46 protein-coding genes and 3 pseudogenes are annotated in these 53542 nt (G+C 69.9%); 24 read left to right on the plus strand and 25 right to left on the minus strand.

From position 1 onward, the window contains the following. Nucleotides 1-222: 222 nt before the first annotated feature. On the plus strand, nt 223-900 hold the full coding sequence (locus KGQ19_RS17305; RefSeq protein WP_212010208.1) for a polysaccharide deacetylase family protein: 678 nt from the start codon (nt 223-225) through the stop codon (nt 898-900). Nucleotides 901-941: 41 nt separating this feature from the next. After that, a complete protein-coding gene (locus tag KGQ19_RS17310; RefSeq protein ID WP_212010209.1) occupies nt 942-1295 on the plus strand; it encodes an MmcQ/YjbR family DNA-binding protein in 354 nt (117 codons plus the stop codon). 20 nt (nt 1296-1315) lie between these two features. Here KGQ19_RS17310 and KGQ19_RS17315 read toward each other — a convergent pair. Next, nucleotides 1316-1954, minus strand: a pseudogene (locus tag KGQ19_RS17315) (alpha/beta fold hydrolase); the annotation flags it as partial. A 110-nt stretch (nt 1955-2064) separates the two neighbouring features. Between KGQ19_RS17315 and KGQ19_RS17320 the strand changes: the two are divergent. The 3 genes from KGQ19_RS17320 (at nt 2065) to KGQ19_RS17330 (ending at nt 4862) form a co-directional block, all read left to right on the plus strand. Further along, the gene (locus tag KGQ19_RS17320; RefSeq protein WP_212010211.1) at nt 2065-2940 is read left to right on the plus strand and encodes a LysR family transcriptional regulator; all 876 of its coding nucleotides are present in this window, start codon (nt 2065-2067) and stop codon (nt 2938-2940) included. A 129-nt stretch (nt 2941-3069) separates the two neighbouring features. Further along, nucleotides 3070-4140 (plus strand): tartrate dehydrogenase, encoded by a 1071-nt coding sequence (locus tag KGQ19_RS17325; RefSeq protein ID WP_212010212.1) that lies wholly within the window; start codon nt 3070-3072, stop codon nt 4138-4140. A gap of 128 nt (nt 4141-4268) precedes the next feature. After that, complete coding sequence (locus KGQ19_RS17330) at nt 4269-4862, plus strand: TetR/AcrR family transcriptional regulator (protein WP_212010213.1); 594 nt, start codon at nt 4269-4271, stop codon at nt 4860-4862. A gap of 115 nt (nt 4863-4977) precedes the next feature. Here KGQ19_RS17330 and KGQ19_RS17335 read toward each other — a convergent pair whose 3' ends face one another. The 3 genes from KGQ19_RS17335 to cobF form a co-directional block, all read right to left on the minus strand. After that, complete coding sequence (locus KGQ19_RS17335) at nt 4978-5595, minus strand: TetR/AcrR family transcriptional regulator (RefSeq protein WP_212010214.1); 618 nt, start codon at nt 5593-5595, stop codon at nt 4978-4980. Nucleotides 5596-5709: 114 nt separating this feature from the next. Beyond that, the gene (locus KGQ19_RS17340) at nt 5710-7248 is read right to left on the minus strand and encodes an MFS transporter (RefSeq protein ID WP_212010215.1); all 1539 of its coding nucleotides are present in this window, start codon (nt 7246-7248) and stop codon (nt 5710-5712) included. A 202-nt stretch (nt 7249-7450) separates the two neighbouring features. After that, on the minus strand, nt 7451-8221 hold the full coding sequence (gene cobF / locus KGQ19_RS17345) for a precorrin-6A synthase (deacetylating) (protein WP_212010216.1): 771 nt from the start codon (nt 8219-8221) through the stop codon (nt 7451-7453). A gap of 89 nt (nt 8222-8310) precedes the next feature. Between cobF and KGQ19_RS17350 the strand changes: the two genes are divergently transcribed. After that, the gene (locus tag KGQ19_RS17350; protein WP_212010217.1) at nt 8311-9078 is read left to right on the plus strand and encodes a cobalt-precorrin-6A reductase; all 768 of its coding nucleotides are present in this window, start codon (nt 8311-8313) and stop codon (nt 9076-9078) included. Between the two features lie 18 nt (nt 9079-9096). Here KGQ19_RS17350 and KGQ19_RS17355 read toward each other — a convergent pair whose 3' ends face one another. The 3 genes and pseudogenes from KGQ19_RS17355 to KGQ19_RS52820 all read right to left on the minus strand — a co-directional run. Continuing rightward, on the minus strand, nt 9097-9996 hold the full coding sequence (locus KGQ19_RS17355; protein ID WP_212010218.1) for a fructose bisphosphate aldolase: 900 nt from the start codon (nt 9994-9996) through the stop codon (nt 9097-9099). A 128-nt stretch (nt 9997-10124) separates the two neighbouring features. Next, nucleotides 10125-10430 carry a muconolactone Delta-isomerase family protein gene (locus KGQ19_RS52815; RefSeq protein WP_368862116.1) on the minus strand — a complete coding sequence of 102 codons (306 nt, stop codon included), beginning with the start codon at nt 10428-10430 and terminating at the stop codon, nt 10125-10127. 264 nt (nt 10431-10694) lie between these two features. After that, nucleotides 10695-11087: pseudogene (locus KGQ19_RS52820) on the minus strand (nuclear transport factor 2 family protein); the annotation flags it as partial. 162 nt (nt 11088-11249) lie between these two features. Here KGQ19_RS52820 and KGQ19_RS17365 point away from each other — a divergent pair. Further along, the gene (locus KGQ19_RS17365) at nt 11250-11798 is read left to right on the plus strand and encodes a sigma factor (RefSeq protein WP_212010220.1); all 549 of its coding nucleotides are present in this window, start codon (nt 11250-11252) and stop codon (nt 11796-11798) included. 433 nt (nt 11799-12231) lie between these two features. Continuing rightward, complete coding sequence (locus KGQ19_RS17370; RefSeq protein WP_212010221.1) at nt 12232-13656, plus strand: toll/interleukin-1 receptor domain-containing protein; 1425 nt, start codon at nt 12232-12234, stop codon at nt 13654-13656. A gap of 106 nt (nt 13657-13762) precedes the next feature. Here KGQ19_RS17370 and KGQ19_RS17375 read toward each other — a convergent pair whose 3' ends face one another. Together KGQ19_RS17375 and KGQ19_RS17380 are read right to left on the minus strand one after the other, a co-directional pair. Next, nucleotides 13763-14467, minus strand: coding sequence for an ABC transporter permease (locus KGQ19_RS17375; protein WP_212010222.1), 705 nt, complete (start codon nt 14465-14467; stop codon nt 13763-13765). Beyond that, complete coding sequence (locus KGQ19_RS17380; RefSeq protein ID WP_230418796.1) at nt 14464-15453, minus strand: ABC transporter ATP-binding protein; 990 nt, start codon at nt 15451-15453, stop codon at nt 14464-14466. Before KGQ19_RS17380 ends, KGQ19_RS17375 begins: the two co-directional genes overlap by 4 nt. Before the next feature lie 130 nt (nt 15454-15583). Here KGQ19_RS17380 and KGQ19_RS51920 point away from each other — a divergent pair, with 130 nt between their 5' ends. Together KGQ19_RS51920 and KGQ19_RS17390 are read left to right on the plus strand one after the other, a co-directional pair. Continuing rightward, nucleotides 15584-16708, plus strand: coding sequence for a sensor histidine kinase (locus tag KGQ19_RS51920; protein WP_212010224.1), 1125 nt, complete (start codon nt 15584-15586; stop codon nt 16706-16708). Then, the gene (locus tag KGQ19_RS17390; protein WP_212010225.1) at nt 16705-17307 is read left to right on the plus strand and encodes a response regulator transcription factor; all 603 of its coding nucleotides are present in this window, start codon (nt 16705-16707) and stop codon (nt 17305-17307) included. The genes KGQ19_RS51920 and KGQ19_RS17390 overlap by 4 nt, the downstream gene beginning before the upstream one ends. A gap of 17 nt (nt 17308-17324) precedes the next feature. On the opposite strand, the gene KGQ19_RS17395 is transcribed toward KGQ19_RS17390, so the two are convergent. After that, on the minus strand, nt 17325-18236 hold the full coding sequence (locus tag KGQ19_RS17395; protein WP_212010226.1) for a LysR family transcriptional regulator: 912 nt from the start codon (nt 18234-18236) through the stop codon (nt 17325-17327). 244 nt (nt 18237-18480) lie between these two features. On the opposite strand from KGQ19_RS17395, the gene KGQ19_RS17400 reads away from it, so the two are divergent. Together KGQ19_RS17400 and KGQ19_RS17405 are read left to right on the plus strand one after the other, a co-directional pair. Then, the gene (locus tag KGQ19_RS17400; RefSeq protein WP_212010227.1) at nt 18481-19113 is read left to right on the plus strand and encodes an NADPH-dependent F420 reductase; all 633 of its coding nucleotides are present in this window, start codon (nt 18481-18483) and stop codon (nt 19111-19113) included. A 74-nt stretch (nt 19114-19187) separates the two neighbouring features. Beyond that, nucleotides 19188-20128, plus strand: a pseudogene (locus KGQ19_RS17405) (SDR family oxidoreductase). A gap of 208 nt (nt 20129-20336) precedes the next feature. Here KGQ19_RS17405 and KGQ19_RS17415 read toward each other — a convergent pair. Beyond that, on the minus strand, nt 20337-20981 hold the full coding sequence (locus KGQ19_RS17415; RefSeq protein WP_212010230.1) for a response regulator: 645 nt from the start codon (nt 20979-20981) through the stop codon (nt 20337-20339). Further along, on the minus strand, nt 20969-22297 hold the full coding sequence (locus tag KGQ19_RS17420; protein ID WP_212010231.1) for a sensor histidine kinase: 1329 nt from the start codon (nt 22295-22297) through the stop codon (nt 20969-20971). The genes KGQ19_RS17415 and KGQ19_RS17420 overlap by 13 nt, the downstream gene beginning before the upstream one ends. Before the next feature lie 107 nt (nt 22298-22404). Between KGQ19_RS17420 and KGQ19_RS17425 the strand changes: the two genes are divergently transcribed. Then, nucleotides 22405-23154: an ABC transporter ATP-binding protein gene (locus KGQ19_RS17425; protein ID WP_212010232.1), complete on the plus strand. Its 750-nt coding sequence runs from the start codon at nt 22405-22407 to the stop codon at nt 23152-23154. Nucleotides 23155-23156: 2 nt separating this feature from the next. Continuing rightward, nucleotides 23157-25781, plus strand: a complete 2625-nt coding sequence (locus tag KGQ19_RS17430; RefSeq protein ID WP_212010233.1) for an ABC transporter permease — start codon at nt 23157-23159, stop codon at nt 25779-25781. Here KGQ19_RS17430 and KGQ19_RS17435 read toward each other — a convergent pair. Next, a complete protein-coding gene (locus KGQ19_RS17435; RefSeq protein WP_230418798.1) occupies nt 25670-26386 on the minus strand; it encodes an MDR/zinc-dependent alcohol dehydrogenase-like family protein in 717 nt (238 codons plus the stop codon). The two genes, KGQ19_RS17430 and KGQ19_RS17435, sit on opposite strands and share 112 nt — an antisense overlap. 337 nt (nt 26387-26723) lie before the next feature. Here KGQ19_RS17435 and KGQ19_RS17440 point away from each other — a divergent pair, with 337 nt between their 5' ends. After that, nucleotides 26724-28115 carry a cell wall-binding repeat-containing protein gene (locus KGQ19_RS17440; protein ID WP_212010235.1) on the plus strand — a complete coding sequence of 464 codons (1392 nt, stop codon included), beginning with the start codon at nt 26724-26726 and terminating at the stop codon, nt 28113-28115. Nucleotides 28116-28226: 111 nt separating this feature from the next. Here KGQ19_RS17440 and KGQ19_RS17445 read toward each other — a convergent pair whose 3' ends face one another. Beyond that, nucleotides 28227-31340: a hypothetical protein gene (locus KGQ19_RS17445; RefSeq protein ID WP_212010236.1), complete on the minus strand. Its 3114-nt coding sequence runs from the start codon at nt 31338-31340 to the stop codon at nt 28227-28229. 370 nt (nt 31341-31710) lie between these two features. Between KGQ19_RS17445 and KGQ19_RS17450 the strand changes: the two genes are divergently transcribed. Further along, entirely contained in the window at nt 31711-32259 is a 549-nt protein-coding gene (locus KGQ19_RS17450; protein ID WP_212010237.1) for a hypothetical protein, read from the plus strand. Here the strand turns inward: KGQ19_RS17450 and KGQ19_RS17455 are convergent. The 5 genes from KGQ19_RS17455 to KGQ19_RS17475 all read right to left on the minus strand — a co-directional run bounded on the left by KGQ19_RS17455 (nt 32217) and on the right by KGQ19_RS17475 (nt 36000). After that, nucleotides 32217-32921: a class I SAM-dependent methyltransferase gene (locus KGQ19_RS17455; protein WP_212010238.1), complete on the minus strand. Its 705-nt coding sequence runs from the start codon at nt 32919-32921 to the stop codon at nt 32217-32219. The genes KGQ19_RS17450 and KGQ19_RS17455 overlap by 43 nt on opposite strands. Before the next feature lie 88 nt (nt 32922-33009). After that, nucleotides 33010-33618, minus strand: a complete 609-nt coding sequence (locus KGQ19_RS17460) for a hypothetical protein (protein WP_212010239.1) — start codon at nt 33616-33618, stop codon at nt 33010-33012. Next, entirely contained in the window at nt 33615-34985 is a 1371-nt protein-coding gene (locus tag KGQ19_RS17465) for an MFS transporter (protein ID WP_438801869.1), read from the minus strand. Before KGQ19_RS17465 ends, KGQ19_RS17460 begins: the two co-directional genes overlap by 4 nt. Nucleotides 34986-35339: 354 nt before the next feature. Beyond that, a complete protein-coding gene (locus KGQ19_RS17470) occupies nt 35340-35714 on the minus strand; it encodes an Imm32 family immunity protein (protein ID WP_212010241.1) in 375 nt (124 codons plus the stop codon). Nucleotides 35715-35835: 121 nt separating this feature from the next. Beyond that, the gene (locus KGQ19_RS17475) at nt 35836-36000 is read right to left on the minus strand and encodes a hypothetical protein (RefSeq protein ID WP_212010242.1); all 165 of its coding nucleotides are present in this window, start codon (nt 35998-36000) and stop codon (nt 35836-35838) included. 463 nt (nt 36001-36463) lie between these two features. On the opposite strand from KGQ19_RS17475, the gene KGQ19_RS17480 reads away from it, so the two are divergent. The 7 genes from KGQ19_RS17480 to KGQ19_RS17510 all read left to right on the plus strand — a co-directional run bounded on the left by KGQ19_RS17480 (nt 36464) and on the right by KGQ19_RS17510 (nt 45512). Then, nucleotides 36464-37528 carry a FecCD family ABC transporter permease gene (locus KGQ19_RS17480; protein WP_212010243.1) on the plus strand — a complete coding sequence of 355 codons (1065 nt, stop codon included), beginning with the start codon at nt 36464-36466 and terminating at the stop codon, nt 37526-37528. Further along, the gene (locus KGQ19_RS17485) at nt 37525-38628 is read left to right on the plus strand and encodes a FecCD family ABC transporter permease (RefSeq protein WP_212010244.1); all 1104 of its coding nucleotides are present in this window, start codon (nt 37525-37527) and stop codon (nt 38626-38628) included. Before KGQ19_RS17480 ends, KGQ19_RS17485 begins: the two co-directional genes overlap by 4 nt. Beyond that, the gene (locus KGQ19_RS17490; protein WP_212010245.1) at nt 38625-39527 is read left to right on the plus strand and encodes an ABC transporter ATP-binding protein; all 903 of its coding nucleotides are present in this window, start codon (nt 38625-38627) and stop codon (nt 39525-39527) included. Before KGQ19_RS17485 ends, KGQ19_RS17490 begins: the two co-directional genes overlap by 4 nt. Before the next feature lie 87 nt (nt 39528-39614). Beyond that, nucleotides 39615-40673: an ABC transporter substrate-binding protein gene (locus KGQ19_RS17495; protein WP_212010246.1), complete on the plus strand. Its 1059-nt coding sequence runs from the start codon at nt 39615-39617 to the stop codon at nt 40671-40673. A gap of 15 nt (nt 40674-40688) precedes the next feature. Further along, a complete protein-coding gene (locus KGQ19_RS17500; protein WP_212010247.1) occupies nt 40689-42395 on the plus strand; it encodes an ATP-binding cassette domain-containing protein in 1707 nt (568 codons plus the stop codon). Beyond that, entirely contained in the window at nt 42392-44326 is a 1935-nt protein-coding gene (locus KGQ19_RS17505) for an ABC transporter ATP-binding protein (RefSeq protein ID WP_212010248.1), read from the plus strand. Before KGQ19_RS17500 ends, KGQ19_RS17505 begins: the two co-directional genes overlap by 4 nt. Nucleotides 44327-44474: 148 nt before the next feature. Further along, nucleotides 44475-45512 (plus strand): iron-siderophore ABC transporter substrate-binding protein, encoded by a 1038-nt coding sequence (locus KGQ19_RS17510; protein ID WP_212010249.1) that lies wholly within the window; start codon nt 44475-44477, stop codon nt 45510-45512. 76 nt (nt 45513-45588) lie between these two features. Here KGQ19_RS17510 and KGQ19_RS17515 read toward each other — a convergent pair whose 3' ends face one another. Continuing rightward, nucleotides 45589-46449 (minus strand): glycoside hydrolase domain-containing protein, encoded by an 861-nt coding sequence (locus KGQ19_RS17515; RefSeq protein WP_212010250.1) that lies wholly within the window; start codon nt 46447-46449, stop codon nt 45589-45591. Between the two features lie 472 nt (nt 46450-46921). Here KGQ19_RS17515 and KGQ19_RS17520 point away from each other — a divergent pair, with 472 nt between their 5' ends. Beyond that, a complete protein-coding gene (locus tag KGQ19_RS17520) occupies nt 46922-47755 on the plus strand; it encodes an AfsR/SARP family transcriptional regulator (RefSeq protein ID WP_212010251.1) in 834 nt (277 codons plus the stop codon). Here KGQ19_RS17520 and KGQ19_RS17525 read toward each other — a convergent pair. The 5 genes from KGQ19_RS17525 to KGQ19_RS17545 all read right to left on the minus strand — a co-directional run bounded on the left by KGQ19_RS17525 (nt 47738) and on the right by KGQ19_RS17545 (nt 53520). Next, nucleotides 47738-48367 carry a LuxR C-terminal-related transcriptional regulator gene (locus KGQ19_RS17525; protein ID WP_212010252.1) on the minus strand — a complete coding sequence of 210 codons (630 nt, stop codon included), beginning with the start codon at nt 48365-48367 and terminating at the stop codon, nt 47738-47740. The genes KGQ19_RS17520 and KGQ19_RS17525 overlap by 18 nt on opposite strands. A gap of 225 nt (nt 48368-48592) precedes the next feature. Next, the gene (locus KGQ19_RS17530) at nt 48593-50779 is read right to left on the minus strand and encodes an MMPL family transporter (RefSeq protein ID WP_212010253.1); all 2187 of its coding nucleotides are present in this window, start codon (nt 50777-50779) and stop codon (nt 48593-48595) included. A gap of 16 nt (nt 50780-50795) precedes the next feature. After that, on the minus strand, nt 50796-51113 hold the full coding sequence (locus KGQ19_RS17535; protein WP_212010254.1) for a RedY/HapK family protein: 318 nt from the start codon (nt 51111-51113) through the stop codon (nt 50796-50798). A gap of 71 nt (nt 51114-51184) precedes the next feature. Beyond that, a complete protein-coding gene (redW, locus tag KGQ19_RS17540) occupies nt 51185-52348 on the minus strand; it encodes an L-prolyl-[peptidyl-carrier protein] dehydrogenase (protein WP_212010255.1) in 1164 nt (387 codons plus the stop codon). Then, the gene (locus KGQ19_RS17545) at nt 52345-53520 is read right to left on the minus strand and encodes a polyketide synthase (protein ID WP_268907864.1); all 1176 of its coding nucleotides are present in this window, start codon (nt 53518-53520) and stop codon (nt 52345-52347) included. Before KGQ19_RS17545 ends, redW begins: the two co-directional genes overlap by 4 nt. Nucleotides 53521-53542 lie beyond the last annotated feature (22 nt).

Raw genomic sequence — 53542 nt, forward strand, 5'->3', positions numbered from 1 at the left:
GCGCTAGTTTCCCTGAGGTTGCCGAGGCCCGCCGGAGGCCCCTGCCGTTGACTTCAGGCGCCCACCACACGCGACGATTGCCGCCAGCCCAACGCGTGCGCAGTGACTCGGACCCGCGCGAAACCACCACCACCACAACCGCCGCCCGCCAACAGGGCCTTACGGGGGAAATCCGCATCAATCAGGCATCTCCCCGGTGCCTCCGGGAATCGGCTGGAGATGATGCCAGGACTATCCCGTAGAGCCCGAACCCGAACCCGAACCCGAGCCCGAGCCCTCCTCGCCGCCACCCTCCTCGCCCTGTTCGGCGCCGGCCTGTCGGCGACGCCGGCCGCTGCGGCGGGCAAGGTCGTCTACATCACCTTCGACGACGGGCCCAGCGTCTACACGCCGCAGGTCCTCAAAGTCCTGTCGCAGTACCGGGTTCACGCCACGTTCTTCGAGGTGGGCCAGAACGTGGCCTCGCACCCGGCGCTGACCTCGCAGGTGTACCGCCGGGGCAACAGCGTGCAGAATCACACCTGGTCCCACCCCGATCTGCGGACGCTCTCGGCGGCGCAGTTCGCGTACCAGGTGACGGCCACCGATCGGCAGATCCGGTCGCACACCGGGTACCGTCCCTGTTGTCTGCGCCCGCCGTACGGCGCGCTGAACGGCACCGTGCGGGCGCGGGCGGCGGCGCTCGGGAAGAAGATCGCCCTGTGGACGGTCGACCCGCGGGACTGGTCTCGTCCTGGGGCTGCCGCGATCCGGGCCCGGGTGCTCGACCACGTCCGGCCGGGGTCGGTGGTGCTGCTTCACGACGGCGGCGGTGACCGCAGCCAGACCGTCGCGGCGCTCAGCGGGATCCTCAAGGCCCTGAAGGCGCGGGGATACACGTTCGCGACCTGGGCTCGGTGACCGTCGGCGATGACGTCGGAGGGTCCGCCTAGGCTGGGCCTATGACGCCCAACGAGCTCAAGAAGGCCTGCCTGGCCCTCCACAGAGCCGTCGAGGACTTCCCCTTCGGCTCCGAGGCCTCAGTGTTCAAAGTCGCCGGGAAGGTCTTCGCGATCACCAGGCTGGCCGCCGAACCGCTCGCTGTGAGCCTGAAGAGCGATCCGGAGCTCGCGCTGAGTCTGCGGGCCGCACACGCCGCGATCCGCCCGGGGTACCACTTGAACAAGCGGCACTGGAACACGGTGACGATCGACGGTTCGCTGAGCCGGCGGATGGTGGTCGAGATGATCGAGGACTCCTACGACCTGGTGGTGAAGTCGCTGACCCGGGCGCAGCGCGCTGCGCTGGAGGGTTAGCGAACCCTGATGAGCTCAAGGCAGGAGGCGTGGATCGCCGCCGGATCGGAGAGGCAACGCACGTACTCGGCCATGGCCGTGGGATGGAACGGCGTGCCGCCGTGGTGCCGGGCCTGCATCCGGGTCCGGACCCAGAACCCGGGATCGGCGCCGATCAGGTGCTCGGGGATCCCGTTGCCGGCGGCCAGGAAGAACCAGTGGTAGTAGCCCAGCGCGAAGTGCGTGTCCGCGGTGGCGAAGGTGTGCCGGATCGGCACGATGTCCAGCACGGCCAGCGCCGCGACCGCGTCCGGGTGGTCCAGCGCCGGGCGGTGCCCGACCCGGGCCCCGCGGTCGTGGCCGACCACGGCGAAACGCTCGAAGCCCAGCTCGCGCATCACCAGATACTGATCGGCGGCCATGGCGCGTTTGCTGTAGGCGGCATGGTTCGGCGCGGCCGACGCCGGCTTGTCGCTGTCGCCGTAGCCGCGCAGGTCGGTGAGCACCACGGTGTACCGCGTGGCCAGTAGCGGCGCGACCCGGTGCCAGATCACGTGGGTCTGCGGGTAGCCGTGCAACAGCAGCAGCGGCGGTCCGTCGCCGGCCACCCGCGCGTGCACCCCGACGCCGTCGGCGTCCACGCGCCGAGTGGTGAAACCCGGTAGTAGCTCGTCGTTCATGCCCTGATCACAGCAACCGGCCGGTCGGCCTGTCCAAGACACGTCGGTGATGTCTCTGATAGGAACGTCCTGTCTGCGGTTCAAGATCGCGACGTGGAGGACGGTGTGAGATGGACGTCCGGCAGCTGGAGTACTTCCTGGCGATCGTGGATTCCGGCGGCTTCAACCGGGCCGCCGCCGCCCTCTACGTGTCGCAGCCGTCCCTGTCCCAGGCCATGCAGGCCCTGGAGCGTGACCTGGGCAGCGACCTGTTCCACCGGATCGGCCGGCGCGCGGTCCTCACCGAGGCCGGCACCGCGCTGATCGAGCCGGCCCGGGCCGCGGTGCGCAGCCTGGAACTGGCGCGGGCCAGCGTCGGCACGGTAAGCACGCTACAGGGCGGCGCCTTGGACATCGCGGCGATGCCCTCGCAGGCCGTGCAACCGCTCAGCGGCCTGATCCAGCGGTTCGCCGCCCGGTATCCGGACGTGGTGGTGCGGATCCGGGCCGCGTTCACCCCGCGGGACGTGGTGGAGCTGGTCCGCACCGGAGCCTGCGAGCTGGGGGTGGTGGCCACGCCCGGGGCGCTGGCCGAGCGCGGGGTGGTCACCCACCGCACCTGGGAGCAGCGGTTCGTGCTGGTCACGCCGCCGGACGGGCCGTTCCCGGCGGGCGTGCCGGTGAACTGCGCGGCGCTGAGCGGACACCGGCTGATCGTCGGACAGCGCGGCACCGGGATGCGGATGTTCGTGGACGGGCTGCGCCACCAGGGGATCGAGTTCGGCATCGCGGTCGAGAGCGAGCACCGGGTCTCCATCCTGCCGCTGGTACTGGACGGGGTCGGGTTCGCCGTGGTCACCGAGGCCTGGCGGGAGCTCGCCGAGCGGGCCGGGGCCTGGGTGCTCGACCTGGAGCCGCGGGCCGCGCTGCACGTCGCGCTGGTCAGCCGCACCGCCGAGCTGACGCCGGCGGCGCGCGCCTGCCTGGAGGTGGCGGCCACGCTCTAACCGTCCGGGGCCGGCAACTGACAGGCCCGCTGATAGGCCTACTGATAGGCCTACTAATAGGCCCGACCTATCAGCGGCATCGCCGATCGGTCTTGGACGCTCCCTCGGCGGCGTTGATGCAATCAGCCCATGACGAAACACCGCATCGCGCTGATCCCCGGTGACGGCATCGGCACCGAGGTCGTGCCCGCCGCGCGCCGGGTCCTGGAGGCCGTCGGCGCCCGCCACGGCCTGCGCTGGGAGTTCACCGAGTTCGACTGGTCCTGCCGCCGCTACCTGAGTCAGGGTGCGATGATGCCGGAGGACGGACTGGAGCGGCTGCGCGAGCACGACGCGATCCTGCTGGGCGCGGTCGGCTACCCCGGCGTGCCGGACCACGTCTCGCTGTGGGGGCTGCTGATCCCGATCCGGCGCGCGTTCCGGCAGTACGTGAACCTGCGGCCGATCCGGGTCTTCCACGGTGTCCCGTCCCCGGTGCGCGGCGCGGCGCCGGGTGAAGTGGACTTCGTGGTGGTGCGGGAGAACGTCGAGGGCGAATACAGCGAGATCGGCGGCCGGATGAACCGCGGCTTCCCGGACGAGATGGCAGTCCAGGAAGCGGTCTTCACCCGCGCCGGGGTGACCCGCGTCGTGGACTACGCCTTCGAGCTGGCCACCCGCCGCCGCGGCCGGCTGACCTCGGCGACCAAGTCCAACGGGATCGTGCACACGATGCCGTTCTGGGACGAAGTCGTCGCCGAGCGCGCGGCCCGCTACCCGACCGTGAGCTGGGACCAGGAGCACATCGACGCCCTGGCCGCCAAGTTCGTGCTGAATCCGGCCCGCTTCGACGTGGTGGTCGGCAGCAACCTGTTCGGCGACATCCTCAGCGACCTGGCGGCGGCCGTGGCCGGGAGCATCGGCATCGCCCCCTCGGCGAACCTGAACCCCGAGCGCACCCACCCCTCCATGTTCGAACCCGTCCACGGCTCGGCCCCCGACATCGCCGGCCGCGGCATCGCGAACCCCGTCGGCGCCATCTGGTCCGCCGCCATGATGCTGGACCACCTGGGCCACACCCGCGCCGCCGAGGACGTCACCGACGCCCTGACCGCCGCGCTGGCCGATGGGGCAGCGCTCACACCGGACTTGGGCGGCTCGGCCGGGACGAAGGAAGCCACCGATCACGTGCTGGAGCTGATGGCGGCTGCGGCGCGGTAACCGGCGCGGTAGCCGCTGGGGTCGGCAAAAACGGGCTGGAAGGCTAAGCCGTTACGCCAGAATAGATTCCAGCGACCGTCAAGGACTTCGGCCTCCCCCGGTCCGGCACCAGAATCGCGAGGAGACCCATGACGACCCCCGAGGCGGCGGAACGGCGCCCGATGCGCGCGGACGCGCGGCGCAACTACGAACGGCTGCTCACCGCGGCCCGGGAGGCGTTCGCCGAGCACGGGGCCGAGTTCACACTGGAGGACATCGCACGCCGGGCCGGGGTGGGGATCGGGACGCTGTACCGGCACTTCCCGACACGGGACGCGCTGGCCGACGCGGTGTTCTCCGAGGAGTACGAGAAGCTGACGGCGCTCGCCCGACACCTGGCCACGGTCGAGCCGCCCGGCGAGGCGCTGATGACCTGGCTGCACACGTTCATGGTCCACAACGCCTCGACCCCGGGGATATTCAAGGCTCTGATGCACGCGCTGAAGGCCGACGAGACCACCCGGCTGCACAGCCGCCTGGTGGAGTTGCGCGAGGCCGGACGAGCGCTGACCGAACGGGCCGTCGCAGCCGGCGAGGTGCGGGCGGACGCCGACTACTCGGACGTGACGATGATCGTCTGCAGCATGGCCCGCTCCGCCCAGGACGCCGGGTGGCCCGCCGAGCGCCGGGACCAGATGTTCGCCGTCATCCGGGACGGGCTGCGGCCTGTCGCGGCGCGATAGGGGTCCTGGGCCGGCCACGATTTCGCCGCAGACCGCCCCCACGAAGCTGCGCCCGGCGGCCACGTCCTGAAACGACGCGCCGTCGGCCCGGTCCCAGCGCGCCGGGAGCAAACCCTCAGCGCGCCCGCAACCCGTCCACGACCAGTGACATCAGGTGCTCAGCCGTCTCGGCGCCGCCGGTCTCGGCCGCGATGCTGATCGCGTTGACCAGCCGCAGCAACGACAGGGTGTCCAGGTCCGGACGCACGGCGCCGGCGGTTTGGGCCCAGGTCAGCAGGAAGCCGGCAGCCGAGGTGATCGACTCCCGGCACCAGGAGCCCAGGGCCTCGCCCTCGTCCCGCAGCACCATCGCCAGCAGGCTCTTCAGGCCGTTCTGGGCGCCACCGCGCTCGATCGCGGCGCGCAGCCAGTCGGTCAGGCCGGCCACCGCCTCCTCGGCGGTGGCGTCCGCCGGTTGGGCCGAGGCGTAGGCCAGGTCGCACAGGCCGGAGATGTCCTCGCGGTAGACGGCTTCCAGCAGGGCCTCGCGCGTCGGGAAGTGCCGGTAGAGGGTTGCGTTGCCCACCCCGGCGCGCTTGGCGATCTCGTCCAGGGAGGCGTCCGCGCCGAACTCCGCGAACGCCTTTGCCGCCTCGGCCAGCAGTTTTGAGTAGTTCCGGCGGGCATCGGCACGCATCGGGCGGGCGGACGAGGAGGCGGAGGAGGACTCAGCGGCTTCCTTGGTGGCCGTCATGTGGGTCCTTCCCGCGTCGGTCGGGCTTCGCTTCCGCCCTCCGATCCATGATAGGCGAGCCCGTCTCACGTGCCTGGACGCCGAGCCGCTGGCAACCGGTCCCGCGCCGGTCGCTCATCCCGTTTTCTGCGGCTGCGCTCCGGCAGCCCCGCCGACGCCGGCAGCGCGGGCCATCGCCGCCGCGACAGCCTTCTTGGACTTGAACACGAGCAGCGCGACCACCAGCGCCAGCCCCACGAACACCACGGCGACGCTGAACGCCGACTGCAGCGCGTGGGTGAAGGCATGCTGCGCCTGGACCACCGGCGAGGCGCCGGCCGGCCGGCCCGCGGCGTTCTTCTGCGCGGTACCGAAGACGGTGACCAGCACCGCCAGGCCCAGGCTGCCGCCGAGCTGCATCGAGGTCTGCACCAGACCCGAGGCCGACCCGGAGTCCTCGCGCGGCACCCCGGCCAAGATGGTGACGTTCAGCGGCATGAAGCTCAGTCCCATTCCGACGCCGAAGATCAGCAACGGGCCGAAGACCGAGGACCAGTAGCCGCTGGAGCTGGACAGCTGGGTGAGCCAGAGCATCGCGCCGGTCATCAGCGCCGAGCCGATGACCATCAGCGGCTTGCCGCCGTACTTCGGCAGCAGCTTCGGAACCTGCGACACCGTGGCGAACATCCCGACGGTCATCGGCAGGAACGCCAGGCCCGCGTTGGCCGGGCTGAGCTTCAGCGAGTCCTGAACGAACTGGCTCAGGAAGAAGAACAGGCTCAGCATCGCCGCGGTCAACAACAGGATGTTGGCATACCCGCCGGAGCGCGACCGGTTCTTGAACAGCCGCAGCGGCACGATGGGCTGGCGCACCCGGGTCTCGATCGCCACGAACGCGATGAGCAGGACGGCGGCGGCCACGAAGCAGGCGATCGTCAGCCCGTTGCTCCAGCCGTCGGTGGGGACCCGGATGAACGCATAAACCAGGGAGACCATCCCGGCGGTCACGGTGACCGTGCCGGCATAGTCGATGCGGGCCTGGTGCCGCTCGGGCTCCTTGATGAAGCGCGGCGCGCCGAGCGCGACGAACAGCCCCAGCGGCACGTTGACGAACATCACCGCGCGCCAGCTCACCCAGTCGGTGAGCACGCCGCCGAGGATCAGGCCGACCGACGAACCGGCGCCGGCCGTGGCCGAGTACACCGCCAGCGCCTTGTTGCGCGGCGCACCCTCGGCGAAGTTGCCGGCGATCAGGGCCAGGGTGTTGGGCGCCAGCAGCGCCGCGCCGACACCCTGGCCGATGCGCGCGCCGAGCAGCATGCCCGGGGAGTTGGAGAACCCGCCGATGAAGGACGCGAGGGTGAACAGCACGGTCCCGCTGACCAGGACCCGGCGCCGGCCCAGCACGTCGCCGAGCCGGCCGCCGAGCAGCAGCAGGCCGCCGAAGGCCAGCGTGTAGGAGTTGATGATCCACGACAGGCCGACGGGCGTGAAGCCCAGCGCGGCCTGGATCTTGGGCAGCGCGATGTTCACCACCGTGGCGTCCAGGCCGATCATCAGGTACGCGGTGGCGATGATCGCCAGGACGATCCCATCGAGGCTGCCAGGGCGCGCCTCCACGGTCGGCGGCGGCTCCGCGACGGCGGTCAGCGGCTGGTCGGGCTTCTCACTCATGACGCTCCTCAGGGGTCACGGGATTACCGTCGGTGACGCCGCTCACTATACGGGGACAGTCCCCGTTTATTCAACGACGACCGCCGCAGCCCTCCGGACAGCGCTTCTCAGGACCCGTATTAGGGCCCCGCAACATGGTGTGATCTCGTCAGCACGCTGAAGAACGGCGACGAGACCGGAACGCCCGAACCTCCGAAACGACCTACGGCCGCTCGCGCCGCTCGCGCCGCACCAAGTAGGTGTCCATGATCCAGCCGTGCCGCTCCCGCAATTCGCGCTTGGTCGCGGCGATCTCGTCGGCCACCTCGGGCAGTGGGCCGGAGCGCAGGACCTCGTTCGGGGTGCCGAGGTAGGCGCCCCAGTAGACGTGGAGGTCGGGGTCGTTCAGGTCGGCGGCGGCGAATCCGGCGTCCAGCATGACCACGGCGCTGTCGAGGTCTTCGGGCAGGCCCGCGGCCAGGCGGCGGCCGGTGGTGATGTGGACCGGCTCGCCGATGCGGTTCAGTGGCAGGCGGTGTCGGGCGGCGAGGGCCTGGACGGCCGTGATGCCGGGGATGACGCGGTAGTCGAAGTCCACCGCGCCGCGGGCCAGAATGTGGTCGATGATTCGCAGGGTGCTGTCGTATAGGGCCGGATCGCCCCAGACCAGGAACGCGCCGCAGCCGTCTTCGGGCAGGTGGTGCAGGATCGCGGCCTCGAAGAGCTCCGCGCGCCGCTCGTGCCAGTCGTCGACCGCGCCGACGTAGGCGGCGGCGCGGCGGTCGCGGGGCGGCTCCGGGATGGTGACCAGCCGGTAGCCGTCGTCGCGGATGTAGCGGTCGCAGATCTGCTCGCGCAGCTCCAGCAGGCTGCTCTTGTCCTCGCCCTTGTCCACCACGAAGAACACCTCGGCGGCGTTGAGCGCGTCGACGGCCTGCATCGTGACGTAGTCGGGGTCGCCCGCGCCGAGCCCGATCACGAGGATCTGTCGCATGTCTTTTCGTCCTCGCCTGTCTCATCTGTGCGTTCTCGCCTGCCGCGCGGGGGTGCGGGGCCGGCGTTCGTGATCGGTAGGGTCGGTTCGTGCGGATACTCATCCTGGGCGGCACGGCGCAAGCCCGCGAGCTGGCCACCGGCCTGCGTTCCCGGGACGAGTACCGGATCATCTTCTCGCTGGCGGGCCGGACGCACGAACCCGCCCTCCCGGATCTCCCCCGCGAACAGCTGCGCGTCGGCGGTTTCGGCGGGGTCGAGGGCCTCAGCGGATACCTGCGCGCCGAGTCGATCGACGTGCTGATCGACGCGACCCACCCGTTCGCCCGCGTGATGTCCGCCCACGCCGTCGACGCGGCGCGAACCGCCGGCGTCCGGTTGCTGGCGCTGCGCCGTCCCGCCTGGACGGCACAGCCCGGCGACCGCTGGACCCACGTGCCGGACGTACAGACAGCCGCCGAACACGTTGCCGCGCTGGCCGATGACCGCTGCGTGTTCGTCACGACCGGCCGGATGGAGCTGGCGGCATACGCGGGTGACGAACGACACCCCTACCTGATCCGCGCCGTCACCGCACCGGACGGCCCGCTGCCCCCACGCCACACCGTCGTGCTGGACCGCGGCCCCTACTCGATCGAGGCCGAGTCGGACCTGATGGCCCGCCACGACGTCGGCGCTCTGGTCACCAAGAACGGCGGCGGCTCCGCGACCGCGGCCAAGCTCACCGCCGCCCGCCGACGAGGGATTCCGGTGACGATGGTGGACCCGCCGGCCCCCGCGCCCGGTGTGGAAACCGCTGCGACGATGGCGGACGTCCTGCGGCTGCTGGAGCTCGGCAGCGAAACATCCCGACGGTGAAGACGGCGCAGACGACTCTCAGGCCGTGGACTTGGTGACCGAAGCGGCATAAATCTCGTTGATCGAGGCCTCTAGCCGGGCATTGAACTGCTCATCACTCTGGTCCTCGCGCAGCCCTTCCAACAGCGCGCGGGAAAAGCTAGCGATCATGCTCGGCTCCCGGGCAAGCCGCTCGCACGCCTCGGCACGCGAGTAGCCGCCGGACAAAGCCAGCACTCGCAGCACGCGGGGATCGGCAGCCAGTTCCGCGTAGAGCCCCGGCCGGGTGGGGATGGTCAGCTTGACCATGACCACCGCGTCCGGCGACAGCGCGCTGACCTGACGCCGCAACTCTGCGCGCAGCAGCTCCTCAGCCTCGGCCTTGTGCGGGCTGGTGATACTCACCTCGGGCTCGATGATAGGGACGAGGCCGGCGGCGGCGATCCGTGCCGCGATGTCAAACTGCTGATCCACGAGAGCCCGGATCCCGGCCGGGTCCGCGTCGGCGATGACCGAGCGCATCTTTGTCCCGAACATCCGGTGCTCGTTCGCCTGCGCGAGGAGGTCATCGAGAGTGTCGATCGGCTTCATCAGGCGCACGCCGTGCTCCTCGTCCGCCAGCCCCTTGTCGACCTTCAGGAACGGCACGACGTGCTTGGTCTCCCACAGATAGTGGCCCGTCGGCAGACCCTCGACGGATCGGTTCATCGTCTGCTCGAAGAGGATGGCGGCCAGGACCCGCTCCCCGTTGAAGGCGGGACTGGTGACCACCCGCGTTCGCATGGCGTGGACCAGGTCGAACATCTCGGCATCGGTCGAGTAGCGGTCGGCGTCCACGCCGTACTCGGCCAACGCCTTCGGCGTGCTGCCGCCGCTTTGGTCCAGAGCCGCGAAGAATCCGGGCGCCGAACGGATCGCGGCGAGTCGGGCAGTGTCCATGACAGCCATCACCTCAGCGGGTCGGGAACTGACGATGGAGCCTGCTCCGCCGCCGGGCCGGTCTTCGAGCTTACTCAACCGGTCGCACCCGAGCGTTCGATGCCCGGCCGTTCGGGCTACGGACGCCGTTATACCCGGCCCGGGTCGTTGTGGTGCGTCCGCAGCGCGGTGACCTTGACGTCCATCCACGGCCGCAACGGCAGGGTACCGAGCACGTTGGCGTGCAGGTCAGCCTCGTCCGCAGCGCGCCACACGCCGATACTGCGCCGCTGACCCGCCGGCCACTCACCGGCCTGCCACCAGAGCCGGGTCAGGTGTCCGGCCGCGGTGAGCTCCCTGACTCGCAGGTTCTCGGCGGCCCGGCGGGCGTCCACTTCGGACTGTTCGGTGCCCTCGGGGACGGTGGTGATGAGCTCGACGACGAATTCCCGCATCGCCGCTTCCTCCGGGTCGCTCCGGCGTGACAGGCCGGCCCAGCTGTAGGCGTCGTCGTACAACGCGGTGAGCTCGGCGTCCCGGTCGACGCCGTGGCGATCGTCCGGGACGGTGAACCCGCGATCAGTCATCCACAGGGTCAACATGCGATAGGACGATCGCGTGCCGCGAAGGTCGTCCGGCTTCAGCATCGGCACGGACGTGGGGATCGCCGGGGTCATCGTGTCGTGGTCGAAGACCGCGACGGACACCGAGAAACGCCAGGCGCCGTCGGTCTTCTCGGCGCGATGCAGCATGCGCATGTGCGAGGCCACATCGACCTCGACGCCGCGGAAGACACCGCGGAACTCGATGGTCGTCGGCACCTCGACGATCGCGCGGGCGCCGCTGACGTCGATGACGGGCAGTCCGAGCCGATGGCTGGACGGGGTCTGGTGGAACATCCGCTTGGACAGCTCGACGTACTCCGCCGCGGTGCCGTCGAACCAACTCGTCTGGATCGTCGCGGCCGGCGTGTAGCACCGCTCGAGGGCGGACCACCAGCCCCGGTCCCGGGCTTGCCGCTCGTGGGTGACCAGTGCCAGCAAGGCCACCAGGTCGGAGCCGTTGCCGGAGTCGTCGCCGGAGTAGCTGTCGCTGTCGGAGATGGGCTGCATCACGCACTCCCTTGGCCGGACCGCGATGTCGGCGTGCCGGCGTGACAGCCCCACCGCAGTATCTAAGTTTTAGTATATACCATCACGTAGATAGGAGCCCTTACTTCCTGGCTGGAGTCAACCCGGGAGCCGGGCTGCGGCGTTCTATACGCAGGGGGGTGGATGACTGTGGAGGAGCCAGCAGGCTTCGATGAATTCGTAGCGGCACGAAGGCCTGTGCTCTTTCGGGCGGCAGTGCTGCTCACCGGCGATGTGCATCTCGCCGAGGACGTGCTTCAGGCCACGTTCATGCGGGTCTGGCTCCGCTGGCGGTCGGTCTCGGTCATGGAGAACGCCGACGCTTACGTGCATCGCGTTCTGGTCTCCGTCTTCCTCGAAGCGCCAGGCGCACCGGGCTCTCGGCAATCTGGACCGGACTTCACCACCATCCTCAGCCTGATGCGCAAGAAGCTGGCATTCGGACTGGTCAGCTGCGCGTCGAGTCTGACTGGCGAGCACCTGATATTGGTGTTCCGTTACGCATCCGGCCCTGATGTGACAGTCGCTTTGAACCTCCACGGATGCCCGGGGGTGAGCAATGGCGCCGTGAGCGGCATGTTCGCTCCGGCCGGCCAGATCCCGCCGGCGTTGGCGGCGTTGGGCGTCGACCCAGCAGCCACGGGCTCGCCGAGCAGCGGGCCGACCCCTGGATCGACTCCACTCACTTCATGATGGTGGGTCTTCACCGTTTCGAGGACCAAGACGTAGGGCCAGAAGCCGAGTGGAGATCCTGCCGAGTGCCAAGGCAAGACCCGTCAGCGCGCTGAGGATAGCCGCACGCACGGTGGGATCAGTATCCCGAAGCGAGAGCCAGGCGATCCAGTCCACCGAGCCCAACACCACCAGGGCAGTGCCGACAAGTAGGACCAGAGTCGCACGCGCGGGCTCGGCTGATTGACCGTGTTGTGGGGGCTCTGTACGCGGCATTCGTGACTCCAAGTGCGAACGACGTCGGTCGGCTTGCTCTTCCATCTCAGGCTGCCGCGTCGCCGATGCGGAAAGTCGATTGTTGACATACCACGTCAGAAGTTGACGAGTATGGCCGCTTTGGTCGGAGTACCATCCGCTGGTACTTGACGTTTTTTGACACAAGGCGGTCAGCACGATGAGCGGCTTGCACCTTCCGGGTCTGGGGAATCTGCCTGCCGGTGCGCTACGTGACCTGACCGAGGCTCTGCACGAGTTGTACCGTGACGCGGGGACTCCCGGTCTGCGGAAGATCGCGACTGCGGTGAACGAAGACGACAGGTTCCGCGACACCGTCAGCCATCAGAAGGTCTCTGCGATGCTGCACGGAGACGGAGCACCGAAGTGGTCGAAGTTGGAGCCGGTGGTTCTTCTCCTGGCCCAGTGGAGTACGCCTCGACGAGACCCCCGCGAAGAGGCGAAGCGTTTCAAGCACCTGTGGGATACCGTTTCCGCCGATGAGGCGGGTGAGGCTGCCGACAAGCCCCCGGATCGGCGCGTCAGCGGCAGGTTGCGGTCAGCTTTCATCCTCGGCGGAGTCACCGGCGAGACGACCTTCCCCGACTTCGAACCGGCCGAGCTGGACCACTTCTGCCAGCGGTTGGGCGCGACAGTGGCACGGGCCGGAGCAGACCTGATCATCTGCAGCCCGTTCCCTGACTCCGCCGACTTTCACGCGTTGCGGGGTTATGTGGAGTCGGGCACAGGACACACGATCCACATGCACCGCCCGCAACATCAGACTGTTGATAACCAGTACGCCCAGCTGCGCGAGGTGATCGGCCCCGAAGCGACGGCGCGTATCAAGAACTGGTACTACCCGGCGCCCGAGAAGGACGATCGCGAGTCCATGCTCCAGGCCTGGGTGCTGTGTCAGCTGATGGCCATGGAGCACGCGGACGTGATCCTCGCAGTCGGCGGAAAGCCAGGTGGCACAGCCGCCACGATTCTCCACTTGGCCGAAGCGCGTGCGCAGCTCGTCGTACCATTCGCGTTTCTCGGCGGAGCAGCCGGACGGGCGTATGCCAGACGCGACTGGGAAGCGATCTACCCCCGGCTGGATGCGCGGCTCTTGAACAAGAAGAGCGGAGCCGAAGACGCCATGGTGATCGCCGAGCAGATGGCGATGTCCCGCGTGCGCCTGTGGCATGGCCTGCAAGGCCGACCACGGACCGCGTTCATCAGTAGGGCACGGCCCGATTCGGCGTATGCGCGGGCGCTGGACAGCTATCTGTCTGGCGTCGGTATGTCAGTAGTCTTCGGCGAGCGGGACCTTCCAACGGACCGGACCGTGGAGTCGGCCATCGACGACGCAGTCTTGCAGTCGGATCTGTTCATCGCGCTGTGGAGTCGGTCGTATGCTGCGAGCCGGTACTGCTACGACGAACTTCATTTGGCTCTGCACCGCCATCGAGCCGGCGCGCTCCGCCTGTGGATTATCAATCTCGACGGGTCGGACATCGTGCCCCTCGAGGCCCGGAAGATGCCTCAACTAGTGGCACGAACGCCTGAGGACATCGTTTCGGTGGTGCGCGATCTCCTCATGGATGAGTTCGATGTGTGAGCGTCTGGCCTGCTGGGAGCGCCACGACGGGCAGGCCTCGCCGATGCTCACCAAACCTTCCACCGCCACCGCCGCGAGCGCTCGGTTCACAGCCACGAACGCTCAGTCAGCGACGAGGTTCCCAGCGGAAGCAGGCTCGCGCGGCAAGGACGCCCGCGATGGCCCACCCCAGGCTCGCCGCGAGCAGCACCGGCACGGCCCCGAGGCCCCCTCCGTTCCACGCGGTCGAGACCAGCTCCGCCACCGCGCCACCCGGCAGGGCCCGCTTGACGGCGATGGGCCCGCCGAGCGACGTCACCTGGAACCAGACCGCTGCGGCTAGAGTTACCAGGAAGACCGGCGCCGTCGTGTACTGCGCGTGTTCGGGTGAGTTTGTGAAGCCTGCGGTGGCCAGCGCCAGCCCCGTGAACATGGCCTCGGCGAGAATCACTGCCACCGCCAGGAGCAGCGGGTCGGCGGGTGCGTCCGTGGCGGCGAGGATCGCGAACACCACGCCGATCTGCACGATGTTCACCGCGACGACCGGGAGCAGGAGCCCTGTGATGATCTCCTTGTCGGAGACCGCCGCACCGCGCATTCGTTTCAGGAAGAGGGTCTGGCGGCGGGCGGCGAGGGTCGTCGTCGCCGTCACGTAGGTGCCCATGGCGATCATCAGCACGGTTTGCACGCCGGCGATGGCGCCTCCGGGTTTGTGCGTATCCCGGCTCGCGTAGAGGAGCAGCCCGAAGGCGAGTGGGAGCAGGATGGCGCAGCCGCTGACCAGTCGGTTCCTCAGGAGCATCCTCGACTCGGCGATGGCGATGGCGTTCACAGGCCCGTCCCCTCGTGTGCTGCTGCTTCGTTTCTGGGCACTTCGCGTCCTGGTGCCTCATGCCCGGGTGCTTCGTGCCCCAGTGCGCGGAAAATGTCATCGAGCCCTGACTCCTGGACGGTGAGCCGACGCAGCGGGTAGCCCTGGCCGGCGGCCCACTCCAGCAGGGCGGCCAGGTCCCGTTGGGCGTCCGTCGTCTCGATCACCGCCAGCCCGTTCTGGGTCCTGGCCAGTGGGATCGGGATGTCGTCAAGCGCTCCCGGCGGCACGAAGCGGATCGTGCTCAGGCCGCCCTCGGTCAGGTCCGCCAGCGTGCCCTGGCGTCGGATCGAGCCCGCGTGCATCAGGCCCACCCGGTCGGCGTGCTTCTCGGCCTCCTCCAGGTAATGCGTCGTGAGCAGGAAGGTGACGCCGTCGGCTTTGAGCTCGGCGACGACCGTCCACAGGGCATCGCGCGCGGCCGGGTCCAGACCGGTGGTCGGCTCGTCGAGGAACACCAGCTCCGGACTGCCCCAGACCGCCATCGCGAAGTCGACACGCCGCTTCTCCCCGCCGGACAGTTGCGCGACGCGCGTGCGGCTCCGGTGGCTGATGCCGACGCGGTCCAGCAGCTTGTCGACGTCGTCGCCACGCCCCGAGATCGCACCGGCCAGGGCCACGCTCTCGCGCACGCTGAGCTCGGCGGCGAGCCCGGAGTCCTGGAGCATGATGCCCATGCGCGGCCGGATGCGCCGGCGGTCGGACGGGTCGCCGCCCAGGACCGTGATCGTCCCCGATGTCGCGGCCCGGTGTCCTTCGAGCACCTCCAGCGTCGTGGTCTTGCCCGCGCCGTTCGTCCCCAGCAGCGCGTAGATCTCGCCGCGCCGGACGGCGAGATCGACGTTCCGGACGGCGACGTGCGGGGTCTTCGCGGATCCGGATCTCGCCCGGTAGGCGAAGCTCACGCCGCGAGCCTCGATGACGGGGTCCTGTGTGGATGGCCTCATGGCCTCAACGATCGCTTCGGTCCCGGCCGCCGCGTAGTGCCGTGGGCTCATCGTCCGGCGTGACATCTATCAGGTCAGGCGGTGACATTGCGAGGGACCGCGATCAGCGCCGGCGCCATAGAGTGGCCTGGTGACGCCGGAGATCCAGGGAGAATGGTCGGACAACGACGCCGACGTGCCCGCCCTGGCCAGGATGCGCACCTACACGACGTGGACCATGATCTTCGTCGTCGCCGGCTACGTGTTCCTCGTCGCCGGGGGAAGCCATTCGCCGTGGATTCTGGCAGCCACGCTCGGAGTCGGGGCGTTGGTCTGCTGGCAGTGCCGGTACTGGGAGCACGGAGCGCCCAGAGCTCTCACCGCGGTGGCGGTCGTCGCCTCCTACGCCCTGTTCTGCGTCGTCGTCGGCGCACATATCAGTCCGATCTGCGGAGTCGCGTTCGCCTTGTCGATCGGACTCGTGGTGACCACACCGCCCTTCACGCAGTGGCCCTGGACCCTGCTCGCCGTCGCCCTCGCGGTCCTTCCCGCGCTCGGCTTCGGAGCCGACCGCGGCTACGTCGCCGGCGTGGTCGCGATGATGGCGGGCTCGGTGGCCCTGTTCCGCGGCAACCGCTTCGGATTCGGCCTCTTCCTGGAGGTCAACCAGGCGCGGCAGGCCACGGCCGAGCTCGCCGTCATCCGCGAGCGCTACCGCTTCGCCGCCGACCTGCACGACATCCAGGGCCAGGCGCTGCATGTCAGCCGCTTGAAACTCCGGCTGGCCGACAAGCTGCTCGACGACGACCCCGCGCAGGCCCGGACCCAGGTACGGGAGGCCGAACAACTCATCGCGGACGCGATCGCCGAGACCCGGCGTCTGGCCTACGGGCAGCGGACCCTCACCTTCGCCGGGGAGCTGGCGAACTCGGAGTCGCTCATCCGGGCCGCCGGGATCACTGTGACCATCGACGGGACGGTCCCCCTCGGCCATCGGCTGGACGAGCTGTTCGGCCTCGTCGTGCGCGAGGCGACCACCAACCTGCTGCGGCACGCGCACGCCGAGCACGTCGCCGTGGCTGTCGGGGCCGACTCGGTCCAGATCGTCAACGACGGCGTGACCGAGGGCACTCGGGCATTGAGCGGACTGGCGCGGCTCGGCGAGCGGTTCGCGGCGGCCGGCGGCACGCTGACCACGTCGCGCGACGGGCAGACGTTCACGACCTCAGCCCGGGGCACGGCCGAAGTGCCCGCGGCTTCGCAGGCCCGAACGTGATCCGCGTCCTGCTCGCCGACGACGAGACCCTCCTGCGCACCGCACTGGTCAGCCTGCTGGGCCTGTCGGGCCGGATCGAGGTCGTGGCGCAGGCCGCCGACGGCCTGGAGGCCGTGGCCCTGGCGGGCATCCGCACCCCGGACGTCGTCGTGCTCGACCTGGAGATGCCCGGCATCGACGGCATCGAGGCCGCCCGGCGCGTCATCGCGGCCCGGCCGGGACAGGCCGTCGTCCTGCTCACCCGGCACGGGCGCGCCGGGGTACTACGCCAGGCCCTGGCCGCCGGGGTGCGCGGATTCCTTCTGAAGTCAGTCGATCCCGCCGAACTGGAGCGCGTCATCATCCACGTCCACGGCGGCAGACGCTGGATCGACGCCGAGGTGTCGGCCGCCGCGATGACCGACGACTGCCCGCTCACCGATCGCGAACTCGACGCACTGCGGCTCACCACGGAGGGCCTCACGGTCCGCGAGATCAGCGCACGGCTGCACCTCGCGACCGGCACCGTCCGCAACTACCTGTCCTCGGCGATGCAGAAGACAGGCGGCTCGTCACGCCACGTCGCAGCCCGCAAGGCGAAAGAACGCGGGTGGATTTAGATCCCACCAGGAACTACTCAACCAAGCTGTGAAACAACGCCATTTCCAAGCTGCCACATTTCATAGTTCCCGCATTCCGCCGTGACCTCGGCTGTCGCCTGAGCCGCGCTGAAGAAGTCGTCGACCACCGGCGAGGTGCGCGATGCCCCCACCGCGAGGCACACCTGCTCGGGCGCCAGATCCGGGACGGGCACAAAGCTGACCTCCGGATGTGAATAGAACACGGTCGCCGAACGGGCCAGGAACGAGATCCCCCGGCCGGCCGCGACGTGCTCGAGCGTCTCGTCCACCCCGCGCACCAGGTACCCGGCGTTGGGGTGCGGGCGCCTGGTGGGCTGGGTGCTCGGGTCCGCGTGCCAGACCAACGGCTCGCCGTCCAGGTCCGCCTCGGTGATCTGCTCGCGGCCGGCGAACCGGTGGCCGGCGGGCAGCACCGCCACCCGCGGCTCGGCGTACAGCGGGGTGACGCGCAGGCCGGCCTCATCGATCGGCAGCCGCACAAAGCCGACGTCGATGCGGCCGTCGAGCAGCATCGCGGCCTGGTCGTCCCATTCGATCCGCCGCACGTCCACCAGAACGTCCGGGTGCCGGTCGGCGAACTGCCGTACCGCCGCGGTGACCGCGATGCCGGCCCGGAAGCCGACCATGAGCCGCTGGCTCCCCCGCGCGGCCACGGTCACCCGGCGGCGGACCGCGTGCGCGGAGGCCAGCAGCGGGCCGGCGTCGGTCAGCAGCTGCCGGCCGGCGTCGGTCAGCGCCACGCCGTGGCTGTCCCTGGTCAGCAGCGCGGCGCCGAGATCCTGTTCCAGCGCGCGGATCTGCCGGCTGAGCACCGGCTGCGCGATGTGCAGCTCGTCGGCGGCGCGGCCGAAGTGCAGCTTTTCGGCGACGGCGACGAAGTAGCGCAACTTGCGCAGGTCCAGATCCATGGAGCCTCCCGGTCCGGCGATGCCTCCAGGGTATCGCCACGGCTGAAAGAGGTCTTGGACACCCACTCAGGCCAAGGGCATCCTTAAAAGGCACCTAATGCGGCCGGACAGAATTCGGCATAAGAATTCGACACAAGAATTCGCCATAGGGGTTCGACATAAGGGCTCTTCACAAGGTCTCGGTATCGGGACTTGATGTGGCTGTGCCCAGAATCAGAATGAGCTCCAGAAAGCAGGCACACCAATGAGCAGCGTCAGCATCATCGGCCTGGGGAACATGGCCAGCGCCCTGGCCGGCCGGGCTCTCGCCGGCGGCAACACCGTCGAGATCATCGGCCGCGACCGGGCCAAGGCCGAGGAATTGGCCGCCGCACTCGGCGGCGCCACCGTCGGGACGTACGGCGTCACTCCGGCCGGGGAGATCGTCATCCTCGCCGTGCCGTACGCCAGCGCCGCGGCGGTGGTCAGCGAGTACGGGGACGTGTTGCGCGGCAAGGTCATCATCGACATCACCAACCCCGCCTCCCCCGATTTCACGAGCCTTGTCACCCCCGACGGCAGTTCCGGCGCGCAGGAGATCGCCAAGGCCGCCCCCGCCGGTGCGCACATCGTCAAGGCGTTCAACACCCTGTTCTCCAACGTTCTGGCAGCCGGCCCGGCCGAGGGTCGCCAAATGGACGTGTTCATCGCCGGCGACGATGCGCAGGCGAAGGCGCGCGTATCAGCGTTCATCGAAAGCCTGGGACTGCGCCCGCTGGACACCGGGCAGCTGCCGATGGCGCGAGCACTGGAGAACGCCGCCCTGCTGGAGATGGGCCTCGTCGCCCACTCCGTCAAGCACACCAACTTCTTCCTCGGCGTCAGCATTCTCAGCTGAGCCGAGCCCACCCGCAGCACCACCACCACTTCTTGCGTTCTTACGCCACATCGCTCAAAGGGGCAGGCATCAGCATGCGCGTTTTCGTCACTGGCGGGACCGGCCATTCCGGTTCGCACATCATCCCCGAGCTCATCGCCGCCGGGCACGAGGTCACCAGCCTGGCCCGCTCGGACCCGTCCGCGGCGGCACTGTCCGCACTCGGCGCGAAGGTGCGTCGCGGCGACCTCGAGGATCTCGACGGACTCAAGGAAGCAGCCGCGGACTCCGACGGTGTCATCCACGTCGGGTTCAGGCGCGACCTGCTTCCGTCCGGCGGGATCGACGCCGTGACCGCCGCGGAGCTCTCGGTCGTGCTCGCGTTCGGCGAGGCCCTCGCGGGAACCGGAAAGCCGCTCGTCGCGGCGGGAAGCATCGGCTCGCCGGGGTGGGAGAACCTGGGCCGACCGGCCACCGAACAGGACCCGGCCCTTCCCGGCGGGGACGAGTACAGCGGTACCCTGCGGGTTCGCAACGTCGTGGAAACCACCGTCGTCGGCCTCGCCGAGCAGGGAGTGCGGTCTTCGATCGTGCGGCTTGCCACCATCGCCCACAGCACGACCGACAGCGCCGGATTCCTCCCCCTGCTGATCGCGCTCGCGAAAGCCAAGGGCGTCGTCGGCTACCCCGGAGACGGCGCGAACCTGTGGCAGGCCGTGCACATCCGCGATGCCGCCTCCCTGTTCCGCCTGGCACTGGAGAAGGGCCCGGCTGGCAAATACTGGCACGCGATCGAGGACGAGGGCATCCCGTTCCGCGTGATCGCCGAGGCCTCGCCAGCCGTCTGGGCCTGCCCGCCGTGAGCATTCCCGCGGACGTACTGATGCTGCCAGGACACTTCGGGTTCCTCGCGAATCTGGTCGCGCTGGACCTCCCGGCATCCAACCTCATCACCCGCCAGACCCTCGGCTGGGCACCCACTCAGCCCGGGCTGCTCGCCGACTTGGACAACGGCCACTACTTCTCCGCCGGCTGACAGCAGGAACCCGATCACACCGTGAGCAGCACGTTGATCGCGACCCCGACCACGATCACCACCAGCAGGACGTACGGCCACATCGGGCGCTCGGAGGGCGGCTTCCAGTTGCTTGATTCGTTCATGGGAATCATCCTCGGCCGGTGCGCGCTGCCGCACATCGGGGCTGACCACCGTTTCCGGGGTGCAGTTTTCTGCACCCCGGGGGTCAAGCCCGCAGGTAGGCCAACACCGCGAGCACCCGTCGGTGGCCGCTGTCCGGCGTCGGCATCCCGAGCTTGGCGAAGATGCTCCCGATGTGCTTGTTCACTGAGCTCTCGGCGATGACCAGCAGCTCGGCGATGGTGGAGTTGTTCCGGCCCTGGGCCATCAGTGCCAGCACCTCCCGCTCCCGCTGGGTCAGCGTGGCCAGCGGGTCTTGCTCGGCGCGGCGCACCATCAGCTGCGAGATGACTTCGGGATCCATCGCGGTGCCGCCCCCGGCCACCCGCTCCAGGGCCTCCAGGAACTCCTCCGCGCGGCCGACACGGTCCTTCAGCAGATAGCCGACCCCGGCTGCGCTTTGCGCGAGCAGTTCTGTGGCGTAGGTGCGCTCGACGTACTGCGAGAGCACCAGGATCGGCAGCGCCGGGATCTGCCGGCGCGCCTCGATCACGGCCCGCAGTCCTTCGTCGCGGAAGCCCGGCGGCAGGCGCACGTCCACCACCGAGACGTCGGGGCGGTGCTCCAGCAGCGCGGGCAGCAGCCGGTCGCCGTGGTCGACTGTCGCGCACACCTGGTGCCCCTCGCTGGTGAGCAGTGCCGACAACCCCTCCCGGAGCAGCGCGTTGTCCTCGGCGATCAGGATCCGCATGGAATCTCCACCTTCAGTACGGTCGGGCCCCCGGGCGGGCTGGACAGTTCGGTACTGCCGTCGAACGCGGCCACCCGGCGCCGCAGACCCACGAGCCCGCTCGCGCCCACGGCACCCACGACGCTCTCAACGCCCACGGCGCTCTCGGCGGCGCCGCCCCGGCCGTCGTCCTCGACCCGGATCGAGATCCGGTCGGCCGTGATCCGCAGCCGCACCAAGGCGTTCCGGGCCCCGCTGTGCTTGGCGACGTTGGTCAGTGCCTCGGAGACCACGAAGTACGCCGCCGCCTCGGCCGCCGCCGGCGCGCGCGGTGGCGGAGCCGCCCCGGCTGCCCCGGCCGCCCCGGCCGGTTCGAAGTCGGTCCGGGTCGGCACCGCGCACAGCGCGGCCAGGGCCCGCACCGCCTCGACCAGCCCCCGGTCGGCGAGCACCGGCGGATAGATGCCGCGGACCAGCTGCCGCAAGGCGTCCAAGGCCTTCTCAGCCTGCTGCTGGGCGACGTCCAGCAGTTCGGGGACCTGCTCGGGACGGCGGTCCAGGGCCCGGCGGATCATGCCCAGCCGCAGCGAGACCGCGACGATGTCGGCCTGCGCGCCGTCGTGCAGGTCCCGCTCGATGCGGCGCAGCTCGGCGTCATGCGCGTCCAGAGCCTCGGCGCGGCTGACGGTCAGGGCCCGGACGCGCTCGGCCAGGCCGGTTCGGGCCCGCGCGGTCAGCAGCCGCCGGGAGACGTGCGCGTGCAGCAGCGCCAGCGGCCGCGTCAGCGCCATCGCCACGAGCGCGTAGCCGACGCCGACGACCACCGCGGCCAGCGCCTTCCACCATGAGTCGACCGTCAGCAAGATGATGCGGTCGCGCTGCGCGGGCAGCAGCAGCCACCACAGCGGCGCGGTGAGCCAGTTCACCGCGTGGCCGCACACGACCAGCGCCAGCACGCACAAGGCCGTGCCGGGGACGCTGTGGCACAGCAGCCAGAGCAGATCCTTGCGGACCGCCGGGTCACGCAGCGACGGCTTCGGCGCGATCGCGGAACCGGGACCGGGACCTGAACCGTCCGGCACCCCCTGGTACGCGGTGCGCACCTGGACACCGAGCAACCTACCCACCCGGCGGCGGTGGAACTGCGCGTACCGGGTCACGACCCGCAATGTCGCGGGCAGTACCAGGAAGCCGGTCCCCACCAGGCAGAGCGCGCAGACCGCGGCAGTCAGCGCGAGCAGCACCAACCCCGCCAGCCCGGTGCCCAGGCACACCAGCACGTAGCCGGCCGCCGGCGGGAAACGGACCGCGGTCTGGCGGACCCACTGCTCAAGCATCTTGATCAGCCTACCCACACCGCAGGTCGGGGGCAGGTAGCAGTTTTCTGCACCAGGAAGTCTCCAGTCCACACCCTGGTTCGGCGCGCCGCCGCGAACGTACGTTCATGATCGTGACCAGTACAGAAGAGGATCCGGTGGTGCGCCTGGACGGCGTCCACAAGACCTACGGCAAAGGGGCCGGCGCGGTCCCGGCGCTGCGCGGCCTGACGCTCGATTTCGCCCCGGGGACGTTCACCGCCGTGATGGGCCCGTCCGGGGCCGGCAAGAGCACGTTCCTGCACTGCGCGGCCGGACTCGACCGGCCCGATGCCGGTTCGGTGGTCCTCGGCGGCACCGATCTGGCCTCGCTCAGCGAAGTGGAGCTGACCCTGCTGCGCCGCGAGCGCGTCGGGTTCGTGTTCCAGGCCTACAACCTGATGACGGCGCTGTCGGTCGCCGACAACATCACCCTGCCGCTGATGCTCGCCGACCGCCGCCCTGACCGGTCCTGGCTGCACGAGGTGGCCGAGCGGGTCGGGCTCGCCGACCGGATGCGCCACAAGCCCGCCGAGCTCTCCGGCGGCCAGCAGCAGCGGGTCGCCATCGCGCGGGCGCTGGCGGCCCGGCCGGAGGTGGTGTTCGCCGACGAGCCGACCGGTGCCCTGGACACCCGCACCGCGCGGCAGGTGCTGCAACTGCTTCGGGACGTCGTCGACGACCTCGGCCAGACCGTGGTCATGGTGACACACGACCCGGTCGCCGCCTCCTACGCACACCGCGTGGTGTTCCTCGCCGACGGCCGTTACGCGCAGGAGCTCGCCCGGCCCACCGCGGACAGCGTCGCCGAACGGATGACATCGCTGGGGCAGTGGTAGCCGTGTTCCGACTCGTCCTGCAGACCGTCCGGGAACGCAAGGCAGGTTTCGTCGGCGCCTTCATCGCGCTGCTCGGGGCCTCGACGCTGATCACCGCCTTCGGGATCATCCTGCAGTCCGGCATCGGCGACGGCGTCCCGGTGCAGCGCTACGCCGACGCCTCGGTCGTGATCAGCGGCAAGCAGTCCGTCACCGTGCACGAGGGGAAGAAGAGCAAGACCAAGCCGCTGACCGACCCGGTCGCGGTCCCGGCCGACCTGGTCGGCACGGTCGCGCACACCGACGGCGTGGCGCGCGCCGTCGCCGTCGTCAGCTTCCCGGCGCAGGTCGTCGGCGCCGACGGCCGACTGGTCACCGGCGCCGACGACCGGCGCTCCATCGGCGCGAACTGGAGCAGCGCCGCGCTCGGGCCGTTCACGCTCAGCGGCCGGGGACCACGGCGCGCCGAGGAGATCGTGCTCGAACAATCCGTCGCCGAGCGGGCGAAGGCGAAGCTCGGGGACACCGTCCGCATCGCTTCGACGCGAGCAGCGAGCCCTTACACAGTCGTGGGTATCGTGAAATACACCGGCGCCGGCGGAGCCCTGCGAACCCCGCCGGTCTTCTTCACCGACGACACGGCCACCACCCTGTTCGGCCGCGCCGACCAGATCTCGGCGATCGGCGTGCTCGCGACGCCGGGCACCGGCGCCGGCCAGCTCGACGACCGCATCGACGCCGCGCTCAAAGGCGCCGGCGTCAGCTCCCACATCGGCGCCGGACGCAGCAGCGCCGAGAACCCCGACGTCGCCTCGGCCCGCGGCACCCTGAAGGTGCTGGCCGGCTCGCTCGGCGGCACCGTCGTCCTGATCACCATGCTGGTGGTCGGCAGCACCCTGGCGCTGGGCGTCCACCAGCGGCGCCGCGAACTGGCGTTGCTGCGGGCGATCGGTGCCACCCCGAAACAGATCCACAAGATGATCGCCGGCGAGGTGCTGGTGGTGGCGCTGGCCGGCTCGCTGCTCGGCTGCCTGCCCGGCGTGCTGGCGGCCGAGGCGCTGCGCGGGGCGCTGTCGGTGATCGGCGTCCTCCCGCAGGACTTCGTGTTCTCCTACGGCCCGATCCCCATGGCCGTGGCGGTCGCCATCGGGGTGATCACCGCGCAGGCCGCGGGGTTCGCGGTCGCCCGCCGCGTCGTCGCGATCCGGCCGGTGGAGGCGCTGAGCCAGGCCGCCACCGAACAGCCGGGCCTGGGCCGGGCCCGCGTCGTGTTCGGGACCGTGCTGCTGGTCCTCGGCGCCGCCGCCTCGCTGCTGCCGCTGTTCTTCGGCAGCGTCTTCGCCGTGGCCGGAGCCGGCAGCGGCGGCCTGATCATGGTGATCGCGTTCCTCATGCTGGCGCCGCCGCTCGTGGCACACGCGACCCGGCTGCTGGCCGCGCCGTTCCGGCGTCGCTTCGGCAACCTCGGCTACCTGGCCGTCGCCAACACCCGCGCCAACGCCCGCCGACTGGCCGCCGGGATCGGCCCCCTGATCCTGGCGATCGGTTTCGCCTCGCTCCAGCTGTTCATCCCGACCACCACCGCGGCGGCCGCCAACGATCAAGCCCGCGCCGGGGTCCTGGCCGACTACACGCTGACCGGCGACGCCGGCGGCCTGCCGACCGACGCCGTCGCCGATGCCCGAGCGCTGCCGGGCGTCGCCGCCGTCGCCGGGGTGGTCCGTGTCGACCTGTACTCGTCGGTGAAGATGCTCGGCGATCCAGAGGTCTTCGACTACCAGGCCGAGGGGCTGACGACCGATGGGCAGACGACCGACGGACAGACGACTGACAGGCTGACGACCGACAGGCTCGGCCAAGTCCTCGGCCAGGTCCTCAATCTGGATGTCACCGGCGGCGACCTGAGCCGGCTGTCCGAGACCACCGCGGCGATCAGCGACGGCGCGGCCGCGACGCTCGGCACCCGGGTCGGCGGCACCGTGCGGATCCACCTGCCCGACGGACAGACGATCCAGCCGCAGGTGGTCGCGACCTACCGGCGCGGCCTGGGATTCGGCGACATCACCTTGTCCGCGCAGACCTTGATGCGGCACAGCTCGCACCGCTTGTACGACTCGATACTGGTCCGGCTCCAGCCCGGCGCCGACCACAAGACCGCCCTCGCCGAACTCAAGGCCCTGAGCACCCGCTACCCGGGCCTGCACGTCCAGGACAAGGGCGGCCTGTCCGCGGCCCAACAGCGCACCGCGATGGTCGGCCTGATCGGCAGCGCCATCCCGCTGCTGCTGATCTTCGGCTACATCGCGATCGCCGTCGCCAACACCCTGGTGATGACCACCTTGTCCCGGGCCCGGGAGTTCGCGCTGCTGCGGCTGGTCGGCGCCACCCCGGCCCAGGTGCTGCGGATGATGAGGACCGAGACCCTGATGGTGGTCCTCATCGCGGTGGCCGTCGGCACACTGGTGCCGATGCTGCCGCTGACAATGGTCAGCCTCGGCCTGACCGGATCGCCGGTTCCCTCTATACCGCCGCTCCTCTACCTGGCGATCGTCGCCGCGACATCGGCCCTGGCGGCCGCCGCGGTTCTGATCCCCACCCGGCTGGCACTGCGGGCCCGGCCGATCGAAGCCATCGGGCTGCGGGAGTAGGGCCGGGTGACGTACAGCGCCGAACGGTCCGCCATGCCGATGAGCACGGTCACACCCTCCTCGATCGGCGCCAGGAAGACGCTCTGGCCGATCAGCGACATCTGCTTGTTGCGGAACGACCCCGCGTGCAGCTGGAGCGTCGGCGAGGCCGCGTTGCCGGTCTGCACCAGGCGCGCGTAACGGCGGGCGGCCTCGATCGCGGCGTTCACCACGTCTCCCCAGACCAGGTCGACGATCAGGTCGTAGCCCTCGGGCGTGGCGGCGACGAACGCCTCCTCCGTCGCCGCCGGGTCCAGCCCGGTCACGTCGGTCGCGGCGTCGGCGCCCTGCTCCAGTGCCAGGTCCAGCGCCTCCTTGCGCACGTCGGCGATGATCACGCGCTTGGCGCCCAGCACCTTGGCGGCCTGAACGGCGATCTGGCCGACAGTGCCGGCGCCGAGCACCAGAACGTTCTCGCCGGCCCGCAGGGTGCCGCGGAGTCCAGCGACAACCAGGCGGCCAGACCCGCGACGCCGAGCGCGGCGGCCAGCAGCGGGTCGAGCGCCGCCTGCACCTTCTGCGCCGGCAGGTAGGTGAAGATGTTGCCCTCGGTGTGGTTCTGGCAATCGTCTAGTACTCCACTGTCGCCGGACTCTGCCGCGGCCGGCGGCGTGGGGCCGGAAGCGCCGGGCCGCCGAAGGTCATCAAGCACCTTGACATGCGTTGCGCCGCCGACTTGCCGCCGGATAGAGTCCCGTCCCGAGTAGCTGGAAGTGCGCGAAGGCGCGCCGAGTGTGACGGCGCCGGTCTTCGTCCACCTCCGACGGGGAGGGAACGGGGATCCAGACGCATCGCCGGCACGGCCCTGCACGGCGGGGCCGTGATAGCAGCTGCTGCTCACACCGCGGTGCTTATAGCAGGTTACTGAAGAGCTCGATCGAGGAAGTCAGGGGAGAACTTTCCATGTCCACCACAGCATTCACCCGGCGTCGGTACGCCACGGCCGCGGCGCTCGCGACGGCCCTGGCCGGTGCGGCGTCCGTCGTCGCTGAGGCGCCGGCGCACGCGTCCGCGTCCTCATCCCTGACCCCGGCGCTGACCGGCCACTGCCCCAACGACACGTCCGGGACCGTATTGAAGGCCTCGCCCGGCGTCGGCCCGGCGCCGCTGACGTTCACCGTCGATCTCACCGGCAACACCATCGACCCGGCGCACGGCTGCACCTTGGTCGTCCACTGGGCCGACGGAACCCCGGACACCTCCGCGGTGTCCGAGACCACCCCGCTCAAGCACACCTTCACCAAGCCGGGTACGTACTCGGTCACCTGGCAAGAGACCGTCGTCAGCGGGTCGGGGACCGACACCTCCAACGGCATGTTCCAGGTCATCGTCCAGGCGCCCGGGAGCACCGGAGGCGGCGGGGGCACCACGCCGGTCAAGCGCATCGGCGGCACCGACCGGTACGCCACCGGGCGTCAGGTGTCCCAGGCGCAGTGGCAGGCCGGGCAGGCCAATGCCGTCGTGCTGGCGCGCGGCGATCAGGCCCCTGACGCGCTGGCCGGGGTGCCGCTGGCCGCGCATGTCCACGGCCCGCTGCTGCTGACCTCCCCGACCGCGCTGGACGCCGCCACGCGCGCGGAGATCGACCGGGCGACCGGCGGTCCGCAGACCCACAAGCCGATCTACATCCTCGGCGGCGCCTCGGCCGTCTCCCCCACCATCGAGAACGCTCTGCGCGCCGCCGGATACACCGTGACCCGCTACGGCGGCACCAGCCGTTTCGACACCGCGTTGAAGATCGCCGCCGCGTTCGGCACCACCCAGCACGTCATCGTGGCCACCGGACGGGACTTCCCGGACGCCTTGGCCGCCGGGCCCCTCGGCGCGGCGGAGGGCGCCCCGATCGTGCTGTCCGACAACACCTCCCTGGACCCGGCCACGAAGGCCTTCATCACGCAGCACGCGTTCATCGACCCGGTCGGCGGGCAGGCCCTGCGGGCGGTGCTCAACGCCGGCGGCAAGAACATCAACGACAGCTTGGCCGGCCCGGACCGGTACGCCACCGGCGCCGCCGTCGCCCAGGCTGTCGCCGGCGTGACCGGACACGTCCCCACCACGGTCGGCATCGCCTCCGGGTCGGCCTTCCCGGACGCCTTGACCGGCGGCGCCTACGCGGCCAACGCCGCCGAACCGCTGCTGCTCACCGCGCCGGGCACCCTGTCGGCGCCCACGGCCTCGCTGCTGTCCGGCTGGGCGTCGCAGTTCACTGCCGTCACCGTCTTCGGCGGGCAAGCCGCGATCAGCGGCCCGACGTTCACGGCGATCGTCAAGGCCGTCCACGGCACGGCCGGCTGACCACCGGCAGCCGGCAACCCACATAGCCCGCAACCAACTGCGGCCGCCCGTCACACTCGTCCTGTGACGGGCGGCTGCTGCCTACTCCTCCACGACCGCCAAGGCCAGAGATCAGTTGACGATGCCGAAGCCGTCGAGTGTGGCGTACGTTCCGGACAGTTTGGTGATCACGACGGTGTGCGTTCCCGCGCTCAACGTCGCGCTACTGAACACGAGCACGTTGGCGTGGCGTTGGCCGTCGGTGGGCACCGTGTCGACGCTCTGCTGCGCCCCGCCGTCGATACTCACGCCGATGTTCCCCTGGTCGGTGTACTGCTCGCCGAACACCTGGATGCCGGTGCCCGTGAACTGGTAGCTCGCGGTCGATCCGTTGGCCGTGGCGTAGTGGACGTCGTCGTCATAGTCGCCGTAGCCGCGGTTCGCCGAGTAGGAGAACCCGCTGTACGAAATCGACGGATCAGTGTCGTTGGCACGGACCGGATTGAGGGCCGCGAAGCCGTCGAGCGTGCTGTAGGTCCCGGACAGTTTGGTCACCGTGACGGTGTGCGTGCCGGAGGACAGTCCGGTGGCGGTGAAGACGGCCACGTTGGCGTGGCGTTGGCCGTCGGCGGGCACCGTGTTGACGCTCTGCTGCGCCCCGCCGTCGATACTCACGCCGATGTTCCCCTGGTCGGTGTACTGCTCGCCGAACACCTGAATGCCGGTGCCCGTGAACTGGTAGCTCGCGGTCGATCCGTTCGCCGTGGCGTAGTGGACATCGTCGTCAAAGTCGCCGTAGCCGCGATTCGCCAAGTAGGAGAATCCGCTGTACGAAATCGACGGATCGGTGTCGTTGACGCGGGTAGCGCCGGGCTGTGATCCGTCGAGGCTGATGTCAGCGGCCTGTGCTCCGCCCGACAGCGGGACGAGCAGGAAGCCGCCGGACAGGTAGGTCACGCCGCTGGCCAGGCTGCCCTTGACGTAGACGGGCATGCCGTTGGTGAAGCCCTCGCCGCCCACCAGCGCCTGCGTCGCGGCGCTGTTCTGTCCTCGGTAGTAGATCCGCGGCGTGCGGACCGCGGCCGGCCAATCACCCGTCGTGGTCGATCCGGCCGTGCTGAGCAGGTTGTCGGGTATGACGCCGGGTCCGGGGGCGTTCGGGATGGTGGTGTTGCCGCTGGCATTGGAGTCCGTTACCGACGGGTTGCACCCGTTGTAAGCCTGGGTGGCACCGGCGAAGTAGTCGCCGGTGATCCAGAAGTGGCCGGTCGGGTTGCAGCCGCCCTGCGAGGAAATCCCGCCGGTGGCGAACGCGACGTCGCCCTGCCAGTTGATCCACTCCGAGCCGGCGTCGTCGTAGTAGGTGTTGCTGCTCGTGGCGCCGTTGTAGGCGACGTTGCCGGTGGCTTGCAGGCCGGTGGCGAGGGTGGCTGAGGAATTGAGCGTGCCGTCGGAGTTGTGGACGTACTGGGCCTGGTGGCCTTCGACGTAGATGGCGCCGCCGTCTTGGCGCTGGGTCAGGTAGTCGTGGATCAGGTTGTCGCTCACGGTGTTGTACTCGTTGATGTTCGTCGAGTTCTGCGACGACGGCGGCTCGGGGTTGCCCGGATTGTTGGGATCCTGGCTGTACTGGTCGACGTGGCCCTGGATGACGCCGGCGGTGATCCCGGTGTAGGGCAGGTCGTACAAGTCGTTGTGAGAGATCGTGGTGTGCTGTGAGAACAGCAGGGTGATGCCGCACGCCGACGAGTAGTCGGTGCCGATGCGATGGATGACGTTGTTCGACACGGTGGTGCCGGTCAGGATCTCGTTGGCACCGACCGAATCGCCGCCGACCGCGGAGGGGTTGGTCGTGCAATGCGCCTTGATACCCGCGGCCTGCGACGGGTCCAGGGGGTTCGGATCGTAGGTGCAGCCCAGCAGAATCGCGGTGGAGGCGATGTCAGTGAACTCATTGCCGTCGATGACTGTGTTGGTCGAGCCATACATCACGCTCAGCCCGGCCCCGCCGAGTTCGCTGAACCGGTTGCCGCGCAAGGCGATGTTGGCGGCGCCGCTGAAAGCGACGTTCGCCAACGGCTGACTCAGCGCACCCCAGGGACAGGACCCCGCGGGGTTGGAGAAGGTGCACATGCCCTGGTTGGTCGCACCGGTCATCCGCAGGTTGCTCTGCACGTCGGCAAAGCCCACACTCGTAGACGGATCATTCCAGGTGGCGTAGGAGAACTGCAGGCCGCTGAAGGTGAGGTCGTGGACCGGCACGGCTAGCGTTCCCGAGCCGGTCAACAACGACTCCAGGTGCGGAAGCTCCACATCCAGACCCGTCATCGACCCCGACGGCGGGGCGTAATACAGCGTGTTCGGCGTAGACGCCGAGTCCAGGAACCACTGGCCCGGATGCAGCAGCGCCTGGGCATTCTCAATCAGTGAAGGCATCCGGCTGGTGGACATCGACGGCAGTCCCCCGCTGCCCTGGCTGAACGACGCGCGGTCGGTCACATCACTCCAGCACGGCTGGTCCATGGTCAGCGTGCCGGCGCTCGCGGAGAAGCCGGCGACGCGGCAGCGCGACTCGGCCCAGGCACCGTTGCCGCCGGGATAGTCGAACTCCACCGCCGACACCTGCGCGGGAGTCAGGCCCTTGAACCACGCCATCGCCCCCGCATCACCGCCGATCGTGTATCCGCTCGCCGATCCGCCCCAGTTGCCGGACCACCCAAGACTGCTCGGTGTCGCCTGCGCGACCGGGGCTTCCTGGCCGTTGACATACAGCTGACGGCTGTTGCTTCCAGCCGGAACGGTTGCCGACCACACCGCGCTGGTCCCGACCTGTGCCCACCCGCCGATCTGGGAGGCACCGGAAATCACCGGGTGCGCGCCAGGTGCGGCCTGCCACACCACCGGATGCCCGGCACTTCCGGAGTCGGCGGCGGTAAACGCCCACGTGCTCGACAACCGGTACGTGCCGTCCTGAAGCAGGACCCTGACATCATCGGCGCCCCGATTGGCTTTCAGGAAGCTGCGCACCGCCGCCTGCGCACCCGGCAAGGTGCACGGGGCGGCCTGCGTGCATGCAGCTCCGGAGCTGGCCGACGGCGAAGCGTAGAACGTCGTCGCGCCTGTCGTGCCTGCCGCGTGCGCCGCGGGCGCGCCCATCAGCGGCAGTGCCAGGACGGCAAGCGGCAGCGCGCTCGTCGCGGCGATCACGCGGCACAGCCTGCGCATGATCGATCGATGATGCGACATGGAACGGGTCCTCCCTGTCAGACAGTTGCGCCGGCCGCCAGCCGGCTTGGGCGGTGACGTGGTGACATGGGTCCCGTTGACCGATCACCCACAGCTGGGAGGCGCCGAATTCGTGCTCGCCTGGGCCGCGTCGCCGGTGGCGACTTCGACTCAGTGGGCTGTCACGCTCGCCGGGATTGATCCGATGATTCGTCGGATTGCCGTAGTTTTACTCCTCATGTGTCCAGCATGTAAAGAGTGGAAAACAGAAAAGATCAGATGACTCTGGAGTACGGCGATCCACTCGACAGCAGGCGCCCGACGACTTACGCGCATCTGATCACCGGGAATCGCGGGTACCCTGCGTTCGGGAAGGTGAGAGGTGGCCGCGGTGAGCAAGACTCCTGAGTGGCTGGAAGACGGTGAGATCCCAGAGGCGTTCTGGGATCGCGTCGAATCCAACGGCCCCGGCGATGAGGGCCCGACGGCCTGGCTGAGTGTTGCGACAGCGTCCGAGATAGTCGAGTACCAACTGGCGTTCGAGCTCGCCGCGGAGGAACTCGCCGACTATTCCGACGGGCCGTGCATCGACGCGCTCGTCTTCTCGGAGGACGACACTGAAGACTTGTGCCTCTGGATCGTTGCGCAGGGCCGTCAAGCGTGGCAGTCCGTACGAGCCGGCCGGGAGAGTCTGGCGCAAGCGGCCCGCTGGTACCTCGCCAGGCGCCTCGACACCGAATCGGAGATGTGGACGGCGGCTGGGACGTCGGCGTACTCCGTCTTCCACGACCGCTTCGGCGAGAGCCTCTCCGACCGGATGCGGGAAGTCTTAGAGCACTTCGGTGCCGCTCACGCTGGAACCGTCGCGCACGTCCAGGCGCCAGTCTGCGGGCGTGGTCAGGAGGAGGCGTCGTCCGAGTCGATCCAGAACGCCTTGTAGCTCAAGGCCGGGTGCGGATGCACCGCACGGGTCCGCCCGGCGATCCGGTAGCCGAGTGCTGAGACCTGTTGCTCCAGGATTTCTTGGTCGCTCTCCTCATTGAACACGCCGACCACCAGCCTGCCGCCGGGAGCCAGGATGTTCGCCAGCAGGTGTGCCAGGTAGTCGGGCCTGCGCGGCGCCGGTACGTAGTCCAGGCCGGTGCGCACGATGTCGAAGCGGCGTGGCGGCGACCAGGCGGCGGCGTTCGCGGTCCAGATCCGGTCGGCCCAGGCGGGGTGCTGGTCTCGGGCCAGCTGGGCCAACTTGGCGGAGATGTCGATGCCGAACGGTTCGATGGCGATTCCGGCGTCGGCGGCCCAGCCGGTGAGGGTGTCCATCAGGTGGCCGTTGGCGCAGCCGACGTCCAGGAACGTGCCGCCGCCTACGGGAAGGGCATCGACGAGCAGGGCGCGGGCCCGGCGCCAGCGCGCGGCGTCGCCGGAGTGCCCGGACTGGGCGCGCGGGTTGTCGCCGCCCAGGTAGGCCGGTTCGATCAAGGCCAGGACGGCGTCGTGCCAGCCGGCCTGATCGATCCGGCCGGCGGCGTAGTCCTCGTTGATCCGGGAGATCTCACGCCATCCGCGCTCTTTGGCGCGCGCCAGTTCCGCGGCGTCGTCCACACCGACCCACCTTTCGTGATTCGCAGGGTCCTTCGGTCCCGATCTGGTGCCGGCCGTCGCGCTGAACTCAGGGAACTGATGACGGATATCAGTGCAGATCATCCGCGAGGCGTTCCATGACCGCCTTCGTGACGGCCGTGTCCACCTGGGTGGTCAGGTTGTGACGGTTGCCGAGGTTCGCCAGCAGGGTACGCAGGTCGAGATCGTTGATGGTACGACGCAGGACGTCATCGGTCGTAAGGGTTTTGTCGATGAGCGCGTCGGGGATCGCGCGGATCGCCGCCTTGCGCAGACCGCTGAGGTTCGAGGCGTCGACTGCCTCGCGGGCGAGTTGCGATGCCCGCGGGAGCTTGCCGGCGGCCTTCAGGCTGTCGACGGCGGTGAGCAGCCCGGTTCGCAGCGCGTTGATCTGCGCGTCGGTGCGGACGCCGGGCTGGGCGAGCTGGAGGGCGAAGGCCTCACGGGAGACGCCGATCTGGCAGGCGGCGGCGGCCAGACCGGTCACGACGAGCTCCTCGGTCAGGCCGTCGATCCCCGTCGACACCGAGCTGGCCGGTGCTGCGACACATGAGTCGGCTGGGCGAAGCGGGCTGTAGTGGCCGCCGCCGTTGGCGAGCTGGACGGCCAGCACTCCACTCACCAGCACGGCGGCCAGAGCCGGGAGCGCCCCCGCGCGCAGGCGGGCCGCGCCGGTCATCGCGTGCCCCGGCGACGCAGCGGGATCAGGGACAGCAGCGCCACGAGGGCGAGTGCCGCACCGATCAGGAAGGCGTTGCGGAACGCGTGGGTGGCGGCCCGTTGGAGCTGAAGGTTGAGGCTCCGTTCAAGCTGCGCCACAGCGGGCTTCTCCGCCGCGGGCACGCTCAGTTGCTCGAAGGCGGGGTCCAGGTCGGGCACCCGGCCGCGATCCTGCTTCAGCTGATCGGCCAGTCCGCGAGCGATCGCGATTTTGTCCTGGGGCGCCAGCGGAGCGTTGAGCACCAGCGCGGTGATGGCGTCTTCCGCGGGTGGCTGGGCACTGCGAAGGTCCGCGGTGAAGACAGGCGTGAGAATCGCGAGTCCCAGGACCACCCCCGCGTGCCGGGCCGCGATGGTCCAGCCGCCGTGCAGGAAATGCGGTCTGCGGCCGTCCATCGCCTGCAGGGTCAGGGGATCCAGCGTCAGACCGAGCCCGAGTCCGACGAGCGCCTGCGGTGCGATCGTCCACGCGAGATCGGCCGACGGCAGCAGCGCCAACCCGGTCAGGCCGCCGGCGATGAGCAGGCATCCCGACATCGTCTGTGCCATCGGCCCCGACCGCAGCATCCGGGCTAGCGGCCGGGCCAGGAGCGCCGCGAGCGGTATCACCGACACCGTGACGGCTGCGACCGCCGGTGATCGACGCCAGCCGTCGACCAGGAGCAGCACGAACAGGAACAGCGCCGCGGTCAGCGCCGCCGAGAGCAGCGCCAGGGCGATGTTCGGCCGGATCCGCACACGGTGTTTCTGTGCGTGGGGTTCCTGTGTGTGGGGTTCCTGTGCGTCGTGTTCCTGTGCGTCGTGCTCCTGTGCGTCGTCGGCGAGGCCCTGCCCGTTCCTGCGGCGCTTGGCGAGAGCGGCAGGAACGGCCAGTACCGCGATCGGCACCTGGACGATGAAGATCGAGCGCCAGGAGAACGCATCGGTCAACAACCCACCGGCCACCGGGCCGACAGCGGTTCCGAACACGCCGGCGGCGATCCACCATGCCGTCCCGCGACGCTCACTCAGCTCGTCGACCAGGAGCTGAAGGCTGCCGATCACCGCGAACGCGCCGCCCACCGCCTGCACCGACCGGGCGGCGACCAGAACATCCAGGGAACCGGCCACCGCGCACAACGCCGAGGCCCCGGCGAACACCGCGATGCCGGCCGCACACAAAACAGCCGGATCCCGTGTCCTGTAGAACCACGCGGCGGGCCGGGCGACGACGGCCAGAACGAGGTTGAACGCGATCAGCACCCACGCGACCTGCCCCACCGTGGTGTGGAGGCGCTGCAAGATCTCCGGCAGGGCGAGGGTGACCACCGCCGAGTCGGCCAGCACGCACCCCACGGTCAACGCGAGGAGGGCCGCTGCCGCCCGGCGCACCCTAGAACGCCGGCTTCGTGTCGGCGAGCCGCGCTGCGACGAGCCACTCAGCTGGCCGCATCCCCATCAGCACGTCGGCCGGCCTCGACCGGACAACGTCGGTGCTGACGAACCGCTTTCCGGTCTGATCAGAAATGGTGTGCACGCACGCTCCTCCTGGGTGGCAACAGCACTCTACGTCGGACACAGTAGGGAAGGCGCTGTGGGTAGAGAAGGCGCTGTGGATGGGTACGGGGATCAGGCACACATTCTGTGAAGGCGCTTCGGATGTGCCGCAGCTTCGAGGCAACAGCGATCTCGGCGAGCGATTCACCGGGTCGGCATGCCTCCGCGAGGGCTGCTGACCACCAGCGACATGGACCCCTCGGCCAGGTAGGCATGATCGGGGAAGTAGTCGATGTGCAGATGGTAGCCGTCCTCTACGGCGGCCAGGTCGTGGAGGTTCTCAGCGAGGATCTTCCTGGACGCCTGATCTCCACTGATGACGAGCACCTTCCGCCGGATATCGAGGTCAAGACGAACCCCGGGGCCCGAGGACTGCACCACCTGGATTCCCACCAACCCGCCGCTGTCCCGGGCAGGTGTGGAAACGACGTACCCAGTGCCCTGTGCCACGGCGCCGGCTAGGGCGATCAGTTCCTCTGCCGAGGCCTTGAGATCAACCTCGCCGAAGGCCGCGTCCACCGTCAGTATCACCGTTCAGGCTCCCGGCTGGTTGTCGTCGCCGACGCCTCGGACCTCGATCTCCAGCACGTTCATGGGCCGGATGGTCCCGGCATCGCCGCGAGCGACACGAACCGCATCTTCACCGGCGCTGCCCGTCCACATCCCGAGCAAAATCTGCCAACTGCCGCGCCTTGATCGGCCAGGTCTGGGCGCGCGCCGTGGGCTTGGCGATGCGATTGGACTTCTTGACCTGGACCAAGTCGCCGAACGTGAGCGACAGCCGGCCGGGCATGACGGCCGGCACGACCAATCCCAAGTCGGCTTGCGTCGGCGTACGACAGGAACCACTGGACCACAGGCGGCGATCGCCGCTCAGCCAGGAAGGCGCCGGCCGTCTCACGCAGCAGGACCTTCTCGATCCCTGGCGGATCATGCCGGAGCAGTTCGGCCTGAAGGTCATGCTTCTCGTCATCGTTCAGGTAGTAGCGAAACGACTCCCTGGCCTCTTCGCACACCGAGCAGTCCGTCGCATGATCGTGGGGTGTGATGAGGTCGACACGCATCCTTCGAGCCTAGCGACCTTCCGGGCAATAACTGCCGCACCAAACCGCTGCCGGCGTTGACCCGGATCGTCCCGCCCCCGGATGCCGCCTGGACCGCCGAGTTCACGACCTGGCGGACCGCCGGGTGGGGCGGACGCTTCTTGCTGCGCAAACGTGGTTAGGCTAGCCTAACCTCACTTTTGATCAACCCTTCGGAAGGAAGCCATGGATCAGGCCGGGGACGTCCGCGCCATCGCTGTCCCCGTCCCGCTCCTTCCGGTCGTCGGCGGCAGCAGGCGGGCGCGGTTGTTCCTCGGGCTGGCGGGTTGCGCCGTCCTGCTCGCGGCGGCGGCCTTCGCCAGCTTGGCGTTGGGGACCAAGCCGATAGCGCTGGGGACGGTGCTGCACGCGCTCTTCCATCACGACAACAGCGACGATGCGCTGATCGTCAGGGATCTGCGGCTGCCCCGGACGGTGATCGGCCTCGCCGTCGGGGCCGCCCTCGGGCTGGCCGGGACGTTGATGCAGGCCGTGACCCGCAACCCGCTGGCCGATCCCGGGCTGCTCGGCGTCAACATGGGGGCCTCGGCCGCCGTGGTGGTCGGTATCGCCGTCCTGCATCTGGACCCGCAGACGGCTCAGGTGTGGCCGGCCCTGCTCGGCGCCGGGATAGCCGCGCTGCTGGTACACACTCTCGGCGGGCGGGGGCCGCGCGGGACCGCGCCGATCCGGTTGGCGCTGGCCGGTGCGACCGTCAGCGCGGTCCTCGGTGCGCTGGTCAGTGCTCTGACTTTGTCGGACCGGGCGGCGTTCCAGGACTTCCGGTTCTGGTCGGTCGGTTCGCTGGCCGGACGCTCGTCGGCGGTCCTGGGGCAGACCGGGGGCTTCATGGCCGTCGGCGCGCTGATCGCGCTGCCGCTGGCGGGCTCGCTCAACGCCTTGGCCCTGGGCGAGGACACCGGTCGCGCGCTCGGCGTGCACCCGGGCCGGGTCGGCGCGCTGGCGTTGGTCTCGGTGACGCTGCTGTGCGGCGGCGCGGTGGCCGCCGCCGGCCCCATCGGGTTCGTGGGGCTGGCCGTGCCGCACGCCGCGCGCCAGATCACCGGCCCCGACCACCGCTGGCTGCTGCCCTACACGATGCTTCTGGCACCGACCCTGCTACTGGCCGCCGACGTGGTCGGCCGGCTCATCGCGCCGCCGGGCGAGGTGGACGTCGGGATCGTCACCGCGCTCGTCGGGGCTCCGGTGTTCATCCTGCTGGCCCGTCGGCGCCGGGTGAGGCAGGTATGAGGGCCCGGATATCCACGGCGCCGGCCGGCTCCGGCCGGGCCGCGCGCCTGCGCCCGGTCACGGTCCGGATCGGCGCCAAGCGCGGCCGACCGGGTCGCTCGGCCATCTCCTTCCGTCTCAGTCCGCGGGCCTGCCTGGTGATCGCGGCCCTGGTCGCGGCCGGGCTGGTGATCAGTGCCCTGACGTTGAGCACCGGGAGCTATCACGTCCCGCTGTCGGACGTGGTGCGCACGGTTCTCGGCAACGGCAGCACCCTGGACCGGTTCATCATCACCCGGCTGCGGGAGCCGCGGCTGCTGACCGCGCTGGCGGTCGGTGCGGCGTTGGGTGCCGGTGGGGCGCTGTTCCAGAGCGTCTCGCGCAATCCGCTGGGCAGCCCCGACATCATCGGATTCGACACCGGGGCGGCGACCGGCGCGTTGGTCGTCATCACCCTGATCCACGGCACGGCCGCCCAGACCGCCGCCGGAGCGGTTCTCGGCGGCCTGGCCACGGCAGCGGCCGTCTACTTCCTGGCCATGCGGCACGGTGTGCACGGCTACCGGCTGATCCTGGTGGGCATCGGGGTCGGGGCGCTGCTGTCGGCGGTGAACGGGTACCTGCTCATCCGCGCCAGCGAGAACGACGCGCAGTCCGCCGCCTTGTGGCTGATCGGGAGCCTGAACGGCCGCGGCTGGGACTACGTCGGGCCGGAGGCCCTGGCGCTGGCGGTCCTGTTGCCCGCCGCGTGGTGGATCTCGCGGGCGCTGGGCGTGCTGGAACTCGGCGACGACCTCAGCCGCGGGCTGGGTCTGCGCGTCGAGTGGCTGCGCGGCACCGCGTTGCTGGTCGGCGTGGCGCTGGCGGCGAGCGCGACCGCCGCGGCCGGACCGGTCGGCTTCGTGGCGCTGTCCGCCCCGCAGATCGCCCGCCGGCTCACCGCGACCGCCGGTCCCAACACGCTGACTTCGGCGCTGGCCGGGGCGGTCCTGCTGGCCGGCAGCGACTTGGCGGCCCAGCGGTTCCCGTCCGGCCTGCCGGTCGGGGTGGTCACCGCCGTCCTCGGCGGCCTGTATCTGGCCTGGCTGTTGAGCCGGGAATGGCGGAAGGGACGCCCATGAGCCCCGACACGAATACCGGCACGGGCACGGACACGGGCACACGCGCCGGTACCGGCACAGTGGAGCCGGAGGTCGCCGTCGACGCCGCCGGCCGACACCGGTTGTCAGCCCGGAAGCTGACCGTCGGCTACCAGGGCAAGCCAGTGATCGAGGAGCTGGACGTACACATCCCCGACGGTTCCTTCACGGTGATCGTCGGCGCCAACGGCTGCGGCAAGTCGACTCTGCTGCGCACCTTGGCCCGAGTGCTGTCGCCGATACGGGGTCAGGTCTTCCTGGACGGCGAACCGATCCACGCACTGTCTCCCAAACAGGTCGCGCGACGCCTGGGCCTGCTGCCGCAGGGCCCTGTCGCACCGGACGGCATCACCGTGCTCGACCTGGTCGCCCGCGGCCGGCACCCGCACCAGAACCTGCTGAGCCGGTGGTCGGAGGCCGACGAGCGCGCGGTCCGCGACGCGATGGCCGCCACCGACACCGCCGAGCTCGCCGACGCTTACGTGGACGAGCTCTCCGGCGGTCAGCGGCAGCGGGTCTGGCTCGCGATGGCCCTGGCCCAGGAGACCGGCATCCTGCTGCTGGACGAGCCGACCACCTTCCTCGATCTGGCCCACCAGGTCGAAGTGCTGAACCTGTGCGCCCGGCTGCACGCCGCCGGACGCACCCTGGTCGCGGTCCTGCACGACCTCAATCTGGCCTGCCGCTACGCCGACCACCTGATCGCCATGCGGGACGGCGCGATCGCCGCCGTCGGCCGCCCCGGCGAGGTCGTCACCCCCGAGCTGATCGAGGACGTCTTCGGTCTGCCCTGCCGGGTCATCGACGATCCCGAGACCGGTACTCCGCTGGTCATCCCGCTGGCACCGAACCCGCTGCAGCAAGAAGCGAGTTCGTCTTGAGAGCCCTGCGTGCCCTGCGTGCCCTGCTGCCCGTCGCCACCACACAACCGCCTCCCGCCCCCTGACCACCCGAAGGAACCGCGCACCATGTCGCCGACACCCATCGCCCCTCCCCGCAGCACCGGTCACCGAGCTTCCGGCGCCTCCGTTCCGTTCGTCCCGTCCCGGCGCCGCCTGCTCGGCGCCTCGATAGCCGGGGCGGGCCTTTCCGGCCTGCTCGCCGCCTGCGGCTCGGACAAGACCCCCGCCGCCCAGGCGGCCGGGTCGGGATCCTGGTCCTTCACCGACGACCGGGGCACCACCGTGAGGCTGCCGACCCAGCCCCGGCGCGTGGCCCTGCTCACCGACACCGTGACCTCGGCACTGTGGCCCGCCGGGCTGCGTCCCGTCGCCGCGTTCGCCAGCGACCCGGCCACCACCGAATCCGTCCAGCTGAACCTGGCCAAGGAAGGCATCGTCCAGATCGGCGGCAAGGACGCGCAGCTGGACCTGGAGGCACTGGCCGGGGCCAAGCCCGATCTGCTCATCGACGTGGTCCAGGCCGACGGCACCCTGCAGACCGTCGGCAAGACCGCGGCCGCCGCGCAGATCGCACCGGTCGTCGGCATCAGCATGTACCAGCCGATCGAGCACATCGTCACCACCGCGGAGAACATCACCGCGGCCGTGGGCGCACGGCTGGCCGACACCGAGGCGAAGACCGGCTATCAGAGCGCCGCGGAGAAGGTGCGCAGCGCGGTGAAGAGCAACCCCGGCGTGCGCGTCGGATTCGTGTTCGACATCGGTGCCACCGAACTGGCCGTGATGAACAGCGGCACCTGGCCGATCCTGAAAACGGTCGCCGGGCTCGGCGTCGAGCTGGTCGCCATCGCCCAGAGCGAGAAGAACACCTACAGCCAGCCGATCAGCTGGGAACGGGCGCCGCAGATCCCGGCCGACCTGCTCGTGTGGGCCGTCACCGACCCGCTGCCGACGAACCCGCTGTGGGCGAAGATCCCGGCGGTCGCGGCCGGCCAGTTCTGGCGGCCCGACCTCGCCTCCTGGTACACCTACAGCTACGCCAACTTCACCGGGCTGCTCACGGGACTGGCCGATCACCTCGCCGCCGCGAAGCCCGGCATCGGGCCGACCTCCCCGCTGTCGTAGAGGTCTGCCACCCCCGTGGATACCGAGACCCTGCCCGCGTCCGCGCCGTCACTGATCCGCGCCGCACTGCTGTCCCGACGGCGCGACCTGGCGATGGCGTGCCTGCTCTACAGCACCCACCAACTCGGCGAATCACTGGTGCCGGTGGTGGTCGGCGCGGCGATCGCGGCGGCGGCCGACGGCGGGCTGTCGACGACCGCCCCCTGGCTGGCCGTGCTCGCCGCCGACTTCGCACTGCTGTCGCTGTCGTACCGGTTCGGGGCCCGGGCCAGCCAGCGGGCCAAGCAGTACGCCGCTCACGAGGTGCGCATGCTGGTCGTGGACCGGGCCGTCCGGGCCGGCGGCGGGGTCGAACCCCCGCCGGGGGCGTTGCTCACCCTGGCCGGCAGTGACGCGGCCCGCATCGGTGCCTTCGCCGGCATCTGCGCCTCCGGGCTGGCCGCCGTGGTGGCGTTGGTCGTCGCCACCGCGCTGCTCATGGGGTTCTCCCCGGTGCTCGGCGCGGTGGTCCTGGTCTGCGTGACCGTGCTGCTGCTCGCCATCGGCAAGGCTTCGGACCGGCTGCGTGCCGGCTACCGCAGTGAACAGCAGGGCTCTGCGAACGCGGCCACCCTCGCCGAGGACATCGTGCGCGGGCTGCGGGTCCTGCGTGGAATCGGTGCCGAGCGCGCGGCCGCCGACGCCTATACCGCCGCCAGCCGATCGGCACTCAACGCGGCGGCACGCACCGCGCGCATGGAATCCTCGCTCACCGGACTCAGGACCCTGGCAACCGGCGCCTACCTGATGGCGGTCGCCGGGGTCGGCGGCTGGCTCGCCCTGGGCGGCCGGCTCAGCCTCGGACACCTCGTCTCGGCGCTGGGTCTGGCGCAGTTCCTCACCGGTTCGCTCCAGACGCTGTTCGGTCTGGGTCCGGCGCGCGCCAGGGCGATCGCGTCGGCCGAACGCATCTTGGATCTGGTCCGGACACCGGTCGGCGTCAGCGAGCCACCGGAGCCGGTACTCGACGCTCCCGACGCGTCCAACGCCGATCTGCAGTTCCGGGCCGCCGTCGGACGTTCCGGCACCGCGCTGGACTTCACCGTCCAGCCCGGCCGGATCACCGGGCTGGTCGTGGACGACACCCGCGCGGCGGCCGATGTCCCCGCGCTGCTGGCCCGCGAGTACGACCCGGTTCGGGGCGAGGTACGCCTCGGCGGCAGGCCGCTGCGGGACTACGATCTCGACACCCTGCGGTCGACGGTGCTCGTCGCGCTGCACGATGCCGCTCTGTTTCCGGGGACGGTCCGCGGCAACCTCGGGGCACCCGGGCCTGGACCTGGCCCCGGGGCCGCTGAGGCGGCGCGGACGGCTACCGCGGACCAGGTCATCAGCACCCTGCCAGAGGGGTGGGACACGGTGCTGGGCGAAGGGACCCGATCGGTGTCCGGCGGGCAGCGCCAGCGGCTCGCGCTGGCCCGGGCGCTCGCGGCGCGGCCTGCCGTCCTGGTGCTGCACGACCCCACGACCGCCGTCGACAGCGCGACGGAGGCCGTCATCGCCGACAACCTGCGCCGCTATCGGGAGAATCAGACCACGTTGATCGTGACGACGAGCCCGGCTCTGCTCTCGCGCTGCGATCGGGTGGTGTTCTGCGGGAGTAAGGGCACGACGGCGGCGGACAGCACTCATGACGAGCTCGTCGCGTCGCTGGACGCTTACCGTGCCGTGGTGGTCCGGTGAGCACCGCGCCTGGGCAGACGGCATCGGTGCGGGGCTCGCAGGAGGCGGCGGCTTCGCCGGCCGACGTGAGCGAGATCGGGAGCGGCGCGAGCGCGGGCGCGACCTACCCGGGCGCAATTGCCAGCGACGCTGCCACCGCACGTCTGCTGCCGGTCGCCGACAACCGCCGCTGCCTGGCCTGGGCCACCGGCTACGCGCGGCGTCGGCCGGGGCTGCTGGCCGCGGCCCTCGGCGCGATGGTGGTGACCGCCGCGATGGGCCTGGCCGCGCCGCTGGCCACCGGTGAGATCGTGCAGGCGCTGGTAGAGCGGCGCGGGCGTGGGGCGGCGATCGGTCCCGTCATCCGCCTTGCGCTGGCCGTACTCGTGGGCGCGCTGGCGGCCCGGGCGGCGGGTCGGCTCTCGGCCCGGCTGGTCCTGCCGGCCGTCGCCGAACTGCGGGAGGACGTCCTGGCCGCCGCTGTCGCCCTGCCGGTGGACGTGGCCGAGGCCGGGGGCTCCGGAGACCTGATCTCCCGGGTCTGCAACGACGTCGATCAGATCACTGACGCCGCGCAGGAGTCCCTCGCGGACTTCACCTCCGCCGCGCTGGCCATCTGCGCGGCCTTCATCGGTCTGGCCGCGCTGGACTGGCGCTTCCTGCTCGCCGCGTTGCCGGCCGTGCCGATCCAGCTGTGGACGCTGCGCTGGTATCTGCGGTCGTCGCGGCCGGTCTACGCCGCCGGCCGGATCGCGGAGGGGCGGCGCACCGAATCGCTGCTCGGGACCTTCGCCGCGCTGCCGACTGTTCGGGCCCTGCGACTCGGGCCGGCCCGCCGCGCCGCCGCCGCGCAATCGTCGCTGGACGCGGTGTCGTATGAGATCCAGGCGACCCGCCTGGCCACCAGGTTCTATGGACGCCTGAACGGGGCCGAGCTCATCGGCCTCGGCACCATCCTGGCCACCGCCGCGGTCCTGATCCACGACGGCGGTACCACTGTCGGCGCCGCGACGAGCGCCGCGTTGTTCTTCGTCGGCCTGTTCAACCCGATCAACACTGTGCTCGGCGTGTTCGACGATCTTCAGCAGGCCGGTGCCGGAATCGCGCGGCTGCTGGGGGTTCGCGACCATGCGGCCGTCGTCGTCCCGGCGTCCGGCCGCGGCGCTGCCGCAGATACAGACACCGCCACCGCCACCGCCGACACCGACGCCGACGCCGACGCTTCGCTGGTCATCGACGAGGTCAGCTTCCGCTACGGTCCGCCGGGCGGGCCGGGTAGGCCCGGCACACCGGAGGCCGTGTCCGGGATCAGCATCGACATCGCACCCGACCGGCACGTCGCGGTCGTCGGAGTCAGCGGCTCCGGCAAGTCCACCCTCGCTGGACTGGCAGCCGGTCTGTACACGCCGGGCTCGGGCAGCGTCACCATCGGCGGTACGCCGGTCGCCGGACGGGTCGCCTTGATCGCCCAGCAGCCGCACCTGTTCGCCGGAACCGTCGCGGACAACCTGCGCTTGGCCGCGCCGAAGGCCGACGACGCACAGATCAGCGCCGCACTGACCGCCACCGGCGCCTTGCCTTGGGTATCAGCCCTGCCGCAGGGCACGGACACCCTCATCGGCGCCGGCGGCCACCCGCTGACCGGCGGCCAAGCCCAGCACCTGGCCCTGGCCCGGCTCCTCCTGCTGGACCCGCCCTTCGTCATCCTGGACGAGGCGACCGCCGAGGGCGGCAGCGACGCGGCCAGGTCTTTGGACGCGGCGGCGCGAGCGGCCATCCGGGATCGCGGGGCGCTGATCATCGCCCACCGGCTCTCGCAGGTGGTGGCCGCCGCGCAGATCGTCGTGCTGGCCGACGGCCGCGCCGTCGAGCGTGGCACCCACGACGAACTGCTGGCGGCCGACGGGCACTATGCCCACCTCTGGCAGGCGTGGTCCCGGCACCGGACCTGACCGACTCCGGATCTTGGGCGACTCCAGATCTTGCCGGCTCCAGATCTTGCCGGCTCCAGATCTTGGCAGCTCCAGATCTTGGCACGCCACTTAGGTAAGGCTAACCTTATTTCATTCCATGACCGACCCAAGCCCCGGAGAATCGCTGATGAGCGCCACCCTGACCACCCCGCCCGATCTGAAGGTGGACGAAGAGTTCGCCCGCATCGTCAACGAGCTGACCCGGCGCGGACTGCTGGCCGGCGGGCTCGCCGGGTTGGCCGGCCTCGGACTGGCCGCATGCGGCGGGAGCGACGGCAAGAAGCGTGCTCCCTCGGGCTCGGGCCCGACCCGCACGGTGAGCAGTGTCAACGGCGCCATCGCGGTGCCCGCGAACCCGACGCGGGTGGTCACGCTCGACGGCTTCACCATGGCCGCCATGTTCGACCTGGGCGCCGCCCCGGTCGGCGTCTACAGCGCCGGGGAGCAGTACGTCGAGCCGCAGTTCGTGGAACGCTGGCGGCGGATTCCGAAGATCTCCGACGGCACCGTCGGCGGCGCGGTGGACCTGGAGAAGGTGGTGGCGCTGCGGCCCGACCTGATCCTCGGCATCGACGGGCAGAAGCCGCCGTACGAACAGCTCAAAGCGATCGCGCCGACCGTGATCCTGCCGTTCAACGCCAGCAACGCCCCGTGGCGCGACATGGCCCAGGACACCGCCACCGCGCTCGGGCAGGCCGATGCCCTCGCCGCGCTGCGCAAGCGCTACACCGAGCGCGCCGCCGGCATCAAGACCACGTACGCGGACCAGCTCGGGAAACTGCGCTGGAACCTGCTTCAAGGCGGCTTCGACAACGGCCAGTTCTGGCTCTACGGAGCAGCCTCCCCGGTCGGCGGCATCCTCGCCGACGCCGGAGTGAAGTTCGCCGACGCCTCGCAGGCCGTGGGGACCACCGGCCAGCAGAGCATGTCCTACGAGACGATCGGCAAGCTCCAGAACGCCGACGCGATCTTCTACTACGCGACCAACACCGGGGCGCCCGCGAACCTCGGTCCGCAGCTGTTCGCGCAACCGCTGTGGAAGACGCTGTCCGCGGTGACGGCTGATCACCTTTACGGAACCATCTACTTCCTGCCGTCCGGCTACAGCGATGCGCTCGGCGTGCTGGACGCGTTGGAGGCCGCGCTCAAGAAGCTCGCTGCATAGAACTCGCTGCGTAGAACTCTGTCTTAGTCGCGGTGGCGACCGCAGCGCTGCCTCGGTCGCCACCGGGGCTCAGGAGTCAGCTGCCGACGAGCATCTGCCAGGTCTCCGGTCCCACCTGGCCATCGACGCCCAGGGCGTGCGCGGACTGGAAACTCTGGGTCGCGGCAAGGGCGGACGGCCCGAAATCGCCGTCGGCGGTGATCGAGGCACCGTGGTATCGCAGCAGGTATTGCGCCGCCTGCACGCTGGGCCCGGACTGGCCGTCGGTGATGTTCGGCCAGGACGGCAGGATGACGCCGCCGCCCCCGCCGCCCGTGCCGCCCCACTGCCCGAAGTCGGCGGCCATCGCCTGGTCGAGGTCCGCGTCGTGGCCGGCGATCGTGATGTCGTTCTGAACCTGCCGCAGCTGTGCGCGGCTGTCCCAGCTGCCGCCGGACCACGCGTACGTCTGCCAGCCCCAGGCGATCTTGCCGCTGTCGAACAGCTCCTGAACCACGTGGTAGCCGCCGTACGCACCGGTCCGAGACCGGCCGATCACCGAGGCGACGCCGTCGAAATAGGAGTTGAGCGCGGCATACATCGAGGGCTGCAGGTCGAAGTCGACGCTGAAGTAGATCGGCCGCGTCGCCGGCATCCCGTCGGCCAGCGCCTGCCGCTGCGCCTCAGTGGCGTGCCCGGCACCCTGGGAGCAGGGGTCGGAGGGAACGCCGTTCTGCCAGGACTGCAACCCGTCGGACTCCCAGTTCGAGACGATGCCCAGACCCGCGGCGGTGAGCGACGCGTCGGAGTAGTCGATCCCGTACCCGGTCGCCGCAGCCGCGGACGCCGCAGACGCCGCCGGAGCGACCTTGGCCCGCCACCACGCGGCGCTCCCCCGGCGCGGCAACGCCGCTGCCTGCGGTTCGGGCCGCGGGTCGAGCAACTGTCGAATGAGCACTTGAACGCGGAACGCTGAGTCGGCGGGTGATCCCGCGATCAAATCGCATCCACCGCCGACGCCGACCGGCGCCATTGACTCCCGCTCTTAATCCAAGCGGATTCGGCGCATTTCCGCGCGTCACAGGTTCAGCACCACATATTACCCATATCACCGCAGTCCGTGAGATTCTCGTGATACTGGAGCTTCGCCACTCGCGCCTGAACCTAGATCCGCAATACTCATTGAATCGACAACTTCCGCAATGTGAAGAGACGCCACAACGCACCGGCAGTACTGCACAGATCGAAGCCCACTAAACGAAAGGTTGAGCCATGGCTTCCGGAACCGCCTCGACGCATTCCAAGCGCTACATACGTTTGCTGGATGGCGCCTCCGTGTTCGATCTGGGAGACTCGAGAAGGAACTGAGGCGATTTGATGGGGGGATGCGGGGAAGCCTTTGGCCTTTGATCACCTTTGCGAGGGGAAGCATGGAGATCAGCATTCTTGGTCCAGTGTCAATTGTGCACGATGGAATTCACCGTGAGATAAAAGCGAGCAAGGTGCGGGCTCTGCTCGCCACCCTCGCGCTGGAGCCCGGACGTGCCGTGGCACGTGTCGAGCTCGCTGAAGAGCTCTGGGCGGGGCAGCCGATGCGCAACACGCACAATGCCCTCCAAGTGACGGCGACACGGGTGCGCAAGATCCTTGATACAGCGGGGGGAGCTTCCGTGGGGGCATTGCTTCGCGCCGTGCCCAAGGGCTACTTGCTGGATTTGCCGGCGGGGTGGATCGACAGCAACCGGTTTCTCGACACTGCTGCGCAGGGAACTGCTCAGCTGACGAAGAGCCCCTTACACGCCGCGGAGCTGCTGGAGTCGAGTCTGCGACTGTGGCGTGGGCCCGCCTTGCTCGACGCGGGCGATGGGATGCGCTGCCGTGGCGCCGCCGCGCTCCTGGACGAGCGCCGGCTTGTGGCGTGGGAAGACCTGATCACGGCGAGGATCGCCTTGGGCCAGGAGCGGGAGACGGTTCCTGAACTCCAGCAGTTGACGGCCCGCTATCCGCTGCGTGAGCGCTTCTGCGAACTGCTGATGCTGGCTCTGTACCGGACTGGCCGACAGAGCGAGGCACTCGAGGCCTACGCCATCACCCGTCGCCACCTTGACGAACAGCTGGGTGTGCGACCCGGCGACGGGCTCCTGCGCCGGCAGGCGCAGATCCTGGAACAGGCGCCGGATCTGCACGATCTTTCGGCAGTGTGGACCGAACGGGAGCTCTCCGCTTCCCGCTCGGCCACGGTGGGATCACGTACGCATAGCTGAGTCTTCGCCCAGCAAGGCGATGAGCCCGGTCTCGTAGGCGACCGCGACGGCCTGTGCGCGGGTTCGCACGCCGAGTCTGCCGAGGAGCTGGTGGACGTGGGAGCGCACTGTCGCGTCCGACACCGCCAGCTTCTCGGCGATCTGCAGGTTTGAACACCCCTGCGCGAGCAGGAGCATGGTCTCTGCTTGACGTGCGCTCAGCTTGGCAGCCAGGCGCTGGGATGTGTCGGAGTGCCAGGGCCGCGGTTCGTGTCGAAGCTCGATGGCGGCAGCCGCCGGCATGACCATCACGTCGCTGATCACGACCATCCGCAGAACCTGAAGCAGGTTTTCGGCAGAGCCGTCCTGCGACAAGATGGCATGGACACCTCGGCGCATCGCCTCGACGGCCCGGTGCGCGTTCTCCCCCTTGGCGGCCAGGACCACCTTGGTGACCTCGGCGAGGGCGCCGAGCTCGTGCACGTCGTTGATCGTCAAGGCCGGCGAGACGACGACTGTCACGTCGGGCCGCAGTTCTCGGGCCGCGTCCAGGATGACGTCACCCGCGCCCTCGCCGACCACGGTGAAGTCCTCCGCCTGCGTGAGAAGCAGCCGCAGACAACCGGACAGCATCGATCCATCGCAGCACAGAAGGACCCTGAGCTTCATATCTGTACTCCGATATGACGACGGCCCGTTCGGCCGGGTACATCAGCGCGATGCGGACCACGGGCCGGGACAGGCCCCTGCGACACACGACAAGATCTGGCGTTCATGAAATCCCCCATGTTTTTGTACCCGACTGGCCACACTATGCGGGCATCTTGCCCTTGAAACAGGATCAACAATCACCGGCGGTCAGGACCGCGCGGGGGTTTCGGCGTCCCGCACCGGGGTGGCGTCAGCGGCATCCTGCTTATGCCACAGCGCGCTGGGCCACCAGATACGACGGCCGATGTCGAGGTTCAGGGCGGTCACCATGACCGAACGGACGATGACGGTGTCGACGAGGACGCCGAAGGCGACCGCGAACCCGAGTTCGGCGAACTGGGTCAACGGCAGGGTGCCCAGGACGGCGAAGGTGCCGGCGAGGACGATGCCGGCAGAGGTGATGACACCACCGGTGGACGCCAGGCCGCGCAACGTGGCGGGACGTGTTCCCACGCTGTGGGCTTCTTCTCGGATCCGAGTCATCAAGAAGATGTTGTAGTCGATCCCCAATGCGATCAGGAAGACGAAGACGTAGAGCGGGAATGAGTTGTCCTCGGCCCCGAAGTGGAAGACGTGCCGGAACACCAACGCGCTCACGCCCAGGGTGGTGGCACAGGACAGCACGACCGTGCCGATCAGCAGCAGCGGGCTCACCAACGCGCGCAGCAGGAGGATCAGGATGGCGAGCACCACGGCCAGGACGATGGGCGCGATCAGCTCGCGGTCGTGCTCGCTGGCGCTTCTGGCGTCCAGGTTCATGGCGCTGTCCCCGCCCACCTTGGCGTCCGCGCCCGCGATGGCGTGCACCGCGGTGCGGGCGTTTCGCACGGTGACATAGGCCGCCGAACTGTCCGGCGCACCGGTGAGCGTCGCCTCCTGATACGCGTACCCGTCCTTCAGCACGGGCGCGGTGACGGTGCCCGAGGCGATGCCGGGCACCGTCTGCAGTGCCTGGTGCACCTGGTCCGCGCTCCCCGCACGTGCGGTGATCACCAGCGGGCTGGCGACCGCCGCGTCGAAGTGGCGGGCGACGGCGGCGTTGCCGACCACCGAGTCCTGGGTGGCCGTGAACTCCTGGGCTACCGACAGGCCGCCGGAGTGCAGTTGCCCGATGCCGATGGCCCCCACGGCGAGGACCAGCGCGGTGCCGATCCAGGCCAGGCGTGGCCGGCGGGCGATCCGGTCGCCGACGGCGGCCCAACGGCCCACGTTCGCGTGCTCGCCGCCGCCGACGCGGGGAACGGAGGGCCAGAAGATCCACCGGCCGCAGACGACCATGAGCAGGGGGAACAAGGTGAGCATCACCAGGGCACCGACCACGATGCCGACCGCGAACACCGGCCCGAGGCCCCTGGTGGCGTTCATGTCGGCGAAACTGAGGCAGAGCATGCTGATCGCGACGGTGGCCGCACTGGCGATCACCGCGGGCCCGGAACGGCGCAGGGCGACCGACATGGCCTCGGCGCGGCTGTCGTGGTTGCGCAACTCTTCGCGGTAGCGGGCGATCAGCAGGAGCGAGTAGTCGGTGGTGGCACCGAAGACGAGAATGGTGAGGATGCCGGCGCCGTCGGAGCTGACCGTCAGTCCGGCATGGGCCGCGAGCAGGTAGATGATCCCCTGCGCCACTGTCAGCGCGATGCCCGCGCAGATGATGGGGAACAGCCACAGCACCGGGCTGCGGTAGGTCAGCAGCAGGATGGCGATGACGACGACGAGCGTGGAGTACAGCAGGGTGCTGTCGATGCCGCCGACCGCTTTGCTCAGGTCGGCCGAGTAGCCCGCGGGTCCCGCGACATGGATCGCGAGGCCGGCCGGCGCCTGGTTCGCGGCGACGCCGCGCAGCGCGGTCACCGCGCCTTTGGCCTTGGACAGGGAGTTCTGACCGAGGTTGAGCGGGACCACCGTCTCGGCAGCCTGGCCGTCGGTGGAGAACTGCGGACCGAAGACCTGCCCGCTGAGGTCGGTGCGAGTGCCGTACTGCTTGGCGTCGGCCGTGGCCTTGGCCCGGTCCTGCGCCGTCAGGCCGCTCGCGCGCTCGTAGACGATGACGGCCGGCACCGTGTCCGGATTCTGGAACAGCGACTGGATCTTGTAGACCTGGGTGGACTCCGCGCTGCTGGGCAGGGACTGCTCGACCGTGTTCTTCTCAGCGCCGGAGAGCTTGCCGGAGAAGCCGGCCGTGGTGCCGATGACGATCAGCCACAGCACCACCACCAGATAGATCACCCGGCGGCGCCGGAACGGGAGGAAGGTGCTGCGCGCCGACTGCGACGGCGCCGTTCCGACGGGCGCCGCGGCGGACGATTCTGACGAGGGAGGTCGTTGTGCCGTCATCGGATGGTCCGTCCTTTCAGGCGGCCAGGTAGCCCGGCTCGATGGGATCCCCGGAGATCTCGGACACGACCGAGGCCAGCGCGGAGAACTCGGCGCTGAGCGAACGGAACGCGCTGACCTGCATGTCCCGCTCGAAGGCCGCACGACTGCTGGCCCAGATGATCTCGAAGAAGTGGACCTTGGCATCCGGATCATCGGAGACCCGGTGCACGGTGAAGGCGTTCACGCTGGACAACTGAGGACAGGTCGCGTAGTCAGTTTCGCGGACCCAGGCCTCGAATCGGGCGGGGCTGACTCCTGGGCGAAGCCGGATGGGATGAACGATCACGTGCATGGCGACTCCATCGTCGATCGGAAACTCAGGGGTGGATGTGACACCGGACTGACGGGACTGACGCCGACCGGTCAGGCGCCGTGTGCGGGACGTTCAAGGCGATCGAGGCGCAAGACGCGGGCGACGTTGTTGCGCTGGATCTCGTTGCTGCCGGAGAAGATGCGGGAGGGCAGGCAGTCCCGAAGCATCTGCTCGGCCTCGCCGTGCATGACGCCCTGCGCCCCGCGCAGCTGGATCGCGTCGAGACCGACCTGGACCGCCGCCTCGCTGACGGCGATCTTCGCCAGCGCGGCGGAGACACCGTCGACGGCACCCTGGTCGAGGTCGTGCGCGGCTTTGTAAAGGAGCAGGCGCGCTCCCTCGTATCGCAGGAGCATGTCTACGACTCGATGACTGACGGCTTGGAAGGCACCGATCGGCGTGCCGAACTGTTCGCGCTGTCGGACATAGGCGACCGTCGAGTCGATCACGCGCTTCATCGCCCCCAGGTAGACCGCGAACAAGCAGGTCCGCTCCCAGTGCATGGAAGCCGTGAAGACGCTCGCTCCCCCACCGGGTACGCCCAGGACGTGGTCCACGGGCACTGTGCAGCCGTCGAGGTGGATCTCGGCCATGGGAGATCCGTGCAGACCCACCTTGCTTTCCGGCCTGCCGATGCCCAGGCCCGGTGTTCCCGCCTCGACCAGGAACGTGGTCAGGCCGAACACGCCGCCGTCGGGTTCGGTCGCCGCCTGGACTATGAAGATGTCGGCGACCGGTGCGTTGGTGATGAAGGCCTTGACCCCGGTGATCAGGTAGTGGTCGCCGACTCGTTCGGCGCGTGTGCGCAGGTGCATCGCGTCGGACCCGGCCTCCGGCTCGGTCACCGCGTGGGCGGCTATCAACTCCCCCGAGCACAGCCCGGGCAGCCAGCGCCGCTTTTGCTCCTCGCTGCCGAAGTGCACCAGCGGGGTGACGCAGGCGAGCAAGTGCGCTGCGACGGAGAACGCGAATCCGGTATCGCCGGTGCCTTCGCCGAGCGCCTCCAGCACGCCCGCGGTGTCCGCGGCCCCCATGCCGCTGCCGCCGTGTTCGACCGGCGCGCAGCAGCCGGTCAGTCCCAGGTCAGCGGCCGCGCGCCAGCGTGCGCGGAACTGCTCCGGATGAGGATCGGCGGCGCCGTTCAGCTTGCTGCGCGCGAAGTCGCGGACCAGGTCGCGCATCTGGTGCGTCTCGGGCTCCAGGTCGAGTTTCATGACACTCCGTCCGGGTGTTCTTCGATCAGGACGTGGTAATTGATGCCGCCGGTACCGAAAGAGCTCAGGGCCGCCCGCCGCGGCCGGGGCCCTCCGGCGGGCCACGGCGCGGGCCGGCGGTCGATGAAAGCGGGGATCGCGTCGAGGTCCAGTTCGGGGCTGATGGTGCCCAGGTTGGCGTTCGGCGGGAACGTGCGGGCCTGGAGGGCGAGAAGCACCCGCAGCAGGCCGGCGGCCCCGGCCGCGGCGAAGGTGTGGCCGAAGAACGACTTGGCCGAGCCCACCTGTAGGGGGCGCCGGCGCTCGCCCCCGCCGTAGACGTCGGTGACGGCCGACAGTTCGACCCGGTCGCCGACCCGGGTGCCGGTGCCGTGCGCCTCCAGGTAGTCGACCGTGTCGGGGCCGAAGCCCGCGTCGCCGAACGCCTGGCGCATGGCACGCGCCTGGCCGCCGCGGTCCGGCGCGATGAGGGAGTGGGCGTCGTTGGATCCCCCCACGCCGCGGATCACGCCGAGGATGCGGTCGCCGTCCGCCAGGGCGTCGCTGTGTCGCTTGAGCAGGAACAGCGCGCACCCGTCGCCGGGCGAGAAGCCGTCGGCTGCTTCGTCGAAGGGGGTGATCTTGCTGTGCGAGAGCAGGCCGAGCGATGAGCACAGGATCAGATCCCGTACGTTGCAGGCCAGTTCCACACCGCCGGCGATCGCGTAGCGGGCGGTACCGCTGCGCAGGGCGCCCACCGCGAGGTCCAGCGCGGCCAGCGAGGACGCGCAGGCGGCTTCCACCGCGACCGGGACCGCGGCGAGGCGGAACTCGCCGGCGATCACGGCGGCGGTCCCGCTGGCCAGCCAGCCGTCCAGCGCGCCCGGCGCGCCCGGGTCCTCGGGGGCGCCGAACCGGCGGCGCGTCCGGGCCGCCAGCCGCCTGCGGTCTTCGCCGTCCAGGTGGGCGAGCGCGTCGAGGGCGGGGATCGCCCGGGCCGCCAGGTCCAGCTCGGCGGCGCTGTTGAGGGCTCGTTCGCGGCCCAGGCTCAGCGAGGAGCCGATGGCGATCAGGCCCGGACCGTGCAGGGACGCCGGTCGCGGTCCACCGCCGGCGAACAGCTGGGCCGCCACGGTCAGGGCCACTCGCTGCGCGGCGTCCATCGCCGTCCACCGGCGCGGGGTGATCGGCAGTCCTGGGGCTGTCTCTTATACA

This window comes from Catenulispora pinistramenti, from assembly GCF_018274385.1.
In the GTDB taxonomy this organism is placed as follows: domain Bacteria; phylum Actinomycetota; class Actinomycetes; order Streptomycetales; family Catenulisporaceae; genus Catenulispora; species Catenulispora pinistramenti.

Coding starts and splice junctions, on each gene's coding strand:
- KGQ19_RS17305 (WP_212010208.1), top strand. CDS start 223: ATGCCAGGACTATCCCGTAGAGCCCGAACCCGAACCCGAACCCGAGCC.
- KGQ19_RS17310 (WP_212010209.1), top strand. CDS start 942: ATGACGCCCAACGAGCTCAAGAAGGCCTGCCTGGCCCTCCACAGAGCC.
- KGQ19_RS17320 (WP_212010211.1), top strand. CDS start 2,065: ATGGACGTCCGGCAGCTGGAGTACTTCCTGGCGATCGTGGATTCCGGC.
- KGQ19_RS17325 (WP_212010212.1), top strand. CDS start 3,070: ATGACGAAACACCGCATCGCGCTGATCCCCGGTGACGGCATCGGCACC.
- KGQ19_RS17330 (WP_212010213.1), top strand. CDS start 4,269: ATGACGACCCCCGAGGCGGCGGAACGGCGCCCGATGCGCGCGGACGCG.
- KGQ19_RS17335 (WP_212010214.1), bottom strand. CDS start 5,595: ATGACGGCCACCAAGGAAGCCGCTGAGTCCTCCTCCGCCTCCTCGTCC.
- KGQ19_RS17340 (WP_212010215.1), bottom strand. CDS start 7,248: ATGAGTGAGAAGCCCGACCAGCCGCTGACCGCCGTCGCGGAGCCGCCG.
- cobF (WP_212010216.1), bottom strand. CDS start 8,221: ATGCGACAGATCCTCGTGATCGGGCTCGGCGCGGGCGACCCCGACTAC.
- KGQ19_RS17355 (WP_212010218.1), bottom strand. CDS start 9,996: ATGGACACTGCCCGACTCGCCGCGATCCGTTCGGCGCCCGGATTCTTC.
- KGQ19_RS52815 (WP_368862116.1), bottom strand. CDS start 10,430: ATGCGGGAATTCGTCGTCGAGCTCATCACCACCGTCCCCGAGGGCACC.
- KGQ19_RS17365 (WP_212010220.1), top strand. CDS start 11,250: ATGACTGTGGAGGAGCCAGCAGGCTTCGATGAATTCGTAGCGGCACGA.
- KGQ19_RS17370 (WP_212010221.1), top strand. CDS start 12,232: ATGAGCGGCTTGCACCTTCCGGGTCTGGGGAATCTGCCTGCCGGTGCG.
- KGQ19_RS17380 (WP_230418796.1), bottom strand. CDS start 15,453: ATGAGGCCATCCACACAGGACCCCGTCATCGAGGCTCGCGGCGTGAGC.
- KGQ19_RS17395 (WP_212010226.1), bottom strand. CDS start 18,236: ATGGATCTGGACCTGCGCAAGTTGCGCTACTTCGTCGCCGTCGCCGAA.
- KGQ19_RS17400 (WP_212010227.1), top strand. CDS start 18,481: ATGAGCAGCGTCAGCATCATCGGCCTGGGGAACATGGCCAGCGCCCTG.
- KGQ19_RS17415 (WP_212010230.1), bottom strand. CDS start 20,981: ATGCGGATCCTGATCGCCGAGGACAACGCGCTGCTCCGGGAGGGGTTG.
- KGQ19_RS17420 (WP_212010231.1), bottom strand. CDS start 22,297: ATGCTTGAGCAGTGGGTCCGCCAGACCGCGGTCCGTTTCCCGCCGGCG.
- KGQ19_RS17425 (WP_212010232.1), top strand. CDS start 22,405: ATGATCGTGACCAGTACAGAAGAGGATCCGGTGGTGCGCCTGGACGGC.
- KGQ19_RS17440 (WP_212010235.1), top strand. CDS start 26,724: ATGTCCACCACAGCATTCACCCGGCGTCGGTACGCCACGGCCGCGGCG.
- KGQ19_RS17445 (WP_212010236.1), bottom strand. CDS start 31,340: ATGTCGCATCATCGATCGATCATGCGCAGGCTGTGCCGCGTGATCGCC.
- KGQ19_RS17460 (WP_212010239.1), bottom strand. CDS start 33,618: ATGACCGGCGCGGCCCGCCTGCGCGCGGGGGCGCTCCCGGCTCTGGCC.
- KGQ19_RS17480 (WP_212010243.1), top strand. CDS start 36,464: ATGGATCAGGCCGGGGACGTCCGCGCCATCGCTGTCCCCGTCCCGCTC.
- KGQ19_RS17485 (WP_212010244.1), top strand. CDS start 37,525: ATGAGGGCCCGGATATCCACGGCGCCGGCCGGCTCCGGCCGGGCCGCG.
- KGQ19_RS17490 (WP_212010245.1), top strand. CDS start 38,625: ATGAGCCCCGACACGAATACCGGCACGGGCACGGACACGGGCACACGC.
- KGQ19_RS17495 (WP_212010246.1), top strand. CDS start 39,615: ATGTCGCCGACACCCATCGCCCCTCCCCGCAGCACCGGTCACCGAGCT.
- KGQ19_RS17510 (WP_212010249.1), top strand. CDS start 44,475: ATGAGCGCCACCCTGACCACCCCGCCCGATCTGAAGGTGGACGAAGAG.
- KGQ19_RS17520 (WP_212010251.1), top strand. CDS start 46,922: ATGGAGATCAGCATTCTTGGTCCAGTGTCAATTGTGCACGATGGAATT.
- KGQ19_RS17525 (WP_212010252.1), bottom strand. CDS start 48,367: ATGCTGTCCGGTTGTCTGCGGCTGCTTCTCACGCAGGCGGAGGACTTC.
- KGQ19_RS17530 (WP_212010253.1), bottom strand. CDS start 50,779: ATGACGGCACAACGACCTCCCTCGTCAGAATCGTCCGCCGCGGCGCCC.
- KGQ19_RS17535 (WP_212010254.1), bottom strand. CDS start 51,113: ATGCACGTGATCGTTCATCCCATCCGGCTTCGCCCAGGAGTCAGCCCC.
- redW (WP_212010255.1), bottom strand. CDS start 52,348: ATGAAACTCGACCTGGAGCCCGAGACGCACCAGATGCGCGACCTGGTC.